Below are 54,768 nucleotides of genomic sequence, written 5' to 3'. Positions count from 1 at the left end.
CTCCGCCGGCAACCAGGAGATCCGCGCCGAACACCTGGCACTCGGCCTGCTCGCCGTCCCCGAGTCGACCGGCACCCGGGCGCTGGCCGCCCAGGGCGTCACGCCCGAGGCGGTCCGCGCGGCCGTCAGCGTCGTCCTGCCCGCGCCGGTGGCGGACGTGCCGGGGCTGATCCCGTACGACGCCGGCGGCAAGAAGGCGCTGGAGCTGACGTTCCGTGAGGCGCTCCGACTCGGCCACAACCACGTGGGCACCGAGCACATCCTGCTCGCCCTGCTGGAGCTGGAAGGGACGGACGGGCTGCTCGGCCGGCTCGGCGTCAGCAAGGCGGCCACCGAGCAGTTCGTTCTCGAACAGGACTGACCAGGCCCCGGCCCGGCCGACTTCGGCGTCGGACTCGGCGTTGGACCCAGCCCCCTGACGGCCCGTCGGGGGGCTGAACGCGGTTCGGTGGCGTTCGGCGAGGAGATCAGGAAGGCTGGCGCCCATGGTCCTGGTAGTGCAGAACGTGGCGATCGACTGTGCGGATGCCTATGAGCTGGCCCGGTTCTGGAGCGAGGTGACCGGCCGTCCGATGGATCCGGAGGACGCACCGGGCGCCCACGAGACCCAGGTGCTGCTGGCGGAGGGCCCGGTGCTGTACTTCAACCAGGTGCCCGAGCCCAAGACGGTGAAGAACCGGATCCATCTCTGTCTGCGCCCCGAGACCTCGCGCGAGCAGGAGGTGGAACGGCTGCTGGGCCTCGGTGCCACCCTGGTCGCCGATCGCCGGAATCCCGACGGCTCCGGCTGGGCGGTCCTGGCCGACCCGGAGGGCAACGAGTTCTGCGTGCTCCGCAGCGAGTCCGACCGGGCCGCGATGAACGCGATGAATCAGCCTTAGTTCTTGACGGCCCGGAGCAGCACGAACTTCGGGTCGCTGCTGACCACCTGTGAGTTGCCGAACAGGCGGCGCAGCTTGACGTGGTAGCCGAGGTGCCGGTTGCCGATCACCCAGAGCTCGCCGCCGGGGCGCAGCGCATGCTTGGCGGTCGTGAACATCCGCCAGGCGGTGGCGTCGGTGGTGGCCTGGTGGGTGTGGAACGGCGGGTTGTTGAGCACCAGGTCGAGCGAGTCCGGTTCGGCGTCGGCGAGCGCGTCGCCGACCGTGAACTCGGCCTTCGCGGCCGGGCCGAGCGCTGCCCGGAAGGTGGCCTCGGCGGAGGCCACGGCCTGGTACGACTCGTCCACGAAGAGCAGCTCGGCCTCGGGGTTGGCCAGCGCGGCGGCGGTGCCGACCACGCCGTTGCCGCAGCCGAGGTCGGCGATCCGCTTCGGCCCGGTGGTGGCCGGGAGGTGGGCGAGCAGGAAGCGGGTGCCGATGTCGAGGCGTTCGGCGCAGAAGATGCCCGCGTGGTTGGTGACGGTCCGTCCGGAGACCGGGCCGACGTCGGCGGGGAGGGTGTAGCTGATCGGCCAGGGGCTGACGGTCCTGGGCAGCGCCGGATCCGGCGTGCAGTGGATCAGCCGGGCCTTCCTGACGGCCAGTGAGGTCTTCGTCGGGCCGAGGATCCGCTCGAACAGGTGCAGGGTGGAGGTGTGGATCTCGGTCACCATGCCGGCCCCGATCACCACCGTGCCGGAGTGGACGGCGGGGGCCAGCCGGTGCAGCTGGTCCTCCAGCAGCGCCAGGCTCTTGGGCACCCGGACCAGCAGCACGTCGATCCGCTCCGGCGGCGGGTCCTGAGTGGTGAGCAGCTCGACCGCGCCCGGCTCGGCGCCGTTGCGGGCCAGGTTCTCGGCGGTGGCCCGGCGGCCGAGCCAGGAGTCGGAGATCTGGGTCGGCCGGTGCGCGGCCAGCGCGGTGGCCAGGGCGCCCCAACGGTCGCCGAGCACCACCACCCGCCCGCTCAGGTCCACCGGCGGGGCCCCGTCGATCCCGTGCAGCTGCCGGAGCAGGTACTCGTCGGCGGCGTCCCAGGCCCGGAGGCGGTCGCGCGGGTCCTCGGGGAAGCGGCTCAGCTCGAACTCGCCCCATGACGTCGTGAAACTTTCCATCGTTCGCCCAGGCTATCCGAGCCGGGCCAGGTCGATCCGCGCCGCCACCGGCAGATGGTCGCTGCGGGTCGGTGGCAGGGTCCAGCTGCCGGTCACGGCCGCGCCCCTGGTCAGCACGTGGTCGATCCGGGCCAGCGGGAAGCTCCGGGGCCAGCTGAGCTCCCGGCGTCCCCCCTCCCCGAGCAGGCCGGTGACCGGGGCCAGGCCCCGGTCGTCCAGGGTGCCGTTGAGGTCGCCGAGCAGGATCACCCGGGGCAGCGGTTCGGCCGCGAGGGCGGCGGCCAGCAGCCGGGCGCTCTCGTCCCGGCGGTCGGTGCCGTAGCCGCCCGGGCCGAGCCGGACCGAGGGCAGATGGACCACGTACACCGCCGTCTCGCCCTGCTCGGTGTGCAGGGTGGCGCGCAGGGCCCGGCGCCAGTCGGCGGTCAGACCGCGCGGCTTGAGGTCGACCGGCCGGACGTCGGTGAGCGGGTACCTGGACCAGAGGCCGACGGTGCCTTCGACCGCGCGGTACGGGCGGTCGGCGCCGAGCACGGCCTGGTAGTCGGCGAGCCGCTCCGGGAGCAGCTCCTCCAGGGCGACCAGGTCCGCACCGCTGTCGGCCAGGGTCCGGGCGGTGCCGGCCGGGTCGGGGTTGGCGTCGTCCACGTTGTGCTGAACCACCGTCAGCCCGCCCCCGTCCCTGTCGGCTGCGGCCGGGAGGAACAGCGCAGCCCAGACCAGCGCGGCGAGCCCGACCGCCAGGCCCGCCGTGGCGGACCGGCGGAGCAGCGCGAGCAGCAGCAGGACCGGCAGCACGAGGCCGAGCCAGGGCAGGAAGGTCTCCAGCAGGCTGCCCAGCCGCCCCGGCCGGTTGGGCAGCAGCCAGGGCCACAGCAGCAGCGCCGTCACCAGTACGGCCGTCCCGGCCACCAGTCGTCCTCGCCGCCATATCTCCGTGTCCACAGCTGACAGGAGGTCAGGAACGGGCGGGCCGGTTCCGGCCGGGGCGGGTAACGTCCGGTGCATGTCGACCACGCTGTACGGCACCGCCGTCACGCTGCGCCCCGCCACCGCCGAGGACGTCGCCCCGCTGGCCGCGATCCGGGCCACCCCGGAGGTGTTCGCCCGCTGGCGCGGTACGGGCGACCTGCCCGCCGAGGTGGCCGAGGACCTGGCCGACCCGGGGACCGAGGTGTTCGCGATCGAGCACGCGGGCCGGGTGGTCGGCGCCGTCCAGTGGCACGCGGAGAACGAACCGGACTACCGGCACGCGGGCATCGACATCTTCCTCGACCCCGCCGTGCACGGCCAGGGCCTGGGCACCGACGCCGTCCGCGCTCTCGCCAGGCACCTCACCACCACGCTGGACTTCCACCGCCTGGTGATCGACCCGGCCGCCGACAACGCCGCCGCGATCCGCTGCTACGCAAAGGTCGGCTTCCGCCCGGTCGGCGTGATGCGGGCCTACGAACGCGGCGCGGACGGAGCCTGGCATGACGGCCTGCTGATGGACCTGCTGGCGGAGGAGGTGACCTGACCGCCAGTCACCCGACCAGCGGATGAGCCGCCTGGTACGCGAGCCGCTCGTCCGCCTGCGCACCGATCGCGCCGAGCAGGTCGTCCAGGCGCAGGAAGACCTCCCAGGGCGCCTGGCCGGTGGCTTCGGAGATCCGGACGGCGACCAGGTCCTCCAGTTCGGCGATCCGGCTGTTCTTCCAGACCTTGTCGGCGAGGCTGACCAGGAGTTCCTCGGTGCTGATGCCGGGGCGGGTCCAGGAGGCGTGCGAACCGGCGAACCTGGCCGCCTCCGGCGGGAAACCGAGCTCCAGCAGCAGCTGCTCCCCGGCCGGTTCGTGCAGCGCACCGGGCCGGCTGAGCTCCTCCGGGTGGCGGACCTTGCCCAGGTCGTGGGTGGCCGCGCCGAACCGGACGGCCTCGGTGTCCACCGTGAGCTCCGGCCAGACCTCGGCGAAGCCGGCCGGCAGCCGGGCCGCCACGTCGTGCACCAGCCGCAGGTGGGCCACCAGCCGGGGCGGGGCGGTCAGTTCGGCGTACAGGTCCTCGATGCCGGGTGGGAGGGCGTAAAGCCGGGGCTGGCTGATGGTCATACCGATTAGTGTGCACGCATGCTGACTGACGCGATGGTCGACCGGTACCTGCGGCGGCTCGGGGTGGACCGGCCGGGGCGGCCCACGACGGAGGGGCTGTTCGCGCTGCACCGGGCCCACGTCGAGCGGGTCCCGTACGAGAATCTGGAGATCCAGCTGGGTCGGCCGACCACGATCGAGCCGGTCGATTCGGTGCGGCGGATCCTCGCCGGGCGGGGCGGGTACTGCTTCCATCTCAACGGGGCGTTCGCCGCGTTGCTGACCGCCCTCGGCTACCGGGTGACGTGGCACGTCGCCGGGGTCCAGCCCACCCCCGCTGCCCCGGCCGGGGCGAACGCCAACCACCTGGCGCTGACGGTGGAGTGCGAGGGCGGGCGCTGGTTCGCGGACACCGGGCTCGGCGACGCGCTGCACGAGCCGCTGCCGCTGAGTGAGGGGACGTACCGTCAGGGGCCGTTCGCCTTCGGCCTGGCGCCCTCGGCGGCCGAGCCCGGCGGCTGGCGCTTCAACCACCACCCGCAGGGCTCGTTCCTCGGCATGGACTTCCGTCAGGAGCCCGCCGACCGGGCCGACTTCCTGGACCGGCACACCTGGCTCTCGACCTCGCCCGACTCCCCGTTCGTGCACCGGGCCTGTGCGCAGCGCCGGGATGCCGACGGGACGGACGGACTGCGCGGCCTGGTGCTGAGCCGCACCGACGCCACCGGGCGCACCGAGACCGAACTCCTGGATCCCGCCGAGTGGTTCACCGCCCTCGCGGACGTCTTCGGCCTCACCCTCGCGGAGATCGGCCGGGCCGACCGCGACCGCCTGTGGCGCAAGGTGCACGCCGCTCACCTGGACTGGGCCGGTGAGCGAGCGGTCGCGGCCGAGCCGGTCAGCGGGTGACCTGCCAGCTGAGCGAGTCGGTGAGGCCCGCCCGCAGTTCGGGGTCGCGGACGGCGGTGGTCAGGTCGCTGGCCACGGCGGTGAGCTGGTGCGGGCGACTCTTCGGGCCGGTCAGCTTGAGCTCGGTGAGGGCGAGTTCGGTGCGGTCGCGCAGTGCGGTCAGCTCGCGGCCGTCCAGGTACCACCGCAACTGGGTGCCCGACACCGGTAGTTCGACGCTCAGCCGGTCGGCGGCGGTGAGCTGCGCCGAGGCGGGGGTGGCGCTGGCCAGCGTGCTGGCGTAGCGGTAGAACCCGGCGATCATCGCCTCCCGGCCGGGGAGGTTGAACTCCCGGCCGAGCGACCGCATGATCGAGTTGTCGGTCGGCCGGTACAGCCCCTGCGGGTAGTAGCCGCCGCCGAGGTAGGCGCCCACGGTGCCGCCGTCCGGCGAGGTCTGGCCGAGCCAGCGGTACCACTTGGTGTGGCTGCGGCGCAGTTGGGCGGCCGTCTGCTTCGAGATGTTGGCCTCGGTCGGCTCCTTGCCCTGGTAGCTCCCCTGGCCCTCGTAGAAGTACTCGTCGGCGAGCAGGCCGAGCGAGTGGCCGGTCTCGTGCACGGCTATCTGTCCGGACTGGGCGTTGCCGCCCGCCACGGTGGCGATGCCGGAGTAACCGAGCGAGGAGACCACGTCGTTGTAGCCCGCGCCGCCGTACTTGGCACTGTTGGCCACCACGACCACCAGGTCGGCCTGCGGCGCCTTGGCGGCGTACCGCTCCACCGCGTCGGTGTCCACGCAGAGCAGCCGCTCGACGTCGTCGCACCAGAAGTACGAGCCGAGCGCGGTCTGCCGCTTGGTGGCCTTGTCCGGGTCGCCGCTCACCCCGGACTCAGCCGAAACCGCCTCCACCGCCCAGACGTTGAACAGGCCGCGGTAGGTCTTGTACGGCTCGACGGCCGAGATCTGCTGCCACTTCGCGGTGGCGTCGGTCAGGAACTTCGCCTGCTGGTCGGCGGTGTAGCCGTCCCCGATCATCACGATGTCGAGCTTGGCGGCGGTGGCGCCGCTCTGCACGATCGGGGTCACAGTGCCGTCCCCGGTCACTCCGGCCGCTGCCGAGAGCGCAGGCGGGGCGGTGAACGGGGAGGCCGCCGGGGCCTCGGCCCGCGAGATGGTGCCGTCCTCGGCGAAGCTCTCGACCTGGTGGCCTGGACGGGTCACCGGAGCGGGGGCGGCTGCGACGGGTGTGCTGCCGAGCGCGGCCAGGGCGAGCGCGCCGGCCAGGGCGAGGGTGCTGATTCTGCTGCGGTGCACGAGGGTCCTCCCGGGGAGGTAAGTTGACGGTTAATCAGACTTAAGTGGTGAGTTAATGTAGGCCACCCACCGGGGCCCCGACAATGGGGCGGACCGCACTGGCGGACACCACCGGCTGATGACCTGGGAGGACATGGGCATGACGGTCCGGACCGACGCCGCAGCCATCGGGCAGCGACTGCAACAGCTGCGCCGGGAACGCGGGTTGACCCAGCGGGCACTGGCCGGCGACGGGTACACCGCCGCGTACGTCTCCACCCTGGAGGCCGGCCGGGTCCGTCCCTCCGAGACCGCCCTGCGCTACCTCGCCGAGCGACTCGGCGTCACCCAGGACGAGCTGGCCACCGGCCGTCCTGCCCAGCTGGCCACCGAACTGCGGCTCGCCCTCACCGAGGCCCAGGCCCTGCTCGCGGCCGGCCGCCCTGGCCCGGCGGCCGAGGGCTTCGCCGCCGTGCTGGAGCGGGCCGAGCGCGAGGAGGTGGCCGCCGTCCGCTCCGCCGCCCTGCTCGGGCTCGGCGAGTGCGCGCTGGAGAGCGGGCGGCTGGAGCAGGCCAGGGAGCACTTCGAGGCGGCCGAACAGCTGCTCGCCGACCAGCCGCTGCCACAGCGCGCCGCCGCCGTCAGGGGCCGCGCCGTGGCGTATCTGCTCTCCGGCGAACTCCGGTACTCCTGTTACCTGCTGGAGACCGCGATCGACCAGCTGAACGCCACCGGGCTGCCCGACCCGGACGCCCTGCTGCTGCTCTACGCCGCCGTGATCGGCCCGTACATGGACATGGGCGCGCACACCCGCGCCGCCCAGGCCGCCGAGCTGGCCCTCGCGCTGGCTCCCACCGCCACCGACCCGGCGCTGGTCGCCGGGCTGCACCGGAGCGTCGCCCGCACCCTGATCGCGGCCGGCCGGATCACCGAGGCGGACGCCTCGCTCGCCCGCGCCCAACAGCTCTACCAGCGGCTCAGACTCAGCTCCGACCTGGCCAAGTGCCACTGGATGCGCGGCTATGTGCACGCCCAGGCAGGCCAGTTGGACCTGGCCGAGCACGAACTGCGCACCGCCCGCCAGATGCTGACCGTCCAGCAGGCCGAACTCTTCACCCACCAGGTGGACGTGGAGCTCGCCGACGTGCTCCGCCGCCGGGGCCGCCACCAGGAGGCGGGCCAGCTGCTGCACGCCCTGCTCGACCGCCTCGGCCCGCACCGGGGCGCCGTGCACGCCGCCGGGGCGCACCGCCTGCTCGGCCTGATCGCCGAGGAGCAGGGCACCCCGGAGGATGCCGAGGAGCACTACGTCCGCGCCCTCTCGCTGCTCGAACAGACCGGCGCAGCAGGCGATCTGGCCGACCTCTGCCGCCTGCTCGGCGACCTCTACCGCCGCACCGGCCGGACCGACCTCGCCCTCGACGTCTACCGCACCGGCCTCGGCCACCGCGCCGCCCCGGGCACCACCACCCTCGGCCCCGGCCCGGCCCAACCGCCGGTCGGTCTAGGCACAGAGGGAGCCGACCAGTAGCCCCATCAGGGCCTGCTGCTGGACCGCGCCCTTGGTGTGGTCGTACGGGACGTACGAGACGCTGATCTGGCGGCGGCCGTCCGCCGTGCCGACCATCGCGGTCTGGAAGCCCTTGGTGCTGCCGGTGTGGCCCCAGAGCGGCCCGCACGGGGAGTCCATCCGCTGCAGGCCGAGCCCGTAGCCGACGCCGGGGCGGACCGTCTCGGTGCGCAGCAGCTCGGCCTGCTCGGCGGGGTGCAGGAGTTCGCCGCCGAGCAGGGCGGACTGGAAGCGGTCCAGGTCGGCGGTGGTGGAGAGCCCGGACCCGGCGGCGCCGACGGCGGAGGGGTTGAACTCGGTGACGTCGGCCGGGCCTTCCGGCAGGTCGAAGTAGGCGTGCGCGTGCGGGCCGGGGATCCGGGCGGAGTCCCGGGGGAAGTCGGTGTGCCGCAGCCCGAGCGGGCGGACGATCCGGTCCCGGACCTCCTGCTCCCAGCGGTGGCCGGTGACCTGCTCCACGAGCATCGAGGCGATCACGTAGTTGGTGTTGGAGTACTCCCAGCGCTCACCGGGCTGGAAATGTACGGGCATCGCGGCGGCCAGGGCGGCCAACTCGCGCGGCTGGTAGCCGTCCCAGCGGCCCTCGGCCACCCAGCGGCGGATCGACTCCTCGTCGGTGAAGGCCAGGTCGGGGTGCTTGGTGAAGTCGGCCAGCCCGCTGGTGTGGTTGAGCAGTTGGCGGACCGTCACCCCAGCGCCGCCGGGCAGCAGTCCGGGCAGGTGCTGCTCCACCGTGTCGGTGAGTGCGAGCCGTCCCTCGCCGACCAGTTGGAGCACGGTGGTGGCGACGAAGGGCTTGGTCACGCTGCCGATCCGGAACCGCCCCTGCTCGGCCACCGGCCGCCCGCTGCCCAGCTCGCTCACCCCCGCGCCGCCACGCCACACCGTGCGCCCGTCCTGGCGGAGTTCGGCGATAGCGGAGGTGGCGCCGGCGGCGACCAGGCTGTCCAGCCCACCCTGCCAGGTGTCCGTACCAGCCACGACCGAGGCCGAGGCAGTGGGCGCCGCACCGATCACCATCGCACCGGCCAGCACCCCGGCAGCAGCAATCCGCAGCATCCGAACAGCACCCATGACTACCTCCCGTTCCCCGCGCCGGGCCCCTCCCGACACCGAGAACTCTGCCGCTCGGAGCACCGCCCCGCCCTCCCCCACCGGCGTGAACGGCCTCCCTCCCGAGAGTGAGCAGCCGTCAGGCGAACAGCCGCAGCCGCTGCGCCGCCACCCCCACCCGGACGGTCTGACCCCAGCTCAGCTGCAGCGCGTCCGACTCCACGCCGTCCCCGAAGGCGATCAGCCGGTCCGACTCGACCGTCAGGGTCAGCCCCTCGCCGAGTGCCAGCAGGCCCTGCACCTGCTCGGTGCCGGTGGCGGGCGAGGGCCAGGCCTCCCGGACGAACCAGGCCACCGCGGCGGCGGTCGGCCCGGGCAGCGGCAGCGCGCTGCCCCGCTCCAGCGCGGCCGAGCGGCACCACCCCGTCGCCCCCGTCCCGGTGCCGACCAGCACACCCGAGGAGGCCTGTGCCTCCTCCGGCCCGTCCCCGGCGGCGAGCCGGTAGCGGGAGGTCTGGTGGCCGCTCTGACCGAGGTAGATCTCGTTCAGGGCGAGCAGCCGCTGGGTGTCGTCGGCGACCGCCTCCACCATGGTGCGCTCCTCCAACTGCCGTTCGCCGTCCGGACCGACGGCGGCCCGCAGCAGCCGTCCGGTCTGGTCAGGCCGGTGCCGGACCAGCACGCCGGGGTTGCGGCCCGGCTCGGTGTCGATGCCGATCACCGGCTGGCCGGAGAGGTACTTGGCGGCGTTGGCCACCAGCCCGTCCTGACCGACCACGACCACCAGGTCCTCGGGGCCGAAGAGGAATCGGTCCAGGTCGGCGCGCTCCACCCGGCTGCGCCGCCAGTCCAGCGGTACCGCGCCGGCCACCTCGGCGAGCGCCGCCAGCGAACGGTGGTGGCGCTCCTCCACCTCCGCCAGCGAGCGGCCGCGCGAGCCGGTGAAGAACGACGCCTGCCCGCGCGAGCCGTGCCGGGCGAGCAACTCCTCGTACTCGGTGCGGCGGTGCACCAGCACCACCCGGGGTGCCAGGCTCACCGGTCGGCGCCGAGCCTGGTCAGCAGGCCGGTCAGCACGTCGGGGGTGAGCGTGATGCTGTCAATGTTCGGCAGGTGCTCGGCCAGCCTGATCAGCGCCAGTGCCCGCAGCACCTCCGGTCCTGCCTGCTGATGCGCCGTCAGCCAGGCGGCCTCGGCCTCGGCCTTTGCGGCGCCGAGGTCCCGGTCGGAGTCGGCCTGCGCACTGGCCAGGATCCGGGCGGCCTCCGCCTCCGCGGCGGCGAGCCGGGTCCGGCGGACCGCCTCGGCCTCGGCCCTGATGCCGTCGGCGGCCGCGTTCTGCTCGGCCAGCCGACGGGCGTTCGCGCCCTGCTGCTCGACCAACTGCTCTTCCCGACGGGCGAGTTCGATCTGGCTGGCGAGCTCGTTCTCGGCGATCGCGCGCTCCCGCTCGACCGCCACCGCCCGCCGCTCGTAGGTGGCCGCGTCGGCGTTCTGCTGGACCTGCTCCCGGGTCGGGGTGCGCAGTGCGCGCTCCATCTCGGCCTCGGGCCGCAACGCGGTGATCCGCACCGCCACCACCGAGAGCCCGGTCTCGGACAGGCGCTGCTCGTCCGCCAGGCCCTCACTGATCCGGTTCCGCAGCGCGGTGATGCCGTCGGCCAGCGCCTCGGCGAGCGAGGTACGGGCGATCAGCTCCAGGGCGTACTGCTGGGCTATGTCGGTCAGCAGCGTGCCGAGCTGGTCGAGCGGCTCGGCCCGCCAGTGTCCGGTGTCGGGGTCGATGCCGAAGTCCACCCGGGTCGCGGCCACCGCGGCGTCCACGATCCGGTAGGTCACGGCGGCCTGGACGGTGAGGTCCTGGAAGTCCGCCGTGCTGGCGTGGAACAGCATCGCCAACTCGCGGTCGTCGGCCGGTACTTCGGAGATCGCGGCGGTGCGCGGCCGGAACCAGAACGCCAGCCCGGTGCCGTCGTGGGCGAGCTGCCCCCGGCGCAGGTGCCGTACGTGCGAGGTCGGCGCGGCCCGTAGATGCCGGAAGCCGAAGCGCCTGGTGATGTCGGCCATGGGGTCCCCCTCTGGACAGCTTTAATCGTCCCCATGACGATAAGGGCTCGATCCCTTTATCGTCAATAGGACGAAAACGGCTCTCTCAGCCCATCGGGTCGTCCTCGCCGTACGGCCGCAGCCGCAGCGTCCTGGCATCCGCCTCGCGGATCTCCTCGGCCCGGCCCACCAGCTGCTCCAGGTTGTCCCGGCCCGCGTGGATGAACCGGCCGTGCAGCGCGTCGAACCGCCCCCGGGCCGCGTCCACCATGACCGCCACCATGTACGGGATGCTCCCCCAGGCCTTCATGTCCTGGAACATCGGCATGCCGGCCGTCATATCGGTCTGCACCGCGCCCGGGCTGATGTCGAGCACCACCACGTGGTGCTCGGCCAGCGAGTCGGCGATGTTGTCGGAGAGCTGGAGCAGCGCGCCCTTGGAGGTGGCGTACGCGGTGTAGTGCCCGTCCGGCCGCAGCGCGAACCCGGAGTTGAGGTTCACCACCCGGCCCCGGCCGCGCTCGACCATCCCCGGCAGCACACTGCGCAGCAGGTTGTACGGGCCGCGCAGGTTGGTCTCCACCACCTGCCACCACTGGGACGGGTCGGTCTCCCAGACCGGCACCTCCTCCCGGTCCACCTGACCGGCGTTGTTGACCAGCAGGTCGACCGGCCCGAGGTCGCGCTCGACCGCCCGGACAGCCTCCCGGACAGCTCCCGGCCTGGTCACGTCCGCCGTCACGGCGACCCCGCGCGCGCCGTGCCGTACGCACTGCCGGAGAGTCTCCACCAGCGTCCCGTGGTTGCGGCCGACCAGCCCCACCGCCATCCCCTCGGCGGCCAGCCCGATGGCGATCTCCCGCCCGATCCCGCGGCCCGCTCCGGTGACCAGCGCGACCTGTCCTGCGAGTGATCCCGTAGGCATGCGTGCGTACTCCCTCCTCGACTGCTCCGTATTCTTCGGGCCTTCCGGCCGCCCGAGTTGGATCACGGGCCCGACCGGGCCGCTTGTCATCCGATCGGCTCAGCATTCGTACTCGCGGCACCCGACGAAGATCACATCCCGGACCGGAGATGAACTCGCCGGTAGCCGGGTAGTACCGTCGTCCGGGCGGCACGTACGGCCACGACACCGGCGCGCCTCCGTCGTAACGCATGCTGGGCACCCCCAGCTCCACCGTGAAGAGGGCAACTGAGTGAGTGACATCGCGCGCGTCGGAGTAGTCGGCTGCGGCCTCATGGGGTCGGGCATCGCTGAGGTCTTCGCCCGCTCGGGCCTGGACGTGCTGGTCTCGGAGGCCAGTGGAGAGGCCCTGGAGCTCGGCCGGACCCGGCTCGGCAACTCGCTCGCCACCGCCGTCCAGCGCGGAAAGCTGACGGAGGAGCAGCGCGCCGAGACCCTCTCCCGGATCGCCTTCACCACCGACCTGGGCGACTTCGCCGACCGCGACCTGGTGGTCGAGGCGGTGGCGGAGCAGGAGGAGATCAAGAACAAGATCTTCCAGACCCTGGACCAGGTGATCGAGCGCCGGGACGCCATCCTGGCCTCCAACACCTCCTCGATCCCGATCGTGAAGCTGGCCGCCGCCACCTCCCGCCCGGAGCAGGTGATCGGCCTGCACTTCTTCAACCCCGCCCCGGTCCAGCGCCTGGTCGAGGTCATCCCGACCCTCACCACCTCCGCCGAGACCACCGCGAGGACCGAGAACTTCGCCGTCCAGGTGCTCGGCAAGGAGCCGATCCGGGCCCGCGACCGGGCCGGCTTCGTGGTCAACGCCCTGCTGGTGCCGTACCTGCTCTCGGCCGTCCGGATGTTCGAGTCGGGCGTCGCCACCGCCTCCGACATCGACAAGGGCATGGAGGCCGGCTGCGCCCACCCGATGGGCCCGCTCCGCCTCTGCGACCTGATCGGCCTGGACACCATCCTGTCGATCGCCGACTCGATGTACGACGAGTACAAGGAGCAGCTGTACGCCGCTCCCCCGCTGCTCTCCCGGATGRTCGGTACGGGGCCCTGTCGTGCGCGCCTTACTGCGGTGCGGGCGGCTCCTGGCTGCCGAGCTGTTCGTTGAGCTTCTGCTGGGCGGTGTCGACCTGGCCGCTGTACTTGCCGCCGGTCTTCTCGTCGACCGCGTCTCCCGCCTTGTCGACTCCCGTCCGCACGGTGTCCTCGTGGCCCTTCATCATGCTCTTCAGCTTGTCGAACACGGCTCGGTCCTTCCTGTGCAGCGATCGGATCCTCCAAGGATCACTGCTGCCCCCGCCGACCGCATCCGCAGGCAGCTTCGGTGAAGAGTCACCGTCAGAAATTTACCTCCCGGGTCTACCCGCGTAAACCAGTGGCCCCCCATGATGGCGGAGCGCATCCACCCGACTCCCCCGGGTGGTCCAACTCCCCTGTCGAGTACTGGAGTTCGCCATGTCCCGAGTTCGTCGCGCCGCCGCTGCGGCCGGTGCCGCCATCCTGGCCTCGGCCACCCTGTTCGGCATCGCCGCCCCCGCCCAGGCCGCCCTGCCGACGCCGGTGTCGGCCGCCACCGCCCGGACCTACCTGGCCTCGCTGACCGTCGCCGCCGACTCGCACGCCTCGACCTACGACCGCGCGCTCTTCCCGCACTGGAGCACCGTCTCCGGCTCCTGCGACACCCGCGAGACGGTGCTCAAGCGGGACGGCGTCAACGTGGTCACCAGCTCCACCTGTGCCGCCACCTCCGGCTCCTGGTACAGCCAGTACGACGGCATCACCGAGACCGCCTCGAGCGACATCGACATCGACCACATGATCCCGCTCGCCGAGGCCTGGCGCTCCGGCGCCTGGGCCTGGACCACCGCCCAGCGGCAGGCCTTCGCCAACGACCTGACCCGGCCTCAGCTGATCGCGGTGACCGACAACAGCAACCAGAGCAAGAGCGACCAGGACCCGGCCACCTGGCTGCCGCCGCGCACCGCGTACCGCTGCACCTACGTGCGCGCCTGGGTGCAGGTGAAGTACTACTACAACCTCACCGTGGACAGCGCCGAGAAGTCGGCCCTGAGCTCCCACTAGCCCACGCCCCCGATCGATCGCCCGTCAGGCCTGCCACTGCCAGGAGGCCGCCGGTCGGTACTCCGCTGCGGCCCGGACCGCCGTGGCGTCCTGAAGCGCCGTCAGCCGGCGCAGCACCAGGATCGCCGGCACCGCCGCGACCACGTCCACCAGGTCGGCCACCACGGTCACCCCGAAGCCGGTGACGTACGCCTCCGGCGTCTCCGCAGCGCCGAGGAGCCGCTGGGCGGCCTGGCCGACGGCCAGCGACAGCAGCCACGCCGCCCACCAGAGGCGCAGCACCAGCTCCGAGCCCCACGGATCACCCTTCGGTGCGCTCGCCCGCCAGCAGTCCCGGGCGATCTGGAACGGGAACCAGAACGAGACCACCGGGACGATCCAGCCCCAGACCACCCAGCCCGCACCCCGACGGTGCGGGGCCTGCGGGGCCAGCAGCTCGGCGTTCTTCCGGATCCGGACGAACCAGCAGGCGAAGACCACGCCGGCGGCCACCAGCGCCACGACCTCCAGCATGGACGTTCCCGCCCACACCACCGCGTTGTTGACCGCGACGTCCTCGGACAGCCCCGGCTCGTCGACGAGCCGCTGGTAGTCACCGCGGACCACGAAGGCCATCGCGGCGTCCAGCAGGTCGGCGAGCGCCACCACCCCGACGAGGACCGAGGCCGCCACCGCGAGGCCGCGCGGCGACCGATACGCCGTCAGGGCGGGTGGCGGGCCCTGCCACTGGGGTGGCTGCGCGGTGGTGGTGCCGTCGGAGTGCATGATCGGAGGTGTCCAGTCTGTGGTGCCCGCCGGGTGGCGGGATCGCAGCGGACATCGGACCACAGCTCCCGGCCGGATTTCCAAACGTTATCCGTCAGCTGTTGATGCTGAAACTGTCGCCGTAGACCTTCCACTTGAGCGGCGGGTTGAGGTCGAAGTTCTTCGCCTTCAGGAAGACCCGCTGGGCGGTGTCCACCCTGCTCGTGTCGCTGTGCGCCTCCTCCTGCTGCATGGCCCACTTCCGGGCGTCCAGGAAGGCGTTCAGGTAGGTGGTCTCGTCGCCGCCCTGGGCCGGGGTCTTGGCCTTGGCCAGGGCGCGCTTGCGGATCGAGCCGAAGCTGGTGGAGTCGCCGCCGTTGCCGTGCATCACGATGGCGTCGTAGTACGCGAACTGGCCCAGCGCGCGCAGGCCGTCGGCCTTGCCCTGCTTGACCGCCGGGTTGAAGTAGACCCGGTCGCGCTCGTGGTTCTGGGCCTGCTGGAAGGTCGAGTCCTTGGCGGCCGTGGCCCAGTCGCGCTCGAAGGCGGAGCCGAGGCCGGCGTGCGATTCGGTGCCGTCCACCTTGCGCAGCGCGGGCAGGTACTTGGCCAGGATGTTGCCGGGCTTGACCTCGGTGTAGTACTCGACCAGGTCGAGCATGTCGCCGGTGCCGGAACAGAAGCCGATGATGCCGGCGGTGTAGCCACGGCCGTCGCCGATGTCCTCGATGTACTTGTACTGGGACTTCCAGTCCAGCGAGGAGTTCTCCGCGCTGGAGACCAGCTTCATCGCGATCTCCTTCTTCGCGGGGTCGTCCAGACCGACGGCGGCGGCCTGGGAGGTGCCGCCGAGCAGGGTCAGCGAGACGGTGGCGGCCAGCAGGCCGGTGATGGCGGTACGACGGTTCAGCGCATACATGGGGGGCGCTCCGTGGGGCCGAAGTGTGTTAGGAAACTTTCCTAACTGGCGATGATTGAAGCGGACACACCACCCCGACCGCAAGAGCCAGACCACAACTTGCACCAAAAATCCGGCAGTTGATCCAGAAACAACACAGGGCCCCGCCCCCGGCGAACCGGGGACAGGGCCCTGCTGACCTGCAGATACGACCGTCAGGCGCCGCGCAGCACCGCACCCGTACGGGACGCGGCGACCGCCACCGCCGACTCGCGGGCGGCCGTGGCCTCGTCCGCCGTCAGCGTCCGGTCCATGGCCCGGAACCGCAGCGTGTACGCCAGCGACTTCTTGCCCTCGCCCGCCTGCTCGCCGGTGAAGACGTCGAACAGCCGGAGGGACTCCAGCAGTTCGCCCGCCCCGTCGCGCAGCGCGGTCTCCACCTCGGCGGCGGGGACGGCGGTGTCGACGATCAGCGCCACGTCCTGGGTGGCCACCGGGTAGCCGGAGACCGGCGGGCCGGAGACCCGGCCGGACAGGTCGGCGCCCAGCAGGTCCAGGTCGACCTCCATCGCGCAGGTGCGCTCCGGCAGGTGCAGCGCCTTGATGACGCGGGGGTGCAGCTCACCGGCGTGGCCGACCACGGTGCCGGCCACCGAGAGCTCGGCGCACCGGCCCGGGTGCCACGGCGCGTACTGCGCCTGGCGGACCGTCAGTTCGACCCCGGCGGCGCGGGCCACCGTACGGGCCGCCTCGACGGCGTCCGCCCAGGAGGCGCCGGCGCCCTTGCCCCACCAGCCGGACGGCAGCCGCTCGCCGGCCAGCGCGACGGCCACCCGGCGCGGCTGGTGCGGCAGCGCCGCGTCCAGCTCGGCCAGCTGCTCCGCACTCGGACGGCGGTCGACGGGCAGTCGCGGAGCCACGGACAGCTCCGGCTTGGGCAGGAAGACCGTGCCCATTTCGAAGATCGCCAGATCGGTGTTGCCCCGGCCGATGTTCCGTCGCAGCGCACCGAGCAGGCCCGGCAGCAGCGAGGTACGGAGCGAGGGCTCCTCGTCGTTCAGCGGGTTGACCAGCTTGACGGTCCGTCGGCGGGCGTCGCCCGCGTCCAGGCCGAGCGCGTCCAGCGCCGCCTCGCCGATGAACGGGTAGTTGTTCACCTCGACGAAGCCCGCACCGGCCAGCACCACGCCGGTCCTGCGGTGGAAGCGCTGAGCCTCCGTCAGACCCCGGCCCGGCGGCACCATCGGCATCCGGGCGGGGACGTTGTCGTACCCCTCCAGCCGGATGACCTCCTCCGCCAGGTCGTACGGGTCGGTCAGGTCGGGCCGCCAGCTCGGCGGGGTGACCTCGAGGATGTCGGCTCCCGCGACGGTGGCACCGATCTCCTGCAGCCGCCGGGTGACGGTCTCGCGGCCGTACTCGGTGCCCGCGACCCGGTCCGGCAGGTCCGCGTGGATCGCGATGGTGCGCACCGGGTGCGGCGCCGCGATGTCGGTGACGCCCGCCTCGGCGGTGCCGCCGGCGATCAGCACCAGCAGGTCCACCGCGCGCKGCGCGGCGGCCCGGGCGGCCTCCGGGTCGACGCCGCGCTCGAAGCGCTTGGACGCCTCGGAGGGCAGCTTGTGCCGCTTCGCCGCGCGGGCGATGGTGACCGGCTCGAAGTGCGCCGCCTCGATGATGATCTCGGTCGATCCGGTGGTGACACCGGTCTCCGGGTCCGTCACCGGGTCGACGATCTCGGTCGAGGCGCCGCCCATCACACCTGCCAGCCCGATCGGGCCGGAGTTGTCGCAGATCAGCAGGTCCTCGGCGGAGAGCTTCCGCTTGACGCCGTCCAGCGTGGTGAGGGTCTCCCCCTCGGCCGCGCGGCGGACCTGGATCGGCCCGTCCACCCGGCTGCGGTCGTACGCGTGCAGCGGCTGACCGACCTCCAGCATCACGTAGTTGGTGATGTCGACGGTCAGCGAGATCGGGCGGATGCCCGACTTCTGCAGCCGGCGCTGCAGCCAGAGCGGCGACTGCGCGGCCGGGTCCACCCCGGTGACGGTGCGGGCCACGAAGCGGTCGCAGCCGGCCGGGTCGGCCACCTTGACCAGGTAGCCGTAGGAGTTGGCCGGCGGCACGTCGAGCAGCGCCGGGTCGGCCAGCGGCAGCCCGTACGCGGCGGCGGCCTCACGGGCCACCCCGCGCATCGAGAGGCAGTAGCCACGGTCGGGGGTGACCGCGATGTCCAGCACCTCGTCGACCAGCTGGAGCAGCTCGATCGCGTCGGTGCCGGGCTCGTACTCCGGCGGGAGCACGATGATGCCGTTGTGGTCGTCGCCCATGCCCAGCTCGCGGGCGGAGCAGATCATGCCGGCCGAGGTGTGGCCGTAGGTCTGCCGGGCGGCGATCGGGAACGGGCCGGGCAGCACGGCGCCCGGGAGCACCACGACCACCTTGTCGCCGACGGCGAAGTTGGTCGCGCCGCAGACGATCTCCTGCGGCTCGCCGGTGCCGTTGGCGTCGCCGACGTTCACGAAGCAGTGCCGGATCGGCTTCTTGAAGCCGGCCAGCTCCTCGATCGAGAGCACCTGACCGACCACCAGCGGGCCCTTGAGGTCGGCGCCGAGCTGCTCGACGGTCTCCACCTCGAGACCGGCGCGGACCAGGCGGGCGGCGACGTCGCGGCCGCTCTCACCCGCCGGAAGGTCGACGTACTCGCGCAGCCAGGAAAGCGGGACGCGCATCAGATCTCCATCCCGAACGGGAGGGTGAAGCGGACGTCACCCTCGACCATGTCGCGCATGTCGGCGACGTTGTGGCGGTTCATCAGAATGCGCTCCAGGCCGAGGCCGAACGCGAAGCCGCTGTAGACCTGCGGGTCCACCCCGCAGGCGACCAGCACGCGCGGGTTGACCACGCCGCAGCCGCCGAGCTCGATCCAGCCCTCGGAGGAGCAGGTCCGGCAGGGGCGGTCCGGGTTGCCGACGCTCTCGCCCCGGCAGACGAAGCACTGCAGGTCGATCTCGGCACTCGGCTCGGTGAACGGGAAGTACGAGGGCCGCCAGCGCAGCTCCAGGCCGCCGCCGATCAGCTTCTCGACCAGCAGCTCGATGGTGCCCTTGAGGTCGGCGAAGGTGATGCCCTCGTCCACCGCGATGGCCTCGACCTGGCGGAACACCGGGGTGTGGGTGGCGTCCAGCTCGTCCGTCCGGTAGACCCGGCCGGGGCTCACCGCGTACAGCGGCGGCTCGCGGTCGAGCATGGTGCGGATCTGCACCGGGGAGGTCTGGGTGCGCAGCACCACACCGGAGTCGGCGGAGCCGTCCGGGGCCTGGACGAAGAAGGTGTCCTGCATCGACCGGGCCGGGTGGTCCTCGTGCAGGTTGAGCGCGTCGAAGTTGAGCCACTCGGCCTCGACCTCGGGGCCCGAGGCGACCTCGTAGCCCATCGCGACGAAGGTGTCCTCGATCCGCTCGGCCAGCGTGGTGAGCGGGTGCCGGGCGCCGCGCGGGGTGCGGTCGTACGGCAGCGTGACGTCCACCGCCTCCTCGACCAGCACGCGGGCGTCCCGCTCCGCCTCCAGCTCGACCTGACGCTTCGCCAGCGCCTGGTTCACCGCGCCGCGGGCCTGGCCGATCAGCTTGCCGGCCGCCGCCTTGGCCTGCGGGGGCAGCGCGCCGATCTCGCGGTTGGCGAGCGACAGGGCCGAACGGTCGCCGGTGTGCGCTACCTTGGCCTGCTTGAGCTCCTCGAGGGTGCCGGCCGCGGCGAAGGCCGCGAGGGCCTCGTCCCTGGCTCGCTCGACCTCTTCGGGCTTGAGTGCCTCGACCTCTACCGGGTCGTAGGACTTATTGGGTGCCGACATCGCTATCTTTCCCGTGCTCCTGCTCGTGAAGGGGTGCCTGGCCCTTGCGCTACGCACTGCGTGGCCGGGGCACGGGCAGCCGCTCCCGTGTCTTGGGAAGGGTGTCCGCGGCACAGCCGCGCAGGGCGTCACACAACGCAAAGGTCGAGTGTAGTCGCAGCCTGCGAACCGCCCGCCGGGCCAGGACTTCTACAACATGAAGTCGGGCACTCCGGCGGGCAGGATAAATCGGAAGCAGGCGCCGCCGGAGGGCGCCCGGCTGATCCGGATGGTGCCGCCGTGGGCCTCCACGATGCCCTTGACGATGTAGAGGCCGAGGCCGGTGCCGCCGCGCTTGGAGCCGCGCCAGAAGCGGGTGAAGACGCGCGGCATGGATTCCTCCGGAATCCCGCTGCCCTCGTCGCTCACCGTCACCGCCGTCCCTTCCAGGACTCGTTCCCGACCGGCGCTCTCGACCACTTCCTTGGCGGGCGCCACCTCGATCGTGACAGTTCCCTCACCGTGCCGCACGGCATTTTCCAGCAGGTTGGCCAGCACCTGGTCGAGTTTGTCCGGGTCGGCCCAGAGCTGGGTGAGCGGCTGCTCGATCCGGATGTCGAAGCGGTCGGCCGCGATGCCCGCCGCCAGCTTGCCGTCCACGTGCCGTCGGACCGCGGCCGGCAGGTCCACCACCTGCTTGTACAGCTCCAGCCGGCCGGCATCGATCCGGGAGATGTCCAGCAGCTCGGCGATCAGGCGGGTGACCCGGTCGGCGTCCGCGTCCACGGTCTCCAGCATCACCCGCTTCTGGCCGTCGGTGAACCGCTCCCACTTGGCCAGCAGCGTCTTGGTGAAGCCCTTCACACTGGTCAGCGGGGAGCGCAGCTCGTGGGCCACGGTGGCGATCAGTTCGGCGTGACTGCGTTCGGTCCGCCGGCGCGCCTCGGTGCCGCGCAGCGCCACCACCACCTGCCGGACCGGGCCGCGCGGCTGCTCCCGGACGTACCGGGCGGAGACCAGCACCTCCCGGCTGCCGGGCAGTAACAGATTCCGCTCGGGCTGCCCGGTCCTGATCGGCAGGCCGCCGTACGGATCGGTCAGCGGCCACCAGCGGCGGCCGTCCAGGTCCTCCAGCGGCAGCGCCTGCTCCAGCGGCATGCCCAGCACCGCCTCCGGCCGGACGCCGGTCAGCCGGGCGGCGGCCCGGTTGAAACGGACCACCGCACCGGACGCGTCGGCGACCACCAGCCCGTCCGGCAGGTCGTCCAAGTCCAGTTCGGTGCCGACCATGGGTTGCCCTCCCCTTAGACCCTCCGGGCCTTACCCACCGTGTACGTGCCCCCACTGTCCGACCCTAGCGCCCCTACCCCTTCGCGCGACACCCTCCGGGAGACCGCTGGGCGCGCGCGGAGGCGTACAGGCACACGGCGGCGGCCGTAGCGAGATTGAGGCTCTCGGCGTGTCCGTGGATGGGCACGCGCACCACCTCGTCCGCGAGTGCGCGGGTCTGCTCCGGCAGGCCCCAGGCCTCGTTGCCGAAGACCCAGGCCCCGGGCGCGCCGAGGGTGCCCTCGTCCAGCTCCTGGTCGAGGTCCCGGTCCCCCGCGCCGTCGGCGGCCAGCACCCGGACGCCGGCCTCCCGCAGCCGGGCGACCGCCTCCTCGACCGGCACGCCGACCGCGAACGGCAGGTGGAACAGGCTGCCCACCGAGGCCCGCACCGCCTTCGGGTTGTACGGGTCCACCGAGGCGTCGGTGAGGATCACCGCGTCCGCCCCGGCGGCGTCGGCGGTCCGCAGCACGGTGCCCGCGTTGCCGGGGTCGCGCACGTGCGCCAGTACGGCGACCAGCTGCGGCTTCATCCCGAGCACCTGCTCGAAGGGGGTGTCCAGGAAGCGGCAGAGCGCCACGATGCCCTGCGGGGTGACGGTGTCACAGATCTCGCCGATCACCTCGTCGGTCGCGGTGAGCACCGGCAGGCCCTCGGCCAGCGCCGCGTCCACGATCTCGGCGTGCCGCTCGGCCGCCTCCAGGGTGAGGTAGATCTCCACCACCGCGTGCTCCCCCGAGCCCGCCAGCCGCCCGTACGCGACCGCCTCGCGCACCGCCTGCGGGCCCTCGGCCAGGAAGCGCCGCTCCTTGCTCCGCTGGTTGCGCTTGGCCAGCTTGCGTGCGGCGATCACCCGGGGCGAACGCAGGGAGGTGAGCAGGGGAGGTTCGGTGCTCTGCATGGTCTCGTCTCTGGGGTGACGCGGTGACGGTGTGTCAGGAGGGCCTAAAGCACGCAGACCCGCAGGCGAACCTGCGGGTCTGGGTGAGTCAGCTGTGCTGCCGATCCTCGGAAGGATCAGGTTCAGGCGGCGACGCGCGGGGCGTTGACGTCCTCGGGCAGCGCCTTCTGGGCGACCTCGACGAGCGTGGCGAACGCGCCCGGGTCGTTGACGGCCAGCTCGGCCAGCATCTTCCGGTCGATCTCGACGTTCGCGATCTTCAGGCCCTGCACGAAGCGGTTGTACGTGATGCCGTTGGCACGGGCCGCAGCGTTGATGCGCTGGATCCAGAGCTGGCGGAAGTCACCCTTGCGCTTCTTGCGGTCGTTGTAGTTGTAAACGAGCGAGTGGGTGACCTGCTCCTTGGCCTTGCGGTACAGGCGCGACCGCTGGCCGCGGTAACCCTTCGCTCGCTCGAGGATGACCCGGCGCTTCTTGTGGGCGTTTACTGCCCGCTTGACGCGTGCCACTTCATTACTCCTTGGATTGGACCACGGACTACTTCACGCGGTCCGTAAACGAATGGGTCGGAAAGGATCAGCCGGGGTCCCGCGGCCATCGGCCGCAGGAGGCGATCACTTGCCGAGAAGCTTCTTGATCTTCTTCACGTCATTGGGGGAAACCACGACGGTGCCGGCCAGCTTGCGGGTCAGCGTCGACGGCTTGTGCTCGAGCAGGTGGCGACGGCCCGCGTTACCGCGCGGGCGGGGACTGGATGGATCTGGTGGGTGGGGCGGGACGCCCCACTACCTCGTTGACCGAACCGCTCAGGCGTCCTGAGTGGTCTCGGCCGGCTTCTCGACCTCGGCGGTCTCGGTCTCGGCCTCGACCTCGGCGGTCTCGTCGACGTCCACCTCATCGGTGTCGTCGTCGTCGTCCGCCTCCGCCTCGAGCGCCGCGTTCTCGGCCTCGAGAGCGGCGTCGTCGGCGTCGTCCAGGACGTCGTCCAAGCTACCGGTGCGACCCTGACGCTCCGCCTTGCGGGCGTCGGCGATCGCACGAGCCTCGGCCATCGCCTCGGTCTTCTTCTTGTGCGGACCAAGAACCATGATCATGTTTCGGCCGTCCTGCTTGGCCGAGGACTCCACGAAGCCCAGGTCCTGGACGTCGTTCGCCAGCCGCTGCAGCAGTCGGAAGCCCAGCTCGGGGCGGGACTGCTCACGACCGCGGAACATGATCGTGATCTTGACCTTGTCACCCTGCTTGAGGAACCGGACGACGTGACCCTTCTTGGTGTCATAGTCGTGCGGGTCAATCTTCGGCCGGAGCTTCATCTCCTTGATGACCGTGTGCGCCTGGTTCTTGCGCGCCTCACGGGCCTTCATGGCCGACTCGTACTTGAACTTGCCGTAGTCCATGAGCTTGCACACCGGCGGCCGGGCGGTCGCCGCGACCTCGACCAGGTCGAGGTCGTACTCCTGCGCGAGCTCCAGCGCCTTGGCAAGCGGCACAATGCCGACCTGCTCGCCGCTGGGACCGACGAGTCGCACCTCGGGGACGCGAATCCGGTCGTTGATGCGGGGCTCGGTGCTGATGGGGCCTCCTTGGTTGCACCTTCTGCGATGCGGCCGTCGGAAGGCGGTCGCACGTAGTGGACTCGACCACTGGGCGGGGCTTCATTCGTGCTGCGCTGCCCACTGGCGTACGCACCGCGACACGAAAAAAGCCCCGCTCGGTACAAGCGGGGCTCCACAACCGGGGGGCGGCACCCTTCTCGCGAAGTGCGCTGCTCGGCGACTCGCTGGAACCTTGCGGCTCAGGTGTCGCGGACCGGACCCGTCGACCGCGAGGACGATCGGGTGGGAGACTTTCGCGGTTGCCCTCTCGGGCCTCCTGTGAGTGGAGCCTCCACTTGCTGGCCGGGCTACCTTGCGGTCTCCTGGCCGGTCAGTCTCGAAGCATACAGCGTTTCCGCCGAGGGTGGTATTCCGGGCCCCGGGCCGGTGGCCGGACGGCGGTCCGCTCCTCTGTACGCTCCCAGGTGTACCCGTTTCCACTGAGAAGTGAGCCCCCCGTGAGCGACAGCACCCCCAACGACGAGATCGGCTTCGACGACCTCACCCGCGACATCGCCGAGGTCCCGGCGGTCGAGGTGATCACCACCGTAGCGGTGCACCTGATGAGCGCGGCCGCCGTCAAGTGCGGGCTCGCCGAGGGCGGCGAGAAGGACAAGGACCTCGACGAGGCCCGCAAGCTGATCACCGCCCTGGCCGGCCTGGTCACCGCCGGAGCCCCCGAGATCAGCAGCTTCCACGCCGCACCGCTCCGGGACGGCCTGCGCTCCCTGCAGCTCGCCTTCCGCGAGGGCTCCCTCGTCCCGGACGCCCCCGGCACCGGCCCGGGCGAGAAGTTCACGGGGCCCGTGTACAGCTGAGGCACACGGCCCGGAAGACAGGGGCTCGGGGAACTGCGACGCCGACCTCGAAAAAAGGTGATCCATACGTAGGCGGTCAGGCACTTTCGCAGTTACCCAAGCGCCAGATCTCCTCGCAGTTCCCCGAGCCCCTGGGTAGTAGACCGCTGAGCACCTGCAAAAAGGTTCAGCGCAGCAGTGCGAGGTCCAACCCCCGGTTGAGCCGCACTCGGAGCAGCGGGTCCTCGGCCAGGGCCGTGGCGAGACGCTGAGCGAGCTCCTGGACCGGGGTGCCGTCGGCGAGGGCGAGGGCGAGCACCACGTCGGTCTCGGTGCCCGGACGGAGTTCGGACCGCAGGACGGCCGGTTCGGCCGCGACCAGCGCCGCGACCGCCGCCTGCACCTCCGGGTCCTCGGCCGGCGGCAGGTAGCGCCGGTTCTCGGCGAGCGCCCGCAGCCGGGCGCCGGAGAGTTCGTACGACACCGGCCCGGCCGGGTCGATCAGCAGGGTGTCGGCCCGCTCGGAGTAGGCGACCATCGCGGCCTGCGGCCCGGCCACCGGTGCCGGACGGGCGTCGGCCTGCCAGCGGGCCAGGCTCTCCAGTGAGGTGAAGGCGGGCAGTGCCCGGCGTCCGTCGGCGGCCTCGATCAGCGGGACTGCCATGTCGCTGGTCTTCTCGTGCCTGAGCCCGTTGGCGTCGGTCTCCACCTCGCCGAGCAGGGCCACGATCGGGACCATCAGCCGACTGGCCGTCAGCGCGGCCAGCAGCTCGGACTCGGCGGCCGAGGCGGTCCGGTCGGCCGACCAGGCGGCCAGGGCGGCGCTCAGGCGCGGGTCGGCGGTGCCGTCGTCGTCGGCGAATCCGGGGTTCGGGATGTTCTTCTGGTCCACCCGGTGAGCGTATGCCAACCGAGCGGGCGGATTCTCAGCCGGTGCTCACCACCAGCTCAGCCCGGACCCATCAGCGCCGCTGAACCTCGACCGCATGGCAGGTACTCACCGGACACCCAAGCGACGCCCCGTACGCACCCTGGCGGCAGCCCTGGTGCTCGCCCTGGCCGCGGTGGCGCTCTACCTCGTCCAGGCCTCGCCGAGCCGTTCGGCCCCCGTGGCGAGCGTCCGGCCCGTAGTCGCATCGACGGCCCCGACCGACCCCGCCCCCGCCGTCCGGGCCGCCGCCGCAGCGGTGGCCGCACAGGGTGCGGTGTCCGTCGCGGTGCTGGACACCGAGAGCGGGCTGAGCGCCTCGTACGGGACCGGTTCGTTCGTCACCGCGAGCATCGTCAAGGCGGACATCCTGGCCGCGCTGCTCTGGCAACGGCAGCAGGCGGGGCGGGAGTTGACGACCGCCGAGCGGGCAGCAGCGGCGCTGATGATCGAGCAGAGCGACAACACCGCCGCCGACACGCTCTACACGGCGGTCGGCGAGGCGGCCGGGCTCGATGCCGCGAACCTGACCTTCGGGCTGACCGGCACCACGGCCGGGGCGGACGGCCACTGGGGACTGACCGAGACCACCGCCGCCGATCAACTCCGGTTGCTCCAGGTGGTGTTCAGCTCCGACTCGCCCCTTGACGACCAGCGGCAGGCGTACCTCCAGAGCCTGATGGGCCAGGTCGCCACCGACCAGGACTGGGGCGTCTCGGCCGCCGACCAGGACGGCGCGTACACGTTGAAGAACGGCTGGCTGCCGCGCTCGGCCACCGGGCTCTGGGTGGTGAACAGCATCGGCCGGGTCACCCACGACGGGCGGGAACTGCTGGTGGCGGTGCTCAGCGAGGGCTCGGCGGACCAGCAGAGCGGGATCGACACCGTGCAGGAGCTGGCCGAGGCGGCCGCCGGGGCGCTGACCGCCGAGCTGACGGGCTGACACCCCTACCCATCAGTACGGACGTGTGGCAGTCTGCGGCCATGGTCAACCACGCCGTTCCCGGCCTCGCCGCCGACCGAGCCCGCTATGACCGGGCCACCGCGCACCTCGACGCGCCACTGGCGGTCGTGGACCTGGACGCCTTCGACGCCAACGCGGCCGACCTGGCCCGCCGGGCGAACGGCAAGCCGGTCCGGGTGGCCAGCAAGTCGGTGCGCTGCCGGGCGCTGCTGGAGCGGGTGCTGGCGATGGACGGCTTCGCCGGGGTGATGAGCTTCACGCTGGCCGAGTCGATCTGGCTGGCCAGGGAGGGCTTCGAGGACATCCTGCTCGCCTACCCCTCGGCCGACCGGTCCGGGTTCGCCGAGCTGACCGGTGACCCCAAGCTGGCCGCGACCGTCACGGTGCTGCTCGACGACCCCGCGCAGCTCGACCTGATCGACTCCGCCCGCACCGGCAGCGAGGAGGTCCGGGTCTGCCTGGAGCTGGACACCTCACTCCAGCTGCTCGGCGGCAGGATCCGGGTCGGCGCCCGGCGGGCGCCGACGCGGACGCCCGAGGCGCTCGGCGCGTTCGCCGAACTGGTGCAGCAGCGCCCGGGGTTCCGGGTGGTCGGGCTGATGGCGTACGAGGGCCACATCGCGGGCGTCGGCGACCTGATCGCGGGCCGCCCGGTGCGCTCCCGGGTGATCCAGACCATGCAGACCAGGGCCCGGCGGGAGCTGGCCGTGCGGCGGGCCGCCGTGGTGCGGCGGCTGCGCGAGGTGGCCGACCTCGAGTTCGTGAACGGCGGCGGCACCGGCAGCGTGGAGAGCACGGTGGCCGAGCGAGCGGTGACCGAGGTGGCCGCCGGGTCCGGTCTGTACGTGCCCCGGCTGTTCGACAACTACCGTTCGTTTCAAGGGCGTCCGGCCGCACTGTTCGCCCAGCCGGTGGTCCGCCGGCCCGGGCTCGGCGTGGTCACCGTGCTCGGTGGCGGCTACCCCGCCTCGGGCGCAGCCGGTCCCGACCGCTCGCCGGTGCCCTACCTGCCGGCCGGGCTGAAGTACGACCCGCAGGAGGGGGCGGGCGAGGTGCAGACTCCGCTGCTCGGCTCGGCGGCGGACGACCTGCGGATCGGTGACCGGGTCTGGTTCCGGCACGCCAAGGCGGGCGAGCTCTGCGAGCGCTTCGCGGAGCTGCACCTGATCCAGGGCGACCGGGTGGTGGACACCGTGCCGACGTACCGGGGCGAGGGGCGGACGTTCCTCTGACGGTTGTCGCGTGCTGCCGCTGACGGTGACTCAACAGGCCGCAGGGGCAGATCAACCGATGCAACACCACCGGCTGACAGAAGACGCGGCCCCCGCCCGAGGGCAGGGGCCGCGTCGCTGACGGCACGTCAGGCGCGGGTGCCGCCGCCCTCGCCGAGCTTGCCGGTGAACGCCTTGATGCTCTCCACGATCTTGTCCATCTGGGTCAGCTGGGGAGCCTTGTCGTCGATGTCGAAGCCCAGGTGCACCGAGGCCAGCGCCTTGCCTTCGGCGGTCGGGAAGACCACGGTCTGCACGTAGCCGTCGTTGCCCTCGGGCGCGTCCACCTTCCAGCGGACCAGCCAGCCGTCCCGGCCGTCGATCGCGATCGGCTCGGACTTCAGCTGCTCGTGCGACTTGATCTTGCCGTACGAGTCCTCGGCCGCCGTGGTGATGTCCTGCTCGGCGGCCTGCTTGACGTCGGTCCCCTTGAGCTGACCGGTCGACACACCGCCCAGCGAGCAGTCGCCGCTGCCGGAGGCGCAGGTGTACGAGCCGACGCTCAGCCCGGCGTACCCCGCCTTGGTGGTGCCGCCGGTCCAGCCGGTCGGGATCGACAGGCTGATCCGGTTGACCGCGTCCACCGCCAGGCCGGAGTTCCGGCTCTTGCCGCCGGGGGCCTCCGGCTTGGCGGTGCCGTCGCCGCCTTCGGCACTGTCACCGCCCCCGCCGGGCCGGAACTCCGGGCGGACCTTCTGCGCCGATCGCCGGTCCGACTTGCCGTCCATCGCCAGGTAGGTGATGCCGGAACCGACCAGCAGGCCCGCCAGCGCGGCCACGGCGACCGCCGCCAGCACCGGCTTGGGAAGCTTCCGGCGGGCGGGCGCGGCATCGGCCACCTGCGCGGGCGGCTCGGGGTAGCGGACCGTCCCGCTCTCCAGCACCTCGCCCTCCAGTACCTTCGGCCCCTCGGGGCTGTCCGCCGGGGCGGGCCGGGTGTTGGCCGTCCAGCCCTGGCCGTCCCACCAGCGCTGCGGCCGGGGGTCGGTCGTGGTGTCCTGCGGGTCCGGGTACCACCCGGCGGGAATCTGCTCGCTCACGGCACCGAATCTAGGCGCCCGAAGATAAACGCGGTATCAGTTCGACCCCTGTTCCGGCCGTTTTCCGATGAGATTCCGGTAAGAAAGCTGCCGGTCCCGCCCATCGGTCGCCCACCGGTCGGTCAGCGGACCTGACGGAACCTCCGGCGACCGGGCGACCTGACGGCGAATCGGCCACCGGCACGGGCTCCGACCGTGCAGAATCCGGGCCATGACCAACAGACCTCTGATCGGAGTCAGCACCTACGTCAACGACGCGACGTGGGGGCCCTGGGACGCCCAACGGGCCGTGCTGCTCCCCGAGCGGTACCCACAGCTGGTGCAGCGCGCCGGTGGCACCGCCGTCCTGCTGCCGCCGGACGCCCCCGAGACCGCCCCCGGCCTGCTGGCCCGGCTGGACGGCCTGGTGATCTCCGGCGGCCCCGACGTCAACCCGGCCCTGTACGGCGCCCTGCCGCACCCGAAGACCCGGGCCACCGCACCCGAGCGGGACCTGTGGGAGGCCGCCCTGCTGCGGGCCGCACTGGCTTCCGGCCTGCCGCTGCTCGGCATCTGCCGGGGAATGCAACTGCTCAACGTGGTCTGCGGGGGCACCCTGGTGCAGCACCTGGAGAACGGCGAATGCCACCTGCCCGTCGGCAACCACTACGGCTCCCACCCGATCCGGCCGCTGGCCGGCACCCTGCTCGCGTCACTGCTCCCCGAGCCGGCGGTCGAGGTCCCGACCTCGCACCACCAGGCGGTCGACCGGCTCGGCGAAGGACTGGTGGTCAGCGCACTCGCCGAGGACGGCACCGTCGAGGCGGTCGAGGGCACCGGCTTCGTCCTCGGCGTCCAGTGGCACCCGGAGCAGGGGGCGGACCTCCGGGTGATGCAGGCCCTGGTCGAGGCAGCGCGGGTACCTGCGGTCGTCTAGGCAGCGCAGCAAGTTGCACTACCCAGCCTTGCGTGTCAGATCAGGACCGATCCCGCCAGCCCCGCGAGGAGGAGGCAGGTGACCACGGAGCGGCGGGCGGCCAGCAGCCAGAGCAGGGCGAGGCCCAGGAGCGCGTACTGCCAGGGGAGTTGCAGGCTGAGGGCGAGGGGGACGGCCGAGCCGGCGATGGCTCCGGTGACGGCGGGGCCTGCGCCGGTGAGGAAGTCCTGGATGCGCTGGTCGGCCCGGAGCCGGTCGAAGTGGGCGGCGCCGAGGAGGACGAAGAGGAAGGACGGCGCGAAGGCCACCAGGGCCGCCAGCAGACCGCCCGCCAGGCCGGCTGCCGCGTAGCCGACCACCGCGATGGTCTGGACGACCGGTCCGGGAGTGATCTGGCCGAGGGCGACGGCGTTCAGGAACTGACCGTCCGTCATCCAGTGGTAGCGCTCGACCGCGTCGTACCGCATCAGCGGGATGATCACGAAGCCGCCGCCGTACGAGAGCGCCCCCACCTTGAGGGCCACCCAGGCCAGGGCGCCGAGGCCGCCGGTCGCGGGTAGCGCGCCGAGCACCAGGGGTAGCGTCAACCGCCGTCCCCGGACGGCGACTTCGGCCAGACCGGCGGCCAGCAGGACCAGGACCAGCCAGGGGCCGGTGAGCATCGCGGCGGCCGCGCCGCAGAGGGCGTACCCGGCCCAGCGGGCCCGGGCCGCCCTGGCCTTGCCCGCCCGGGCCAGGCTGCCCGGTACCAGGGCAGCGGCGGCCTGCACCGCGACCGCCGGCACCGCTGCGCCCGCTCCGGCGGCCGCGCCGAGCACCCAGGCCGGTGGGTCGCCCGCCAGGAAGAGTGCGGCCAGCGCCAGGATCAGGGCGAGGCCGGGGAGGATGAAGCAGGCGCCGCCGACCAGTGCCCCGGCGGAGCCGCGCAGCCGCCAGGCCGTGAAGATCGCCAGCTGGGTGGAGGCCGGTCCCGGCAGCAGGTTGGTGGCGGCGATGCCGTCCTCGAACTCGTCCGGGCGCAGCCAGCCGCGCCGCTCCACGCAGAGCCGGCGGAGCAGCAGGATGTGGGCGGGCGGGCCACCGAAACCGGTGCAGCCGATCCGGCCCCACTCCCGGGCGATGGTGAGCAGCGACACCCGCTCCTGATGGTCCGACATGTCTGTCCCTCTGTTCCGCTGGTGGCGGGCGTGACCCTAGCGGAGGCGGCCGACCGGTTGATGAACATCCGGAGAGGCGTAGCGGAGGGTGTCCGACGGGAACGACAACGGTCACCAGTGCAACCTTTGGATCTTCGTCCGATCTGGGGTTCACTTCCGGTGCGGGGCAGCTGCGCCCTGGTTCCTGCGCGTTCGGGGAGAGGATCTCGATGTCGAACCACGAGCACGACCACGACCACGGAGGATCAGGCGGTCACGGCGGCCACTCGCACAGCATCTCCGCCGACGCGGACCGCAAGTGGCTGCTCAGCGCGCTGACCCTGATCGTGGTCTTCATGGCCGGCGAGGTGGTGGTCGGCTTCGCCGCCCAGTCGCTCGCGCTGATCTCGGACGCCGCGCACATGCTGACCGACGCGGCCTCGATCGTGCTGGCGCTGATCGCGATGCGGCTCTCCCAGCGACCGGCGCGCGGCGGTTACACGTACGGGCTGAAGCGGGCCGAGATCCTCTCCGCGCAGGCGAACGGGATCACCCTGCTGCTGCTGGCCGGCTGGCTGGGCTACGAGGCGGTCAGCCGGCTGATCGACCCGCCGGAGGTGATCGGTTCGCTGGTGTTGGTGACCGCGCTGGTCGGGGTCGTGGTGAACATCGGGGCGGCCTGGTGCATGTCGAAGGCCAACCGCAGTTCGCTGAACGTCGAGGGTGCCTTCCAGCACGTGCTGACCGACCTGTACGCGTTCATCGCCACCGCGGTGGCCGGTCTGATCATCGTCACCACCGGCTTCACCCGGGCGGACTCGATCGCCTCGCTGATCGTGGTCGCGCTGATGCTGAAGGCGGGGATCGGGCTGGTCCGGGACTCCGGACGGATCTTCCTGGAGGCCGCGCCGGCCGGGATCGACCCGGACACGGTGGCCGACCGGCTGATCGACTCCTCGCAGGTGGAGGAGATCCACGACCTGCACATCTGGGAGATCACCTCGGGCCAGCCCGCGCTCTCCGCGCACATCCTGGTGGCCCCCGACGGCGACTGCCACGCCGTCCGCCGCGCGCTGCAGCGGACCCTGCGGGACGAGTACCGGATCACCCATGCCACCCTCCAGGTCGACCACGTCGGCGAGGAACTGGGGCAGGACCTGCTGGCGATAGGGCGTTCGGCGGTGGAGGCGGGCGGTGCAGCACCGGCGGACGACCACTGCGGCGACTCGCACGGCCCGGTGCACCGGAGCGGCCCGCACCGGCACTGAACGGGCCGTGCCGCTGAGACTCCGTCAGTCCGGTGCGGCATGATCGGGGCCATGACCGCACCCAGGCTGATGCTGCTCGACTCGGCGAGCCTCTACTTCCGTGCCTACTTCGGCGTGCCGGATTCCCTGAAGTCCCCCGACGGGCAGCCGGTGAACGCCGTGCGCGGCCTGCTGGACTTCATCACCCGGCTGGTCCAGGACCACCGCCCCGACCAGCTGGTCGCCTGCATGGACGCCGACTGGCGCCCGCAGTGGCGGGTGGATCTGATCCCCACGTACAAGACGCACCGGCTGGCCGCGGAGCCCTCCTTCGAGGGCGAGGAGGAGATCCCGGACACGCTGTCCCCCCAGGTGCCGGTGATCGAACAGGTGCTGGACGCCATCGGCCTGGCCCGGATCGGCTCGCCCGGCTACGAGGCGGACGACGTGATCGGCACCCTGGCCACCCGGGCCGGTGGCCCGGTGCAGATCGTCACCGGCGACCGGGACCTGTTCCAACTGGTCGACGACGCCCGGCAGGTGACCGTGCTCTACCCGGTCAAGGGCGTCGGCAACGCCCAGCTCATCGACGAGGCGGCGCTGCGCGAGAAGTACGGCGTGACCGGCTCGCAGTACGCCGACATGGCCGCCCTGCGCGGCGACCCGAGCGACGGCCTGCCCGGGGTGAAGGGCATCGGCGAGAAGACCGCCGCCCAGCTCATCCACGAGTACGGCGACCTGGCCGGCATCCGCGCCGCAGCCGCCGACCCCTTCTCCAAGCTCACCCCGGCCCGCCGTAAGAACCTCGTCGAAGGCAGTGCCTACCTCGACGTCGCCCCCACCGTCGTACGGGTCGCCACCGACACCCCGCTCCCCGACTTCGACCCCGCTCTCCCCCACGAACCCCTCGACCCCATGACCCTCGAAGCCCTCAACACCCGCTGGGGCCTCGGCACCTCCCTCACCCGCCTCCTCGAAACCCTGGCCCAGGTTGGCGAGCAGGCCTGAGGGGCCCCGCCCGGCCTCCGGCTACCCGGCGGCACCCGGTTTCGCAGGCGTCCTCGTCCCGGTCGGCCGGTGACTCGGCGGAAACTCCCTGACGGTGGCAGTGGCCGTGGGCTCGGGCAGTGGAGTGGTGGGGTCCGGGGGCGGGTCACTCGGCGGCTGTGCCTCGGAGCTGCTGGGAAGGGGTGAGGTCGGCTGCACGGTCGTCGTCGGGTGCGGGCTGCCTCCGCCCCCGTTCGCCGAGGGGCCGAGGAGGGCGCCCGCCACCTCGACCGCGCCGCCGCAGATGAGCAGCGCCACGGCCAGCACGGTCAGCCTGGCAGAGGCGCGCAGTGCCCGGGAACCCGTGGAACGCGGATCGGCAGTCATCATCAGTCCACGTATTCCTGGGCGACCTGAACGTACTCGAAGCCCTTGACGTCGGTGGCGATCTGCATCTGGCCGGTGTTCGACGAGGCGATCAGGGTGTTGAGCAGGCCGGAGATCGCTCCGCTCAGCGCCGACTCGGTGTCCGAACCGTCGGCGATGAACAGCGCCTTGGTCGCCACCTGTTCCAGCACGGAGCGCTGGGCGCCACCGAAGCCGTAGGCGATCACGTGCGGGTGGCGCGGCCAGCTCCGGTCCACCAGTTTGCGGAAGGAGTCCCGCCAGTTGGCGTCGGTGGGGCCGCCGTCGGTCAGGAAGAAGACCGTCGGACGCAGCACGCTGTAGTGCTGCGCCCGCAGGCCGCTGACGTCCTGTTCGATGCACTGCCGCAGCAGGTCGAAGGTCTTGCCGTAGTCCGTCCGGCCTCCGCAGATCACCTCCGGCATGCTCGGCACCTGCTCCATGTCCGACATCGGGATCACCACGTGTACGTCGGTGGAGAAGGCGACCACGCAGACCCGGGCGAACTCCGAGACGCGGGGATTCGTCGCCAGGTTGTAGTGCAGGCGCGAGAGGGTCGCGTTGAGCACTGTCTCGTGCGGCTTCATCGACGACGACGCGTCGATCACCACGTAGGTGGGCAGGCAGAGTGACACGGTGCACCTCTGAGCTAGTGGTTGGTGGCGATGATGATGATCAGGATCACGGCGATGACGAGCACCCAGATCCACCCGTCGTCCGAGCCGGTCGTGGAGTCCTGCTTCTCCGCGGTGCGCGTCGCCTGCTCCCGTACCGCCTTGGTGAACGCCGACTCGGGCCGCTCCACCGGGCCGGTGCTCGCGGGAACCGTGATCGGTACGGGCAGCGGGGGCAGGGCGGTGCGGGTCGGACGTGGCACGGGCCTGAGGTAGGGCCCGCTGTTCAGCGCCTGGTCCAACTGGGCGGCTGACGGCCGACGTTCGCGATCGGCCGCGAGCAGCATGTCCAGCAGTACCTCGGCGGCGGCGGGCTGTTCCCGCCAGGTGGCGGCGGCGACGGTGTGGAAGGCGTCCGCATCCCGATGGCCCGTCAGGCATTTGGCGATGAGCAGGGCGAGCCGGTAGCGGTCGGTGTACCGGTCCGCGTCGGTGCCCGGCGGCGTCAGCGGGTCGGCCCAGTTCGGCTGGTGAAGGTCGGGCATCTTCCCCGGCTGGCAGCCGTCGACGTCGATCAGGTAGACGGAACGCCGGTCCGGACTCCAGAAGGCGTTGGAGAACGACCAGTCCGAATAGACCAGGCCAAGACCTTCCAGGATCGCGGCGAGCTCCGTCAGTCGGCGGCAGGCGGCCAGCCGGCCCTCGAAGCCCGGGCCGGGCAGTCCGACGCGCCGGATCGACTCGTCGGACTTCGCCAGCCAGTCGATCTCCACGAACCGGCGCTCGCTGAACTTCCCACGCCGCAGCTCGGCCCGGTACTGATCCGGCGCCATCGGGATCACGCAGCCGACGGCCGGGTTGCCCGGCTGGTGGATCCGGGCGGCGGGCCAGCACGTGCCGGCGTACAGGGCCGCCCGGTCCGCCTCCGGCAGCGTGTCCGGTGCCGAGATCAACTGGTCGATCCGGTGGGCGTCCTCCGGCTGCATGTCCGGCCGGTAGAGCTTGGCCAGCCAGCCCGGATGGTCCGTCAGCGGCCGTACCGCGATGGCCTGGCCGTTGTGTTCGGAGATCGGTTCGGCGAACGGCCCGAGCTGACCGACACTCACGGTCCGAGGCAACGCCCAGCCCCTCGGATCGACCGCCGGGCCGCCGGGGACGAGTTCGGGATCGGTCATGCCCGGCCGCCGTTCCACACCACGACAGCGGTGCGGTCGTCCAGGCACTGCGGCGCGTCGAAGCCGACGTCGGCGGTGAACCGGGTGGCCGGGACCGGCAAGTGCCAGGCGTTCGCGAAGTACTGGTTGACGTTTCCCCCCGGGTCCGCCCACGCGTCGCCGATCCCGTCCGTGACCAGGGCGAGGGCAGCGCCGGGGGCCAGGGTGACCAAGCGGTCCACGGCCAGCTGCGGCGTGTCCGGCAGTCGCCCGGCGACCTCGTTCGAGACCACCTCGGCCACACGGTCCTTGGCCTCGCCGGCGGCGAACTGCCAGAGCGGGATGCCCGGGTCGAGCATCCAGGCCGAACTGTCGCCGAGCCACCCGACCCAGGCCTGCGACACGCCGTGCTCGTCCGGCGCGGCGATCACTGCGGTGATCAGCACGGTGGCCACCTGTGCGGTGCTGACGCCGCGTCCGGCCGCCTGCCCGGCGACCGATTCCGCGATCCGCCCGTACAGCCGCTTGACGTCGAGCCGGCCGAAGCCTCCGGCCTCGATCTGCTCGCGCAGCAGGGTGACGGCCTGGCTGGCGGCCGCAGTCGCTCCGGCGTCGGACCAGGCTGCGCTGGACAGGCCGTCGGCCACGGCCATGATCGCGTACCGGCTGTCCCGGCTCCGCCCGATCCGGTAGGAGTCCTGCCGCGGGTCAGCAGGCTGGCTGCAGCGGTGGCCGGGCCCGATGACGGAGGCCGCGCGGATGGTGAGGGCACCGACCACGGCTTCGTCGGCGGCGATCCCGTTCTGTACCGTGCGCTCCGGCAGCAGCCAGGGGTACCCCTGTGCACGGGCGCCTTCACCGAAGCGGGGAACACTCAGGTCGGTCGGCCGCTCGCGCAGGAACGGCCGGGGCCTCGCGGGCTGGGCCGCCGGCACCGCCGGTCCGGCGACGTAGCGGCAGGCCGGAACCGTCCCGTCGGGCCCGGGCTCCCGTTCGAGCCGGGCCGGCGGCCGGGCGGGAGCCGCGGCGGCCTCGGACCCCAGCGCCGCCGCCGTGCCGACGACACCCACAGCTGCGAGGGCGAGCGCATCGACCAGCCAGCCGTAGTGTCGGTGCGGCATGCTGACCTCGATAAAGGCCCCGATCACGACGGCCACCAGCAGCACCGCCCGCACCCCTGCGTCCATCAGGCCGTCTCGCCGGTCGTTGTCCCAGCTCACGGTCGTTCCCGGGGATCGCGGGCCTTCGGCCCGAAGGCGAAATGCTGGCTACCGTGCTGCACCGCGAACACCTCACCCGAATCGGTGGCGGAGTTGACCTGGACCGCGATGTCCGGCCGCTGCGCGGTCCGCAGCGATGCCAGGGCCATCACGTCCTGGGCGAGCTCCGGGTTCCGGTCGAGCAGCTGGAACAGCGCCTCGGTCCAGTAGTTCAGGACCGCGGTGTCGACCACTCCCCTCGTGGTGGTCGACTGCTGCTCCAGCGCGGCGGACAGCTCGCTACGGCGGCGGCTACGGGCCTGCGCAATGACGCCGCTGGTCAGCCGCTTCGCCTCCTGCCAGAGATCGGTGCCCATCGCGGAGACCAGCGCGACAGCGCCGCTCGCGGCCAGCGCGGCGAGTTCCTCGTTCATCGCTGCGTCAACTCCAGTCGTTGTGGCGGATGTACTGGTCACCACGGCCCACGGCGAAAACCGTGCCGTTCCCGGTGGCGTGGACGAGTTGCCCCACAGTCCGTGCCCCGGGGTCCGCAGGCGGCTCGCCGGAGCCGGATTCGCGTGCCCCGGCATCGCCGTGCGGCCCGACGGGGCTGCCCGGGTACCAGAGCCATGCCGGTGCGGCGTACTCCTTGACCCGGACCTCGGCCGCGGTGAAGGCGCCGCTCTCCAACCCGTCGTGGCCGTGCCCGACCGTCTCCTCGTAGACGTGCTGCGAGAGGACCGCGGCCACCGGGGTGCCGTCCGGACCGGCCAGGGCCGCGTGACGCAGCGGGGCCGAGTCGAGCAGCCGGGCGAGCGCCTCGAAGGGAGTACCCGAGACGGTGCCCTCCGGATCGAGCCGGACCTCCCCCGCGTGCACCGCGGCCCGTACCCGCAGCTGAGTACCCGGGCCGGCACGGCGGTTGTGCTCGCGGATCCGCTCGCTCAGCTCCGGCAGGAGCGGGAGGAGCAGTCTGGCCTTGGGCAGCCCGGCCGGAGCGACGAGCTGGCACCCGTCACCGGTGTCCGTGTACACGAACTCCCGCGGGTCCAGATCCGCGACGCCGAAGGCACCGGACAGCGCGGACCGCAGCACACTGCGGATCTCCTGCAGCCGCTGCTGCCCGCGACCTGCGGAACCCGCGATGTCGCACGCCAGCAAGGCTCGGTATTCGTACCTCGGGTTCACATTCCCTCCGCGATCTCGACGGGGGCCGGCAATTCGAAGATCGATTCGTCGTCGCACCGAATTCCCGGCGCCGACAAGATGATTGACGAGATCGTAGAGGAGGGGTCCTCGGGTAGAACGGCTACTAATACTGCTTGTCCGGCTTCAGCCGAACGAAGAACAGGAGTGCCTCCGATGAGCAACTCACGGGTGCGCAGGGCCGAGACGTACTGGCCGCCGACCGGGCTGCTCGGCCGGGTCGGCGAGGAGGACCGCCGAGTCCTGCTCGGTCTCGGCCACGGTGTGATCCACCCGGCCGGTCAGATCACCATCCGCGAGGCGGACACCTCGGACTTCGCGCTGCTCCTGACCGGCGGCACGGTGAAGGTCACCGCGCACGCGCAGGACGGCCGAGAGGCGCTGCTGGCCGTGCGGATGGCCGGGGACCTGGTCGGGGAGCTCGCCGGGATCGACGGTCAGCCGCGGATCGGCACCGTGACCGCCTGCGGCCGGGTGCTGGCCCGCTACATCCTGCGCTCCGAACTCCTGGACTGCACGAAGAAGCACCCTGCCATCGGACTCGCGCTCAACGCGAGCGTGGTGGCCAAGCTGCGCACGGCGACCGGCCGGATCGTCGACTTCACCGGGTGCGACGTACTCGGGCGGCTGGCCAGGATCCTGCACCACCTGGCCGTCAGCTACGGGCGTCCCGGCCGGAACGAGGCTCAACTCCCGCTGTCACAGCCGGAGATGGCCACGTTGGTCGGCGCGGCGGAGTCGTCGATCCACAAGGCGCTGCGGGCCTTGCGGGAGTCGGGCGCGGTCACGACGGGCTATCGGAGGATCACGATCCTCGATCTGGACCACCTCGCCCGGATCGCCGCCGCGGCCAGTTCGCCGGGAATCTCACCGAAGACGTAAAAGCATCGGGTTCGCACGCCGGGTCGGCTCCACCATGACCTAGTGCTGGGACCCGAGAGTTGGAAAGGGCAGGGGAAGCACATGCCAGAGAACAGCAGTGCTCCGGACGGTTCCGAGGGGATCCGGGTCGGCGACGTGTCCGGAACGGTGGTCGTCGGCAGCCACAACACCGTGAACAACCTGAACGTCACCGCCGAGTCCGGTGCGACCGTCACAGTGCACGCGGGGCCGCTGCCGCGACCGGTCAAGCGCCGGGCGATCTCACAGCTGCCCCGGTCCGTCGCCGACCCGCTGATCGGCCGGGAGCTGGACCTCCAGGTACTGCAACAGGCGCTCGAGAAGCGTCAGTTGGTGCAGATCTGGGGCGCGCCCGGGGTCGGCAAGAGCGCGCTGCTGCGCCACCTCGCGCGCACGATGCCGCGTGGGCCCGAGGGCGCGGCCTACATCGAAGCCGGCGGACGGACGGCGGACGACATCGCGCAGGCGATCTTCGACATCGGCTTCGACGCGCCGAACTACAAGCCGTCGCTGGAGGTCCTGAAGGAGCACCTGAAGACCCTGCGGCTGCGGATCTACCTGGACGACGCGGGACTCGACGAGAAGGACCTGCGCCGGCTCCTCGACATGGCCGAGCAGTCCACGTTCGTCTTCACCTCGCAGCAACGGTCCGTGGTGGCCGGCGTACACGCGATCCGGCTCGACGGGCTGACGGCTCCGGCGGGGGCGCACCTGGTGCAGACGGTACTGGCCCGCGGGCTGCGGCCCGACGAGACCCGGACCGTACAGGCGCTGTGCGACGCCGTGCACGGCAACCCGCTCCGGCTGCGGCGCATCGCCCTGTCCGCCGCGACGGGCAAGAGCCTGCCGGGCATCGCCGACCTCCCCGAACTGCTCCCCGCACTGCTGAACAGGCTCCGGCCGCCGGAGCGCGACCTGCTGCACCTGCTCGGCTCGCTGTCCGGCGCCGAGTTGGCCGCCCGGCAACTCGATGCCCTGCTCGGCCGATCGGACACCGACGCGCTCGCCGACGGCCTGGTGCGGCACGGCCTGCTGGTTGCCTCGGAGACCGGCTACGGATGTCCGCCGGACGTCGCCGGGTGCGTGCTGGAGAGCCGGATGACGGAGTTTCCCGCCGACCAACTCTGCCGGGTGCTCACCGCGTGGATCGAGGCGCCGGAGACCACCCCGGACGAGGTCGCGGCCCACTTCCGGGCCCTGGACGTTGCGGTGGTCCGGGCGGAGAAGAGCGGACAGGCGCAGCTCGGCGTGACGCTGGCCCGTGCCGCCTCGCCGAAACTGGCACTGTCCCGGCAGTTCGACGCATGGGGCAGCCTGCTCGGAGCCGGCTGGACCGCCGCGAAGAGCGCGGGAGACAGCGTCGGCGAGGAGTTCTTCCTGCGCGAGGCGCGCACCCGCCGCAAGGCGATCGGTCGGGCCGCACAGACGGCGGCCCTGGCGCTCGAGGCCGGTGTGCTCTGGCACGAACTCACCGTCCTGCAAGCGCATTCGGCGGCCCATCAGGTCGCCAACGCGGCGGTGACCACCCCACCGCCGGTACACACGTTCGTCCCGACGCACGTCACGGGCCACCTGCCGACCGCCGCGCACGCGCCCGCCACGGTGGTTCCCCCGCACGCACCGGTGGCGAAGCCGGTGGTCGACTTTTCGGGTGCCGGCCACCACTCGGCCGTCGCCAACCACCTGCCGGCCGGCGCACATGCACCGACACCGGCGCGGATCGACCTTTCGCAGGCGCACTCCTCCGTCGCCCAGCCGACGCCGACGCACGCCGTGAACACATCCACGCATGCGACGAGTTCGGGCCACGCGACACACGTCTCCGCCGCCCATCCGACGCACGCCGTGGGCACAACCGCGACGAGCTCGGGCCACACCGCGCTCACCGTCGCAGGTGCGGCAGGTGCCAAGGCCGGAGTGTCAGCACTCGCCCTCGCCTGCGCGTTCGGCTTCGTTGTCGTGCTGGGCGTGGGCGCCATGGTCTACGCAGACGACCAGTCGGCCTCGCCGCCAAGCGCCACATCGGTCCCCGTCCACCCGGTCGTCAAGACTTCGGGTCCGAGCCACTACACCTCGCCCACACCCACCGTTGACCCCGTGTGCGCGACCGTGATCCCGGACCTGGAACGAGAGATCCAGCGCTACAACACCGACCGCGCCACCGCGTCCAGCTCGCTCGACGCGTACAACGACGCCATGGGCGCCTACAACTCGGGCCGGACCTCCACTCCTCCCGGCGACGGCACTCTGAGGGCCAACATCAACACCGTCCTCAACGACCTGCGCTCCGTCGAGTCCACGTTGCGGGGAGGCAAATCGCGAGCCCGGGACAGCTCCGTGGCATCAGACCTCAACAGCATGCTGACCTCCGTTCAGCAGATGGAGAGCCAATATCGGTCGTATCAGAGCGATCCGGAAGGTTCCACGGTCGACACGTCGAGTCAGGCCTCGGCGATGAACTCGGCCGCAAACCGTCTGGAAGCCGACTGCGGTACCTGACCATCCCTCGGAGCAACCCGGAAAGGCCGACCATGCCTACGGAATCCACACCCAGCGACATCCACGCCGGGGACGTCTCCGGCACCTTCATCGTGGGCGACAACAACCGCGTGACGAACACGGCGCAGCGCCCCGAACAGCCGCAGTCCCAGCCACGCCAACAGAACTCGGCGGAGGACCGGGCAGCCGTCTTCGCGGTCGAGCACGGCACCATGCACGTGACCTACAACGCCGAGCCCGACGCAGAACGCTGAGAAACGCCGCCTGCCCCGGCGAACGATCCGCCGGGGCAGGCATCCTGACGTCCGCTCACTCCTGACCGGCCAGCAACTCCAGGTCCTGAGCACTCAGCGTCGCCGTCTTCAGCAGTTCCCTGACCAGGTTGACGCTGAGCATCGAGCCGACCGGCTCGCCGACCTCATCGCGCGTCAGTCCGCGTACGCCCCGCCGGCGCAGCCGTTCGCGCACGTCCTCGACCGCGTTCGCGACCGACTTGTAGCTCCAGGACTTGGTCGCGTAGACCGAGGCGTTGACCAGGCGAGCGGTGTCCTCCCAGGTCAGCGGGAGGGGGAAGGCGTCGTGGCCCTCCAGGTAGCGCCGGGCGAGCGCGGTGAGAACCAGCCGCTCCTGCGGGGAGAGCTCGTAGACCGTCTCGGGATCCACCGTCTCCGCACTGCTCGTGGAGCGGGGGTGCCGGTCGTCCTCGGCCACGACGCGGACCTCCACCAGGTGGGAGCGCTGCTTGGACGAGTTGATCACCAGCGGGGTGTACCCGGAGTCGATGATCCGCTTGTGGCCCGTGAGCATCAGCACGCCGTCGGGCAGTTCTATCGGGAGGTTGCCGGTGTTGATGAGCCACCAGTTCCCGTCCGTGCCCGTGCAGGTGAAGACGCCGTGCCGACGGCTGACGGTCGGGTCGTCGACACCGACCGGCACGTGCACGTCCTCGCGGTCGCGCCCGAACAGCAGCGTGTACCGGCGCAGCGGCACGGCGTACCCACCCTCCGGGCCGAGCACGAAGATCGTCCCGGGCGGCGCCGAGGGCACCCTGTCGGCAGGACTGCCCGGCGGCAGCATCTGGGGTGGGAAGTCTCCGTACGCCATCTCACATACCTCCGCCTCGGCTCGGGCCAGTGTAGGAACGTACTCCGAGGACCGGTCCTCACCCGGAACCCGGTCTCCGTCAACTGATGTTGCATGGGCATGACTTGATCGATAATCTGCCCGTCATGGAGCGCTATCGGCCGGGAACCTGCTGATGAGGGATAGCACGGTCGCCGAACCACTCGGTCCGGACGACCCGCAGGAGATCGGCAGCTTCACCATCATCGGCCTGCTCGGCACCGGTGGCATGGGCGAGGTCTACCTCGGGGCCTCGGACCGGGGCTACGCCGCCGTCAAGCGCGTCCGGCCCCGGCTGGTCTCCAGCGAGCGCTTCGAACGAGAGGTCGGCATCCTCTACCGGGTGCCGTTCGGGGTCGGGCCGAGGGTACTGGCGAGCGACGGCACCGCGGAACGCCCCTGGTTCGCCGCCGAGTACGTCCCCGGTCTCACGGTGGACGAGGCGGTCCGGCTGCGCGGCCCGCTGCCCGCCGAGGCGCTGTGGCTGCTGCTGGCCGAGGCAGCCGCTCAACTGCGGGCCGTGCACGCGTCCGAGATCGCGCACCGCGACATCAAGCCCGGCAACGTCATGCTGGTGCGCGACGGTGTGAAGCTGATCGACTTCGGCATCGCCCGCGCCGCGGACCAGGCGAGGCTCACCAGAAGCGGCGGCAGCTACGGTACCCAGGGGTTCTCGGCTCCGGAACAGCAGGCCGGGAACGAGGACGTGGCAGCGCCCGCGGACGTCTACGCGCTCGCGGCGCTCCTGCTCTATGCCGCCTCGGGTCGCACGCCCGGCGTCGTCCCCGATCTGGAACCGCTGCGCACCGTGGACGCCGACCTCGCCGCCGTCATCGAGCCCTGCCTCGCCACCGACCCCCGAGCACGCCCCACCGCCCACGAGATCGCCGCGGCGGCCCGCGGGCACCTGCCCGTTCCTCCCCCGTCGTGGCCGCCTGAGGTCGTGTCACGCATCGACGCACGACGCGCCTTCGCCGCGACGCCGGTCGGCAAGCTGGAGACCGTCCCGCCGCCGGACCTGGCCACGGACCCGAAGCCCGACGCCGGGGCCACGCCCCTCGGATCACCTCGCCGCCCGCGCACCCGCCTGCTCGTGTTACCGATCACCGCCGTGATCGCCCTCGGCGCCGTCGCGGCGTACGTCCTCAGCCAGTCCGGTTCCCCGCAGAACCGTCCCTCACAGTCGGCCGGCAGCACGTCGGCCACTGTCGAACCGACCGTCGGGACAACGCAGCGGCCCTCCGCGAGCCCTTCGGCGTCCCCCACGAGCGACCCCACCACCCCGGCCCCAGCCGGCTCGACGCAGCCGCTCCCCCCGAACCCGACTGCCTCGCCCTCCGTCACTGCCAAACCCACTCCCCCACCGAGCACAGCCACGGCCCCCGTCGTGACCGCCTCGTCGCCGCCGGCTGTCCCCAGCGTCACCTCGTCATCGATCAGCGGCGTCAACGGCGGCGACGACCCGGCGCAGGTCAAGGGCTCCGAGGCGGACACCAGTTGGTTCGGCAACGTCGCCGCCTGCTCCGCCTGGCTGGACGACAACGGCTCCGGCGCCCTCGCGGGCGTGCTGAACACCTCCCTGAACCAGTCCTGCGTCGCCGAGCTCAACCGCAGCGACGGCCTCAGCTACACCTTCCGCGCCTCCTGGGGCGCCGCGAAGACGAACTTCGTCCCGGACACCGGCACCACGATGTGGATCTGCGTCTGGAACGCGAGCGACCGGTCCAGCGAGCAGTGCTCCGCCCGCTTCGGCATGAACGGCACCACCCCGGTCCGCCGGTGAAGTGGTCGCGACCAGGAGGTCCACCGCATGACCATCGAGCTCCGCCACCACACCGACCTCACCGCGCAGGCCCGCCAGGACCTGCTGGACGTCTACGCGGAGGTCCGGGCACCCCTGCTGCACCTGGCCAACTACGGCGTCGAGGCGTTCGTCCGACGCCTCGAGCAGCTCGCCACCGAGCCCGGCTTCGAACTCGTCCTCGGCTACGACAGTGACGTACCGGTCGGGTACGCCTACGGCAACACCGTCGACGCCGCCGACCGGTACTGGAAGCGGATGGCCGAACCGCTGCCCGACGGCTGGACCGACGCCCCCGTGCTGGCCCTCAGGGAGATCGGCGTCCGCGCCCCCTGGCGGGGGACCGGCGCCGCCCGCCGCATTCACGACGGACTCCTCGCCCACCGCACCGAGGACCGCGTCACCCTCATGGTCAACCCGCTCGCCGGGGACGGCAAGGTCCAGGCCCTGTACGGGACTTGGGGTTACCAGGCTTTCAACAGCCAGCCGCCTTCGGCCGACTCGCCCCGGCTCACCGCCATGGTCCTCTCACGCTGATTCCGAGGTCGGGCCGAAGGCGTCGGCAAGGCTGGTCAGGACGGAGCCGGACCAGTGGCTCTCCCCGAACACGCTGACCGGCAGGGCCAGCAGGCTGTACTCGCGCCGGAGCGTCTCCGCCGGGATGTCCACCGGGAAGAAGTAGTTGCCGGGGCAGGTCCGGCTCGCCACCGGAATCGCCCCGAGCACCTCGTCCGGCAACCGTTCGAACAGCCGCTCGGCCCGTGCGGCCAGTTCACCGGCGACCTGCCGGGGCACGTCCCCGTGCTCGGTCAGCAGACGGTCGGCGAGCCTCAGTTGGTCCTGCGTCGGCGGATCCGCCCGGAACGCTTCGGCCAGTTCGGCCTGCGCCGGACCCAGCAGGACCACGCCGAACGTGCGTGGCCACAGCCACCCCTTGGTGACCGAGTGCAGCAGGACCGCACGGCCGGTGTCCAGCAGTCGCCGGGTGCCGGCCGCGAACGGGGCTCCCAGGTCGTAGACGCTGTCGATCAGCAGGTGGCGGCGCGGTGACTCCCGCAGCCACGAGATCAGCGCGTCGCACTCGGCATCGGAGAGGTACCGGCCGAGCGGCTTGCTGGGGTTGGCGAGCAGCAGGTACTCGGGCCGGTCGTCCGCCGGCGCCCCGGGGAGGACCGGCGTCGGCAGTGTCGGGTAGGACGCGGGCGCCAGGCCCGCAGCGCGAGCCAGCTCGAAGTAGACCGGGTAGACGTCGCTGGGCAGCCACAACCGCGCCTGCACGGTGCGCAGCCAGTCGAACACCACACCGAGCCCGTGCCGGACCCCTCGGCAGACCATGGTGTGGCGGGACCACTCCTCCGGCAGCTCGAACCGCCGCAGCCAGGCACGGGCGAGGTCGCACCGGTGCACCGTGCTCAGGCCGGCAGGCGGCTCCGGTCGCAGCGGCGCGAGCGCCCGGTACACGTTGGTCTCGGCAGCGTCCAACAGGACAGGGGTGGCGCTGAGTTGCCGCTGCCGGAAGTCCTGGAACTCGTCGAACCTCATACCGCTGCACCTGCCGGCACGATCTCGCTGGCCCGGTCCTCCAGGGAGGCGTAGCAGCGTCCGTCGGCCAGGACGTTCCAACTGCGGGCGATCCCGTTGGTCCGCTCCCAGAGCAGGCTGGGCTCGGTGTACGCGGCGATCCGGATCGGCCGGCCGGCCCAACTGCCGTGGTAGACCGGTGCGCCCCAGGGCAGGCGGCTCGCCAGTTCGAAGCCGTGCTGCTCGGCGAACCGCGTGACGACGGACAACGAGACCTGGCGCTCCCGGCTCCAGACGTTGGCGGCGCGGTCGAAGTAGAGCGACTCGGTGCTGGTGGAGACGTAGAGCTCCTTGAAGCAGACTTCCTCGACGCCGAGAGCCGCGGCCCAGGCAAGGTAGTCGGCGACGCCGGTCGCGTCGGCCACGCCGCCGTGCTGGAGCACGCAGATCAGTCTCATCCGCAGCCCCGGCCAGCGGTCGCGCTCCACCCGCCAGGTGTCGACCACCGAGCCCACCGGCGTATGCAGCATCATCAGCCGCTCGCTGACGGCCTCGTCCTGATGGTGCCGGGAGACCGCCAGCACGCTCAGGCCTGCGGCGCTCAGAGCAGCCAATCGGTCGGCCCGGTCGGCGTGCTGACCCTTCGCCAGGGTGTGCGCGTTGGTGATCAGGACGACCTTCGGGAAGGCCGCCGAGCAGGCGGAGACCAGCCGCAGCTGCTGGTCGAACGGTATGAGCGTGGGCTCCCCGCCGCCGGTGATCACTGCCCGCTCGGCACCCGCCGCACGGGCCCGCTCCAGCCAGTGGGTGACCGCGTCCCACGGGACCTTGGCCGGCGCCTGGTCGCTGGAGATCGAAGCCGCGGAGAAGCAGAACGAACACCGGGCCTGGCAGGCGGAGGCGACCGGCAGGACCGAGACCGTGCGCGGTCGCAGGTCGGCGTAGCCACGCTGCGCCGACCCTTGCAGGTGCAGGGAGGCCGCCATCGCGTCCTCGACGGTGGTCGGGCGCAGCGTGAACTCGTCGCCCGCCTGGTCGAGTTCGTGGACGGCTGACAGCCGGATGCGAGCCTCGTGCAGTTCCGCGCCGAGGCCGGTCGCCACGTTGGGCACCAACGTGGCGGGGTCCACCGTGGTCTCCAGCACCAGCAGTCGGTCGCCCGGAATGGCCAGCCGGTCCAGCAGGCGTCCCGCCTTGCCGATGCCGACACCCAGCTCCGCACGGGTCAGCAGGTGGAACCGGTCGGGAAAGGTACTCTCCGGAATCCCCGCCTTGCCGTAGGCGAACGCGTACTTGTCGAAGCCCTTCGCGAAGTTCGACAGCACGATGACGTGGAAGCGCTGATTCATCCCGTCATCATGCATGACCGGTCCTGTCGGCGATCAGGGCCCCACCCGGAGGCGATCCCGGGTGGGGCCCTGGTGTTGGGGAACGAGTCCGCTAACCGACCGAGCTGTACGCGATGATGCCGCGCCGCAGCGAGTCGACCGCCTTCCGAGCGGTGGACCGCAGCTTCGCGTCCTCGCCCGCCGCGTCCTGGATCTGGCCGAGCACGTCGATCAGCTGCTTGGTCCAGCGGACGAAGTCGCCGGCCGGGAGGTCGGCGTCGCGGAGCACCTGGTCGAGGTTGTGGCCGAGCGCCCAGCGGTAGGCGACCCAGGCGAAGCCGAGGTCGGGTTCGCGTTGGCCGACGCCCTCGGCCGTGTTGATCTTGTGCTGCTCCTCCAGGGCGTCCAGGTGGCCCCAGATCCGGATCATCCGGCCCAGCGCCTCCTTGCTCCCGCCCTCCGGCACCCGGGGTGCGGCCGCGTCGTCGGACTGCCGCGACTCGTACACCAACGCCGAGGCGCAGGCGGCCAGTTCGGGCGGGCTGAGCTCGGCCCAGACGCCCTCGCGGATGCACTCCGAGGCCAGCAGGTCGAGCTCGCCGTAGAGCCGGCCGAGGCGCTTGCCGTCCTCGGTGACGGTGTCGCCGCTGAGGTAGCCGAGGTCGGTGAGCAGGCCGCAGACCCGGTCGAAGGTGCGGGCGATGGTGTGGGTGCGGGAGCGCATCCGGCGCTCCAGCAGGTCGGTGTCGCGGTGCAGGCGGTGGTAGCGCTCGGACCAGCGGGCGTGGTCCTCGCGCTCGTCGCAGCCGTGGCAGGGGTGCTGGCGCAGCTCGGTGCGCAGCCGGGCGATCTCCGGGTCGTCGGCGGCGGCGGCCCGGCCCTTGCGGAACCGCTCCGGCTCCAGGTGGCCCGCCTTGGTGCGCAGGGCTGACGCCAGGTCACGGCGGGACTGCGGGCTGCGCGGGTTGAAGGACTTGGGGATCTTCACCCGGTCGACGGCGGTCACCGGGTACGGGAAGTCGATCATCGCGAGCCGCTTGACCTGCCGCTCGGCGGTGAGCACCACCGGGCGCGGGCCGTCCTGGTAGTCGGGGTGACGGACCGTCCGGGGCGAGCGGCTGACCGGCGGCAGGCCGGGGTCGAGCACCAGCGCGAGCCCGGCGAACTTGCCGGTCGGCACGTGGATCACGTCGCCCGGCTTGAGCGCCTCGATCGCCTCGATCGCGGCGGCCCGGCGCTGGCCGGTGCCCTCGCGGGCGAGGTCGTTCTCCCGCTCCTTGAGCGTCCGACGGAGGTTCATGTACTCGTCGAAGTCGCCGAGGTGACAGGTCATCGACTCGCGGTAGCCCGCGAGCCCGTCCTCGTTCTTCTGCACCTGGCGGGCGATGCCGACCACCGCGCGGTCGGCCTGGAACTGGGCGAACGAGGTCTCCAGCAGCTCGCGCGAGCGGTGCCGCCCGAACTGGCCGACCAGGTTGACCGCCATGTTGTACGAGGGGCGGAACGAGGAGCGCAGCGGGTACGTCCGGGTGCCGGCCAGGCCGGCCAGCGCCTCCGGGTCGATGCCGCGCTGCCAGAGCACCACGGCGTGGCCCTCGATGTCGATGCCGCGTCGGCCGGCCCGGCCGGTGAGCTGGGTGTACTCGCCGGGGGTGATGTCGGCGTGGGTCTCGCCGTTCCACTTGACCAGCTTCTCCATCACCACCGAGCGGGCGGGCATGTTGATGCCCAGCGCCAGCGTCTCGGTCGCGAAGACGGCCTTGACCAGCCCCTTCACGAAGAGCTCCTCGACCACCTCCTTGAACCGGGGCAGCATCCCGGCGTGGTGGGCGGCGATGCCGCGCTCGAGCCCGTCCAGCCACTCGAAGTAGCCGAGCACGTGCAGGTCCTCGTCGGGGATGTCGGCGCAGCGCTCCTCGACGATCGCGCGGACCGTCGCCCGGTCGGAGTCGCGGTTCAGCCGCAGCCCGGAGGTCAGGCACTGCTGGACGGCGGCCTCGCAGCCGGCCCGGCTGAAGATGAAGGTGATCGCGGGCAGCAGGCCCTCGGCGTCGAGGCGCTCGATCACGTCGACCCGGCCGGGCGTCCAGACCCGGTTCGGGCGGCCGGTGGGCATCGAGCGGCCCCGGCCGCGGCCGAACCGGTCGTCCCGCGAGCCGCGGTCGCCCTCGGAGCGGGCCAGCCGGACCAGCTCGGGGTTGACCGCCTTGGCCGGGTTGCGCGGGGCGTTCTTGGGTCGGCCGTCCACGTCCGGGTTGGCGAACAGGTCGTACATCCGGTTGCCCGCCATCACGTGCTGCCAGAGCGGCACGGGGCGGTGCTCGGAGACGATCACCTTGGTGCCGCCGCGCACGGTGTCCAGCCAGTCGCCGAACTCCTCGGCGTTGGAGACGGTGGCCGACAGCGAGGCCAGCACCACCGACTCGGGCAGGTGGATGATCACCTCTTCCCAGACCGCGCCGCGGAACCGGTCGGCCAGGTAGTGCACCTCGTCCATCACCACGTAGCCGAGGCCGTTCAGCGCGGAGGAGCCCGCGTAGAGCATGTTGCGCAGCACCTCGGTGGTCATCACGACCACCGGGGCGTCGCCGTTGACGCTGTTGTCACCGGTCAGCAGGCCGACCTTGTCGGCGCCGTAGCGCTTGACCAGGTCGCCGAACTTCTGGTTCGACAGTGCCTTGATCGGCGTGGTGTAGAAGCACTTCCGGCCGGACTGCAGGGCCAGGTGGACGGCGAACTCGCCGACGATGGTCTTGCCGGAGCCGGTCGGGGCGGCGATCAGCACACCCTCGCCGGCCTCCAGTGCGCGGCAGGCCTCCAGCTGGAACTCGTCCAGCTCGAAGTCGTACAGCTGCTGGAAGCCGTAGAGGATGGTGGCCTGCTCCTCGGCCCGGCGGCGGAAGGCCGCGTAGGCCTCGGCGGGGCTGAGCTCCTCGGTACCGGAGGTACCGGGGGTGCCGGAGGTCTCCGGGTGTTCGGGCATGGCGCTGTTCATCGGCGTCACCTCTTCTTCCCGTGGGACTGCTGGCTGCCGTGCCGGGGACCGGCCGGGCGGGACGGGGGCGCAGACGGCGACGCCTGCGGCTGCGGGGCCCGGACGGCGGTGGCCGATCCGGGGGCGCAGCGGCTGTGGTTGGTGTGGTGATCGAGCATCTCAGCCAGACATTACCCGCCTGGACCGACATCAACAGCACCGTTTTCGACCCGGTTGCGGAGCCGGTTGCAGAGCCGGGCGGATCGCCGGATGTCGACCTGTCGTCATACCGCCTTGCCGACCGGGATTTCGACACCGGGACGGTGGCCTGCCGGGTCCGTTCCCGGGCGGGGAGTGACCGGCGGTCAGCGTTTTGGGTCAGATTCTCAGTTGCAGAAGTCTTCATATCGCTGACGGACGATCACTTCCCGCTCTGCTTCGATCAACTCCGGGCAGATCGCCTGCGGACACCGTCGCACTTCCTACAGTCGTCACCACCGAGCCCGCCCTCCGATGCGGGCCTCGCCGACTGGAGGACCCCGATGGCCAATCTGGAGAGCGCACTCAAGGAAGCCATGACCATCGACGGCGCGATCGGCGTCGCCCTGGTCGACTACGACAGCGGGATGGCGCTCGGCACCCTCGGCGACAACGCCGAACTCGACCTCAACGTGGCGGCGGCGGGCAACACCGACCTGGTGCGGGCCAAGATGCGCACCATGCAGATGCTCAACCTGCACGACAACGAGATCGAGGACATGCTGATCACCCTCACCACCCAGTACCACCTGATCCGGCCGCTCACCATGCCGAACGGGCGCGGGCTGTTCCTCTACCTCGCGCTCAACCGGGCCCGGGCCAACATGGCGATGGCCCGGCACCAGCTCCGCCGGCTGGAGGCCACCCTTGAGCTCTGACCGGCGGGCGTCCGCCGGCGGAGGATCACGGGCATCCGGAAGAGGGGAGGGCTGCGGTGCCCCAGCTGTACCAGGCCAAGGCGGAGCTGTTCCGGATGCTCGGGCACCCGGTGCGGATCCGGGTGCTGGAGCTGCTCCAGATCGGGCCCACACCGGTCCGCGACCTGGTGGTCGCGCTGGACATCGAGCCGTCCAGCCTGTCCCAGCAGCTCGCCCAGCTCCGGCGGGCCGGTCTGGTCACCGCCTCCCGCGAGGGCTCGACCGTGGTCTACGCGCTGGCCGGCGGCGACGTCGCCGACCTGATGCGGGCCGCCCGGCGGATCCTCACCGAGCTGATCGCCGACCGGGGCGAGCTGCTCGCCGAGCTCCGCGCGGCCGACTGACGGCCGCTCGTCCGACGGCCCGTCAGGGGATGACCACCCGTCAGCGCCCGTCCAGCAGCTCCCCGATCCCGGCGGCCAGCGCGCGGTACTCCTCCGGCCGGTTGTAGATCTGCGCGCTGATCCGCAACACCCCGCCGCCGGACCACGGCCGGATCGCCACCCGGGTGGCCAGCCGCCGCCGGATGCCCACCATCAGCGCCTTCGCGGTGTGCTCGCTCTCCGCGCACCCCGGCGGCAGCCGGACCGCCCGCATCGCCAGCCCCGGCATCGCGGGCAACGCCCGCAGCCCGGCCCGCTCCACCAACTGCTGCTGCCCGTACGTGGCCAGGGCCTCGTTGTGCGCCCTGACCCGCTCGACCCCGAGCTGGTCCAGCAGTCCGAAGCCGGCCGGGGCGGCCAGCCAGGGCGTGTAGTCACAGGTGCCGCGCCACTCGACCCGGCCGGGGAAGCCCCGGTCGTGCTCCCAGGAGAACATCAGCGGCCGGATCCGGGAACGCCAGGCGCTGTGCACCGCGAGCACCGCCGTAGCCCTCGGTGTGAAGGCCCACTTGTGCAGGTTGCCGATCCAGAAGTCGGCACCGCCGGCCTGGTCGCCCAGGTCCACGGGCAGCATGCCGGGGGCGTGCGCGGCGTCCACCACGGTGGTCACGCCGCGCTCGGCCAGCGCGGCCAGCAGCACCGGGTCGGCGATCTGCCGGGCGGTCGGCGAGCTGACCAGGTCGAGTACGGCGACCTTGGTCCGCTCGTCCACCGCCGCCAGGATCCGTTCCCGGACCGCCTCCTGGTCGGGGGTGTGCACCGAGAGCCGGACGGTCCGCACCCGGGCGCCGCTCTCCGCCGCCCGGCGCTCGGCCGCCCTGGTCACCACGCCGTAGCCGTGGTCGGTGACCAGGATCTCCTCGCCCGCCTCCAGCGGCAGCGAGTCCAGCACCACCGCTATCCCCTCGGTGACGTTGGTGACCAGGGCGATCCGGTCGGGACGGGCGCCGAGCGCGGTGGCGACCCTGGCCCTGGCCCGGGCGATCCGGTCCGGCAGCTCCAGGAACCAGCCGTCCGGGTCCTGCTCCTGCTCGGCCCGCAGCCGGGCCTGCACCCGCTGGACCGGCAGCGGCACCGCGCCGTAACTGCCGTGGTTGAGGTGGGCCACGGCCGGGTCCAGCGTGAACAGGGTTCCTGCACCCGGTAGTTGGCGTGGTGGTTCGATGCTCATGCTGATCTCCCGCTGCCCGAAACACATAATGATGTGTGACATTTCACACTGCATACTTCTAGCCGAAATCCCCTGCTCACGGCAACCATCGGGCCGTGACCCATACCGATCCTTTCCTCGCCCTGAGCTCCCGGACCGGCCGCTTCAGCTACGGCGCACCCCGCGCCGTGACGCTCGCCGCCGACGGTTCCCGGCTGCTCTTCCTGCGTTCCACCGGCTCCGAGGACCCGGTCGAGCGGCTCTGGCTGCTCGACCTGGCCACCCGGCAGGAGCACCTGGTCGCCGACCCGGCCGTGCTGGCCCCGCACCGCACCGGCGACCCCGCCGACCTGCCCACCCTGGAGCGCCGCCTGCGCGAGCGGCTCCGGCTCTGGGCCCCCGGCATCGGCTCCTTCGCCGCCACCGCCGACCTCGCGGTCGCCGTCTTCGCGCTGGACGGCCGGCTGTTCCGGACCACCGTGGCCACCGGATCCAGCACCGAACTCCCGGTCGCCGGACCGGCCTTCGACCCCCGGCCGAACACCGACGGCAGCCTGGTCGCGTACGTCACCGGCGGCGCGCTGCACCTGACCGACCGGGCCGAGCCGCTCAGCCCGGCCGACGGTGCGGTCTGGGGTGTCGCCGAGTTCGCCGCCGCCGAGGAGCTCGGCCGCACCCGGGGCCACTGGTGGTCCCCGGACGGCCGCGCGCTGCTGGCCGCCCGGATCGACGAATCCGCCCTGCCGCTGCGCTGGTTCGCCGACCCGGCCCGCCCCGAGCTGGCCGCCGAGAGCTTCGCCTACCCGCAGGCGGGCGGCCCGAACGTGGACCTCCAGCTCTGGGTGCTCGGCCTCGACGGCGGCCGGGTCCGGCTGGCGTGGGACACCGACGCGTTCCCGTACGTCTGCGCGGCCGGCTGGGAGGGCGACGGCGAGCTGCTGCTCACCGTGGCCGACCGGCTCCAGCAGACCGTACTGCTGCTCAGCGCCGACCCGGCCACCGGCCGGACCCGTGAACTCTCCCGCACCGTGGACGAGTTCTGGGTGGACGACCTGCCCGGCACCCCGGCCAGGCTGGACGACGGCCGGCTGCTCACCGCCGCCGACACGACCGACGGCGACGCCCGGGGTGTCGCCCTGGACGGGAAGATCCTCACCGACGAGCGGACCCAGGTCCGCCGGGTGGTCGGCCGGCTGCGCGGACAGCTGCTGGTCGAGGCCGGCCAGGACGACCCGGCCGACCAGCACGTCTTCCTGTTGAACCCGGACAGCGGCGCGCTCCTCCGGCTCAGCGAGGGCACCGGCGTGCACTCCGCCGTGGCGGCCGGGGAGACCCTGCTGCTCACCTCCGCCACCCCGGCCGGCATCGAGCGGAAGGTCCACTTCCAGGGCACCGCCTTCACCCTGCCTGACCTGGCCGCCCCGCTCCCCCACCAGGTCACCCCGCAGCTCGCCCGGGTCACCGAACTGGGCCTGCCCACCGCCGTGGTCTACCCGCGCGGCCATGTCACGGGCCGTCAACTCCCGGTGCTGCTCGACGTGTACGGCGGCCCCGGCTACCAGGCCGTGGCCAACGAGCCGCGCCGCTGGCAGGCCCGCCAGTGGTGGGCCGACCAGGGCTTCGCCGTGGTCACCACCGACAACCGGGGCACCCCGTTCGTCTCGCCGTCCTTCAGCCGGGCGATCTTCCGCCGGTTCTCCGCCGTCGCCCTGGACGACCAGATCGCCGCCCTGCAGGCGCTGGCCGACACCCACCGCGATCTCGACCTGACCCGGGTCGGCGTCCGGGGCTGGTCCTACGGCGGCTACTTCGCCGCCCTCGCGGTGCTCCGCCGCCCGGACGTCTTCCACGCCGGCTGCGCGGGCGCCCCGCCCACCGACTTCCGGCTCTACGACACCGCCTACACCGAGCGCTACCTCGGCCTCCCGCAGGACAACCCGGAGGGCTACACCGCCGACTGCCTGATCCCCGACGCCCCGGCACTGACCAGGCCGCTGCTGCTCATCCACGGGCTGGCCGACGACAACGTGCACCCCTCGCACACCCTGCTGCTCTCGCAGGCCCTCACCAAGGCCCGCCGGCCGCACTCCGTGCTCCCGCTGCCCGCGGTCAGCCACATGACCCCGAACGGCGTCAACGAACTCGTCGCCGAGGCCGAACTGGCCTTCCTGCGCAGCTCGCTGGGCTGACTCTCCGGGGCCGGTCCCCACACCCCACGGCCCGATGTCCGCCCCCGACGTCGGGTCGTGGTCTTCGGCTGCCCCGACGCGGGCGGCGGCGGGAAGGACGGTCGGTGGACGCATGAGATCCGCTTGTACCCAGGGCTTCCATGTGATGGATGACATGTGAAATATTACCCTCGCTCACCCGACCATCCTCGTCCGGAAAGGACCGGTCAATTGCGCAGACTGTCCGCAGCCGTCACGGCTGCGCTGACCACCAGTGCGATAGCCGCCACTCTGCTGAGTGGCAACGCCTACGCCGCCCCCGAGCCCGCCGCCGCGCCGCAGTCCCTGGACGCCCCGGCTGAGGCTCTGGTGGGCCCGGAGGGCAAGGAGGCCCCCGAGGGGCCGCTGGCGCCGCAGGAGCTGACCCGGCAGGCCCTCCGCACCAAGGCGCTGGAGCAGCTCAACCAGGGTTCGCTGGCCAAGACTTCGGCGGGCACCGCGCCCAAGAAGGTCAAGATCGGCAACGAGTACGTCCAGCTCGCCCAGGAGCGCAAGGACAAGGTCTTCGTGATCCTTGCCCAGTTCGGCGACCAGGTCGACAACTCGACGCTCTACAACGGCGCTCCGCGCTACGCGGGCACCCCCGGGCCGCAGCACAACGCGATACCGCAGCCCGACAGCAGCGACACCCACACCTTCTGGAAGGGCGACTTCAGTCGCGCCTACTACCAGCAGATGTTCTTCGACGACCAGGCCGGCGCCAACTCGATGCGGAACTTCTACCGCACCCAGTCCTCCGGCCGGT

General features: G+C 71.9%; 52 protein-coding genes and 1 pseudogene (2 of these 53 cut by a window edge). 22 read left to right on the top strand and 31 right to left on the bottom strand.

Annotated features, from left to right (window positions below):
* Positions 1-361: the 3' portion of a Clp protease N-terminal domain-containing protein gene (locus ACXJMZ_RS22625; protein WP_457031879.1), read on the top strand. The gene continues 332 nt to the left of window position 1, outside the view; the window shows 361 of its 693 coding nt (coding positions 333-693); its start codon lies beyond the left edge, outside the window; its stop codon occupies positions 359-361.
* 124 nt (positions 362-485) lie between these two features.
* Positions 486-881, top strand: coding sequence for a VOC family protein (locus ACXJMZ_RS22620; protein WP_457031878.1), 396 nt, complete (start codon positions 486-488; stop codon positions 879-881).
* Here the strand turns inward: ACXJMZ_RS22620 and ACXJMZ_RS22615 are convergent.
* Both ACXJMZ_RS22615 and ACXJMZ_RS22610 read right to left on the bottom strand, forming a co-directional pair.
* Complete coding sequence (locus tag ACXJMZ_RS22615) at positions 878-2,035, bottom strand: methyltransferase (RefSeq protein ID WP_457031877.1); 1,158 nt, start codon at positions 2,033-2,035, stop codon at positions 878-880. The genes ACXJMZ_RS22620 and ACXJMZ_RS22615 overlap by 4 nt on opposite strands.
* A 12-nt stretch (positions 2,036-2,047) precedes the next feature.
* The gene (locus tag ACXJMZ_RS22610) at positions 2,048-3,043 is read right to left on the bottom strand and encodes an endonuclease/exonuclease/phosphatase family protein (protein ID WP_457031876.1); all 996 of its coding nucleotides are present in this window, start codon (positions 3,041-3,043) and stop codon (positions 2,048-2,050) included.
* On the opposite strand from ACXJMZ_RS22610, the gene ACXJMZ_RS22605 reads away from it, so the two are divergent.
* Positions 3,042-3,554 (top strand): GNAT family N-acetyltransferase, encoded by a 513-nt coding sequence (locus ACXJMZ_RS22605; protein WP_457031875.1) that lies wholly within the window; start codon positions 3,042-3,044, stop codon positions 3,552-3,554. The genes ACXJMZ_RS22610 and ACXJMZ_RS22605 overlap by 2 nt on opposite strands.
* Positions 3,555-3,561: 7 nt before the next feature.
* Here the strand turns inward: ACXJMZ_RS22605 and ACXJMZ_RS22600 are convergent, their stop codons facing one another.
* Complete coding sequence (locus ACXJMZ_RS22600) at positions 3,562-4,125, bottom strand: HD domain-containing protein (protein ID WP_457031874.1); 564 nt, start codon at positions 4,123-4,125, stop codon at positions 3,562-3,564.
* 18 nt (positions 4,126-4,143) lie between these two features.
* On the opposite strand from ACXJMZ_RS22600, the gene ACXJMZ_RS22595 reads away from it, so the two are divergent.
* Entirely contained in the window at positions 4,144-5,013 is an 870-nt protein-coding gene (locus ACXJMZ_RS22595; RefSeq protein ID WP_457031873.1) for an arylamine N-acetyltransferase family protein, read from the top strand.
* Here the strand turns inward: ACXJMZ_RS22595 and ACXJMZ_RS22590 are convergent.
* Positions 5,003-6,307, bottom strand: a complete 1,305-nt coding sequence (locus ACXJMZ_RS22590) for a M64 family metallopeptidase (protein ID WP_457031872.1) — start codon at positions 6,305-6,307, stop codon at positions 5,003-5,005. The two genes, ACXJMZ_RS22595 and ACXJMZ_RS22590, sit on opposite strands and share 11 nt — an antisense overlap.
* A gap of 139 nt (positions 6,308-6,446) precedes the next feature.
* On the opposite strand from ACXJMZ_RS22590, the gene ACXJMZ_RS22585 reads away from it, so the two are divergent.
* A complete protein-coding gene (locus ACXJMZ_RS22585; RefSeq protein WP_457031902.1) occupies positions 6,447-7,817 on the top strand; it encodes a tetratricopeptide repeat protein in 1,371 nt (456 codons plus the stop codon).
* Here ACXJMZ_RS22585 and ACXJMZ_RS22580 read toward each other — a convergent pair.
* The 4 genes from ACXJMZ_RS22580 to ACXJMZ_RS22565 form a co-directional block, all read right to left on the bottom strand.
* Positions 7,791-8,930 carry a serine hydrolase domain-containing protein gene (locus ACXJMZ_RS22580; protein ID WP_457031871.1) on the bottom strand — a complete coding sequence of 380 codons (1,140 nt, stop codon included), beginning with the start codon at positions 8,928-8,930 and terminating at the stop codon, positions 7,791-7,793. The two genes, ACXJMZ_RS22585 and ACXJMZ_RS22580, sit on opposite strands and share 27 nt — an antisense overlap.
* Positions 8,931-9,048: 118 nt before the next feature.
* Positions 9,049-9,948 (bottom strand): hypothetical protein, encoded by a 900-nt coding sequence (locus tag ACXJMZ_RS22575; protein WP_457031870.1) that lies wholly within the window; start codon positions 9,946-9,948, stop codon positions 9,049-9,051.
* Positions 9,945-10,976 (bottom strand): SPFH domain-containing protein, encoded by a 1,032-nt coding sequence (locus tag ACXJMZ_RS22570; protein ID WP_457031869.1) that lies wholly within the window; start codon positions 10,974-10,976, stop codon positions 9,945-9,947. Before ACXJMZ_RS22570 ends, ACXJMZ_RS22575 begins: the two co-directional genes overlap by 4 nt.
* An 85-nt stretch (positions 10,977-11,061) precedes the next feature.
* Complete coding sequence (locus ACXJMZ_RS22565; RefSeq protein WP_457031868.1) at positions 11,062-11,880, bottom strand: SDR family NAD(P)-dependent oxidoreductase; 819 nt, start codon at positions 11,878-11,880, stop codon at positions 11,062-11,064.
* A gap of 271 nt (positions 11,881-12,151) precedes the next feature.
* Between ACXJMZ_RS22565 and ACXJMZ_RS22560 the strand changes: the two genes are divergently transcribed.
* A complete protein-coding gene (locus tag ACXJMZ_RS22560; RefSeq protein WP_457031867.1) occupies positions 12,152-13,027 on the top strand; it encodes a 3-hydroxybutyryl-CoA dehydrogenase in 876 nt (291 codons plus the stop codon).
* Here the strand turns inward: ACXJMZ_RS22560 and ACXJMZ_RS22555 are convergent.
* The gene (locus ACXJMZ_RS22555) at positions 12,984-13,142 is read right to left on the bottom strand and encodes an antitoxin (protein ID WP_457031901.1); all 159 of its coding nucleotides are present in this window, start codon (positions 13,140-13,142) and stop codon (positions 12,984-12,986) included. The two genes, ACXJMZ_RS22560 and ACXJMZ_RS22555, sit on opposite strands and share 44 nt — an antisense overlap.
* A gap of 232 nt (positions 13,143-13,374) precedes the next feature.
* On the opposite strand from ACXJMZ_RS22555, the gene ACXJMZ_RS22550 reads away from it, so the two are divergent.
* On the top strand, positions 13,375-14,001 hold the full coding sequence (locus tag ACXJMZ_RS22550) for an HNH endonuclease family protein (protein ID WP_457031866.1): 627 nt from the start codon (positions 13,375-13,377) through the stop codon (positions 13,999-14,001).
* Positions 14,002-14,025: 24 nt separating this feature from the next.
* Here ACXJMZ_RS22550 and ACXJMZ_RS22545 read toward each other — a convergent pair whose 3' ends face one another.
* The 9 genes and pseudogenes from ACXJMZ_RS22545 to infC form a co-directional block, all read right to left on the bottom strand.
* Positions 14,026-14,766 carry a DUF4328 domain-containing protein gene (locus ACXJMZ_RS22545; RefSeq protein WP_457031865.1) on the bottom strand — a complete coding sequence of 247 codons (741 nt, stop codon included), beginning with the start codon at positions 14,764-14,766 and terminating at the stop codon, positions 14,026-14,028.
* A 94-nt stretch (positions 14,767-14,860) separates the two neighbouring features.
* Positions 14,861-15,664 (bottom strand): chitosanase, encoded by an 804-nt coding sequence (locus ACXJMZ_RS22540; RefSeq protein WP_457031864.1) that lies wholly within the window; start codon positions 15,662-15,664, stop codon positions 14,861-14,863.
* 194 nt (positions 15,665-15,858) lie between these two features.
* Positions 15,859-18,372, bottom strand: a complete 2,514-nt coding sequence (gene pheT, locus ACXJMZ_RS22535; protein WP_457031863.1) for a phenylalanine--tRNA ligase subunit beta — start codon at positions 18,370-18,372, stop codon at positions 15,859-15,861.
* Positions 18,372-19,493, bottom strand: coding sequence for a phenylalanine--tRNA ligase subunit alpha (gene pheS, locus ACXJMZ_RS22530; protein ID WP_457031862.1), 1,122 nt, complete (start codon positions 19,491-19,493; stop codon positions 18,372-18,374). The genes pheT and pheS overlap by 1 nt, the downstream gene beginning before the upstream one ends.
* Positions 19,494-19,682: 189 nt before the next feature.
* A complete protein-coding gene (locus ACXJMZ_RS22525) occupies positions 19,683-20,762 on the bottom strand; it encodes a sensor histidine kinase (protein WP_057228320.1) in 1,080 nt (359 codons plus the stop codon).
* 73 nt (positions 20,763-20,835) lie between these two features.
* A complete protein-coding gene (locus ACXJMZ_RS22520; protein ID WP_057228322.1) occupies positions 20,836-21,702 on the bottom strand; it encodes a TrmH family RNA methyltransferase in 867 nt (288 codons plus the stop codon).
* A gap of 122 nt (positions 21,703-21,824) precedes the next feature.
* Positions 21,825-22,211 carry a 50S ribosomal protein L20 gene (rplT, locus tag ACXJMZ_RS22515; protein WP_057228324.1) on the bottom strand — a complete coding sequence of 129 codons (387 nt, stop codon included), beginning with the start codon at positions 22,209-22,211 and terminating at the stop codon, positions 21,825-21,827.
* A 105-nt stretch (positions 22,212-22,316) separates the two neighbouring features.
* A pseudogene (locus tag ACXJMZ_RS22510) lies at positions 22,317-22,442 on the bottom strand (50S ribosomal protein L35); the annotation flags it as partial.
* A gap of 66 nt (positions 22,443-22,508) precedes the next feature.
* Positions 22,509-23,276 carry a translation initiation factor IF-3 gene (gene infC / locus ACXJMZ_RS22505; protein ID WP_457031900.1) on the bottom strand — a complete coding sequence of 256 codons (768 nt, stop codon included), beginning with the start codon at positions 23,274-23,276 and terminating at the stop codon, positions 22,509-22,511.
* Positions 23,277-23,755: 479 nt separating this feature from the next.
* Here infC and ACXJMZ_RS22500 point away from each other — a divergent pair, with 479 nt between their 5' ends.
* Positions 23,756-24,115, top strand: coding sequence for a DUF1844 domain-containing protein (locus ACXJMZ_RS22500; protein WP_057228330.1), 360 nt, complete (start codon positions 23,756-23,758; stop codon positions 24,113-24,115).
* Between the two features lie 166 nt (positions 24,116-24,281).
* Here ACXJMZ_RS22500 and ACXJMZ_RS22495 read toward each other — a convergent pair whose 3' ends face one another.
* On the bottom strand, positions 24,282-24,986 hold the full coding sequence (locus ACXJMZ_RS22495; RefSeq protein WP_457031861.1) for an SseB family protein: 705 nt from the start codon (positions 24,984-24,986) through the stop codon (positions 24,282-24,284).
* Between the two features lie 94 nt (positions 24,987-25,080).
* Between ACXJMZ_RS22495 and ACXJMZ_RS22490 the strand changes: the two genes are divergently transcribed.
* Complete coding sequence (locus ACXJMZ_RS22490; RefSeq protein WP_457031860.1) at positions 25,081-25,965, top strand: serine hydrolase; 885 nt, start codon at positions 25,081-25,083, stop codon at positions 25,963-25,965.
* A 41-nt stretch (positions 25,966-26,006) separates the two neighbouring features.
* Positions 26,007-27,218, top strand: a complete 1,212-nt coding sequence (locus ACXJMZ_RS22485) for an amino acid deaminase/aldolase (RefSeq protein ID WP_457031859.1) — start codon at positions 26,007-26,009, stop codon at positions 27,216-27,218.
* Between the two features lie 128 nt (positions 27,219-27,346).
* On the opposite strand, the gene ACXJMZ_RS22480 is transcribed toward ACXJMZ_RS22485, so the two are convergent.
* Entirely contained in the window at positions 27,347-28,297 is a 951-nt protein-coding gene (locus ACXJMZ_RS22480) for a DUF2510 domain-containing protein (protein WP_457031858.1), read from the bottom strand.
* A gap of 211 nt (positions 28,298-28,508) precedes the next feature.
* Between ACXJMZ_RS22480 and ACXJMZ_RS22475 the strand changes: the two genes are divergently transcribed.
* A complete protein-coding gene (locus ACXJMZ_RS22475; RefSeq protein WP_457031857.1) occupies positions 28,509-29,213 on the top strand; it encodes a gamma-glutamyl-gamma-aminobutyrate hydrolase family protein in 705 nt (234 codons plus the stop codon).
* Between the two features lie 35 nt (positions 29,214-29,248).
* Here the strand turns inward: ACXJMZ_RS22475 and chrA are convergent, their stop codons facing one another.
* Positions 29,249-30,370, bottom strand: coding sequence for a chromate efflux transporter (gene chrA, locus ACXJMZ_RS22470; protein WP_457031856.1), 1,122 nt, complete (start codon positions 30,368-30,370; stop codon positions 29,249-29,251).
* 209 nt (positions 30,371-30,579) lie between these two features.
* Between chrA and ACXJMZ_RS22465 the strand changes: the two genes are divergently transcribed.
* Entirely contained in the window at positions 30,580-31,617 is a 1,038-nt protein-coding gene (locus ACXJMZ_RS22465; protein ID WP_457031855.1) for a cation diffusion facilitator family transporter, read from the top strand.
* A 51-nt stretch (positions 31,618-31,668) separates the two neighbouring features.
* Positions 31,669-32,604, top strand: a complete 936-nt coding sequence (locus tag ACXJMZ_RS22460) for a 5'-3' exonuclease (protein ID WP_457031854.1) — start codon at positions 31,669-31,671, stop codon at positions 32,602-32,604.
* Positions 32,605-32,972: 368 nt separating this feature from the next.
* Here the strand turns inward: ACXJMZ_RS22460 and ACXJMZ_RS22455 are convergent, their stop codons facing one another.
* From ACXJMZ_RS22455 to ACXJMZ_RS22435, 5 genes are all read right to left on the bottom strand, one after another.
* Positions 32,973-33,623, bottom strand: coding sequence for a vWA domain-containing protein (locus ACXJMZ_RS22455; RefSeq protein ID WP_057228348.1), 651 nt, complete (start codon positions 33,621-33,623; stop codon positions 32,973-32,975).
* Between the two features lie 14 nt (positions 33,624-33,637).
* Positions 33,638-34,708: a hypothetical protein gene (locus ACXJMZ_RS22450; protein ID WP_457031853.1), complete on the bottom strand. Its 1,071-nt coding sequence runs from the start codon at positions 34,706-34,708 to the stop codon at positions 33,638-33,640.
* Positions 34,709-34,773: 65 nt separating this feature from the next.
* Positions 34,774-35,976 carry a protein phosphatase 2C domain-containing protein gene (locus ACXJMZ_RS22445; protein ID WP_457031852.1) on the bottom strand — a complete coding sequence of 401 codons (1,203 nt, stop codon included), beginning with the start codon at positions 35,974-35,976 and terminating at the stop codon, positions 34,774-34,776.
* Positions 35,973-36,389, bottom strand: coding sequence for a hypothetical protein (locus ACXJMZ_RS22440; RefSeq protein ID WP_457031851.1), 417 nt, complete (start codon positions 36,387-36,389; stop codon positions 35,973-35,975). The genes ACXJMZ_RS22445 and ACXJMZ_RS22440 overlap by 4 nt, the downstream gene beginning before the upstream one ends.
* A gap of 7 nt (positions 36,390-36,396) precedes the next feature.
* Positions 36,397-37,116: a hypothetical protein gene (locus tag ACXJMZ_RS22435; RefSeq protein WP_457031850.1), complete on the bottom strand. Its 720-nt coding sequence runs from the start codon at positions 37,114-37,116 to the stop codon at positions 36,397-36,399.
* A gap of 201 nt (positions 37,117-37,317) precedes the next feature.
* On the opposite strand from ACXJMZ_RS22435, the gene ACXJMZ_RS22430 reads away from it, so the two are divergent.
* From ACXJMZ_RS22430 to ACXJMZ_RS22420, 3 genes are all read left to right on the top strand, one after another.
* On the top strand, positions 37,318-38,043 hold the full coding sequence (locus tag ACXJMZ_RS22430) for a Crp/Fnr family transcriptional regulator (protein WP_457031849.1): 726 nt from the start codon (positions 37,318-37,320) through the stop codon (positions 38,041-38,043).
* A gap of 81 nt (positions 38,044-38,124) precedes the next feature.
* Positions 38,125-40,560, top strand: a complete 2,436-nt coding sequence (locus ACXJMZ_RS22425) for a hypothetical protein (RefSeq protein WP_457031848.1) — start codon at positions 38,125-38,127, stop codon at positions 40,558-40,560.
* 32 nt (positions 40,561-40,592) lie between these two features.
* Positions 40,593-40,814 (top strand): hypothetical protein, encoded by a 222-nt coding sequence (locus tag ACXJMZ_RS22420; RefSeq protein WP_457031847.1) that lies wholly within the window; start codon positions 40,593-40,595, stop codon positions 40,812-40,814.
* Positions 40,815-40,869: 55 nt separating this feature from the next.
* Here the strand turns inward: ACXJMZ_RS22420 and ACXJMZ_RS22415 are convergent, their stop codons facing one another.
* Positions 40,870-41,664 (bottom strand): FHA domain-containing protein, encoded by a 795-nt coding sequence (locus ACXJMZ_RS22415; protein WP_457031846.1) that lies wholly within the window; start codon positions 41,662-41,664, stop codon positions 40,870-40,872.
* 154 nt (positions 41,665-41,818) lie between these two features.
* On the opposite strand from ACXJMZ_RS22415, the gene ACXJMZ_RS22410 reads away from it, so the two are divergent.
* Positions 41,819-43,465 (top strand): serine/threonine protein kinase, encoded by a 1,647-nt coding sequence (locus tag ACXJMZ_RS22410; RefSeq protein WP_457031845.1) that lies wholly within the window; start codon positions 41,819-41,821, stop codon positions 43,463-43,465.
* 27 nt (positions 43,466-43,492) lie between these two features.
* Entirely contained in the window at positions 43,493-44,020 is a 528-nt protein-coding gene (locus ACXJMZ_RS22405; protein WP_457031844.1) for a GNAT family N-acetyltransferase, read from the top strand.
* Here the strand turns inward: ACXJMZ_RS22405 and ACXJMZ_RS22400 are convergent.
* The 3 genes from ACXJMZ_RS22400 to ACXJMZ_RS22390 all read right to left on the bottom strand — a co-directional run bounded on the left by ACXJMZ_RS22400 (position 44,012) and on the right by ACXJMZ_RS22390 (position 49,327).
* Complete coding sequence (locus ACXJMZ_RS22400) at positions 44,012-45,025, bottom strand: aminotransferase class I/II-fold pyridoxal phosphate-dependent enzyme (RefSeq protein ID WP_457031843.1); 1,014 nt, start codon at positions 45,023-45,025, stop codon at positions 44,012-44,014. The two genes, ACXJMZ_RS22405 and ACXJMZ_RS22400, sit on opposite strands and share 9 nt — an antisense overlap.
* The gene (locus ACXJMZ_RS22395; RefSeq protein ID WP_457031842.1) at positions 45,022-46,353 is read right to left on the bottom strand and encodes a radical SAM protein; all 1,332 of its coding nucleotides are present in this window, start codon (positions 46,351-46,353) and stop codon (positions 45,022-45,024) included. The genes ACXJMZ_RS22400 and ACXJMZ_RS22395 overlap by 4 nt, the downstream gene beginning before the upstream one ends.
* A 91-nt stretch (positions 46,354-46,444) precedes the next feature.
* Positions 46,445-49,327, bottom strand: coding sequence for a DEAD/DEAH box helicase (locus ACXJMZ_RS22390; RefSeq protein WP_457031841.1), 2,883 nt, complete (start codon positions 49,325-49,327; stop codon positions 46,445-46,447).
* 521 nt (positions 49,328-49,848) lie between these two features.
* On the opposite strand from ACXJMZ_RS22390, the gene ACXJMZ_RS22385 reads away from it, so the two are divergent.
* Both ACXJMZ_RS22385 and ACXJMZ_RS22380 read left to right on the top strand, forming a co-directional pair.
* Positions 49,849-50,223 carry a hypothetical protein gene (locus ACXJMZ_RS22385; RefSeq protein ID WP_457031840.1) on the top strand — a complete coding sequence of 125 codons (375 nt, stop codon included), beginning with the start codon at positions 49,849-49,851 and terminating at the stop codon, positions 50,221-50,223.
* Positions 50,224-50,279: 56 nt separating this feature from the next.
* Positions 50,280-50,606, top strand: a complete 327-nt coding sequence (locus ACXJMZ_RS22380; protein ID WP_457031839.1) for an ArsR/SmtB family transcription factor — start codon at positions 50,280-50,282, stop codon at positions 50,604-50,606.
* A 40-nt stretch (positions 50,607-50,646) separates the two neighbouring features.
* Here the strand turns inward: ACXJMZ_RS22380 and ACXJMZ_RS22375 are convergent, their stop codons facing one another.
* Positions 50,647-51,816, bottom strand: coding sequence for an aminotransferase class V-fold PLP-dependent enzyme (locus ACXJMZ_RS22375; protein ID WP_457031838.1), 1,170 nt, complete (start codon positions 51,814-51,816; stop codon positions 50,647-50,649).
* A gap of 95 nt (positions 51,817-51,911) precedes the next feature.
* On the opposite strand from ACXJMZ_RS22375, the gene ACXJMZ_RS22370 reads away from it, so the two are divergent.
* Both ACXJMZ_RS22370 and ACXJMZ_RS22365 read left to right on the top strand, forming a co-directional pair.
* On the top strand, positions 51,912-53,984 hold the full coding sequence (locus tag ACXJMZ_RS22370) for a prolyl oligopeptidase family serine peptidase (RefSeq protein ID WP_457031837.1): 2,073 nt from the start codon (positions 51,912-51,914) through the stop codon (positions 53,982-53,984).
* A 210-nt stretch (positions 53,985-54,194) separates the two neighbouring features.
* On the top strand, positions 54,195-54,768 hold the 5' portion of the coding sequence (locus ACXJMZ_RS22365; RefSeq protein WP_457031836.1) for an immune inhibitor A domain-containing protein. It continues 1,808 nt past the right edge of the window; 574 of the gene's 2,382 nt are visible here — the first part of the coding sequence; it begins with the start codon at positions 54,195-54,197; its stop codon lies off the right edge, out of view.

The sequence above is a fragment of the Kitasatospora sp. P5_F3 genome, from assembly GCF_054049135.1.
This window is presented reverse-complemented; position numbering and strand designations above follow the sequence as displayed.

What these genes read in the sequence shown, in the direction of transcription:
- ACXJMZ_RS22620 (WP_457031878.1), top strand. Translation starts at nt 486, where the DNA reads ATGGTCCTGGTAGTGCAGAACGTGGCGATCGACTGTGCGGATGCCTAT.
- ACXJMZ_RS22615 (WP_457031877.1), bottom strand. Translation starts at nt 2,035, where the DNA reads ATGGAAAGTTTCACGACGTCATGGGGCGAGTTCGAGCTGAGCCGCTTC.
- ACXJMZ_RS22605 (WP_457031875.1), top strand. Translation starts at nt 3,042, where the DNA reads ATGTCGACCACGCTGTACGGCACCGCCGTCACGCTGCGCCCCGCCACC.
- ACXJMZ_RS22610 (WP_457031876.1), bottom strand. Translation starts at nt 3,043, where the DNA reads ATGCACCGGACGTTACCCGCCCCGGCCGGAACCGGCCCGCCCGTTCCT.
- ACXJMZ_RS22600 (WP_457031874.1), bottom strand. Translation starts at nt 4,125, where the DNA reads ATGACCATCAGCCAGCCCCGGCTTTACGCCCTCCCACCCGGCATCGAG.
- ACXJMZ_RS22595 (WP_457031873.1), top strand. Translation starts at nt 4,144, where the DNA reads ATGCTGACTGACGCGATGGTCGACCGGTACCTGCGGCGGCTCGGGGTG.
- ACXJMZ_RS22585 (WP_457031902.1), top strand. Translation starts at nt 6,447, where the DNA reads ATGACGGTCCGGACCGACGCCGCAGCCATCGGGCAGCGACTGCAACAG.
- ACXJMZ_RS22580 (WP_457031871.1), bottom strand. Translation starts at nt 8,930, where the DNA reads ATGGGTGCTGTTCGGATGCTGCGGATTGCTGCTGCCGGGGTGCTGGCC.
- ACXJMZ_RS22570 (WP_457031869.1), bottom strand. Translation starts at nt 10,976, where the DNA reads ATGGCCGACATCACCAGGCGCTTCGGCTTCCGGCATCTACGGGCCGCG.
- ACXJMZ_RS22565 (WP_457031868.1), bottom strand. Translation starts at nt 11,880, where the DNA reads ATGCCTACGGGATCACTCGCAGGACAGGTCGCGCTGGTCACCGGAGCG.
- ACXJMZ_RS22555 (WP_457031901.1), bottom strand. Translation starts at nt 13,142, where the DNA reads ATGATGAAGGGCCACGAGGACACCGTGCGGACGGGAGTCGACAAGGCG.
- ACXJMZ_RS22550 (WP_457031866.1), top strand. Translation starts at nt 13,375, where the DNA reads ATGTCCCGAGTTCGTCGCGCCGCCGCTGCGGCCGGTGCCGCCATCCTG.
- ACXJMZ_RS22545 (WP_457031865.1), bottom strand. Translation starts at nt 14,766, where the DNA reads ATGCACTCCGACGGCACCACCACCGCGCAGCCACCCCAGTGGCAGGGC.
- ACXJMZ_RS22540 (WP_457031864.1), bottom strand. Translation starts at nt 15,664, where the DNA reads ATGTATGCGCTGAACCGTCGTACCGCCATCACCGGCCTGCTGGCCGCC.
- pheS (WP_457031862.1), bottom strand. Translation starts at nt 19,493, where the DNA reads ATGTCGGCACCCAATAAGTCCTACGACCCGGTAGAGGTCGAGGCACTC.
- ACXJMZ_RS22525 (WP_057228320.1), bottom strand. Translation starts at nt 20,762, where the DNA reads ATGGTCGGCACCGAACTGGACTTGGACGACCTGCCGGACGGGCTGGTG.
- ACXJMZ_RS22520 (WP_057228322.1), bottom strand. Translation starts at nt 21,702, where the DNA reads ATGCAGAGCACCGAACCTCCCCTGCTCACCTCCCTGCGTTCGCCCCGG.
- ACXJMZ_RS22490 (WP_457031860.1), top strand. Translation starts at nt 25,081, where the DNA reads ATGGCAGGTACTCACCGGACACCCAAGCGACGCCCCGTACGCACCCTG.
- ACXJMZ_RS22485 (WP_457031859.1), top strand. Translation starts at nt 26,007, where the DNA reads ATGGTCAACCACGCCGTTCCCGGCCTCGCCGCCGACCGAGCCCGCTAT.
- ACXJMZ_RS22475 (WP_457031857.1), top strand. Translation starts at nt 28,509, where the DNA reads ATGACCAACAGACCTCTGATCGGAGTCAGCACCTACGTCAACGACGCG.
- chrA (WP_457031856.1), bottom strand. Translation starts at nt 30,370, where the DNA reads ATGTCGGACCATCAGGAGCGGGTGTCGCTGCTCACCATCGCCCGGGAG.
- ACXJMZ_RS22465 (WP_457031855.1), top strand. Translation starts at nt 30,580, where the DNA reads ATGTCGAACCACGAGCACGACCACGACCACGGAGGATCAGGCGGTCAC.
- ACXJMZ_RS22460 (WP_457031854.1), top strand. Translation starts at nt 31,669, where the DNA reads ATGACCGCACCCAGGCTGATGCTGCTCGACTCGGCGAGCCTCTACTTC.
- ACXJMZ_RS22440 (WP_457031851.1), bottom strand. Translation starts at nt 36,389, where the DNA reads ATGAACGAGGAACTCGCCGCGCTGGCCGCGAGCGGCGCTGTCGCGCTG.
- ACXJMZ_RS22430 (WP_457031849.1), top strand. Translation starts at nt 37,318, where the DNA reads ATGAGCAACTCACGGGTGCGCAGGGCCGAGACGTACTGGCCGCCGACC.
- ACXJMZ_RS22425 (WP_457031848.1), top strand. Translation starts at nt 38,125, where the DNA reads ATGCCAGAGAACAGCAGTGCTCCGGACGGTTCCGAGGGGATCCGGGTC.
- ACXJMZ_RS22420 (WP_457031847.1), top strand. Translation starts at nt 40,593, where the DNA reads ATGCCTACGGAATCCACACCCAGCGACATCCACGCCGGGGACGTCTCC.
- ACXJMZ_RS22415 (WP_457031846.1), bottom strand. Translation starts at nt 41,664, where the DNA reads ATGGCGTACGGAGACTTCCCACCCCAGATGCTGCCGCCGGGCAGTCCT.
- ACXJMZ_RS22410 (WP_457031845.1), top strand. Translation starts at nt 41,819, where the DNA reads ATGAGGGATAGCACGGTCGCCGAACCACTCGGTCCGGACGACCCGCAG.
- ACXJMZ_RS22405 (WP_457031844.1), top strand. Translation starts at nt 43,493, where the DNA reads ATGACCATCGAGCTCCGCCACCACACCGACCTCACCGCGCAGGCCCGC.
- ACXJMZ_RS22400 (WP_457031843.1), bottom strand. Translation starts at nt 45,025, where the DNA reads ATGAGGTTCGACGAGTTCCAGGACTTCCGGCAGCGGCAACTCAGCGCC.
- ACXJMZ_RS22395 (WP_457031842.1), bottom strand. Translation starts at nt 46,353, where the DNA reads ATGAATCAGCGCTTCCACGTCATCGTGCTGTCGAACTTCGCGAAGGGC.
- ACXJMZ_RS22390 (WP_457031841.1), bottom strand. Translation starts at nt 49,327, where the DNA reads ATGAACAGCGCCATGCCCGAACACCCGGAGACCTCCGGCACCCCCGGT.
- ACXJMZ_RS22385 (WP_457031840.1), top strand. Translation starts at nt 49,849, where the DNA reads ATGGCCAATCTGGAGAGCGCACTCAAGGAAGCCATGACCATCGACGGC.
- ACXJMZ_RS22375 (WP_457031838.1), bottom strand. Translation starts at nt 51,816, where the DNA reads ATGAGCATCGAACCACCACGCCAACTACCGGGTGCAGGAACCCTGTTC.